The sequence below is a fragment of the Psychrobacillus sp. OK032 genome (assembly GCF_900111345.1).
GTDB lineage: Bacteria > Bacillota > Bacilli > Bacillales_A > Planococcaceae > Psychrobacillus.
In genome coordinates this window covers 115,344-173,014 of record NZ_FOGY01000003.1, presented here as the reverse complement: position 1 = coordinate 173,014, position 57,671 = coordinate 115,344, and the positions used below count along the sequence as shown (strand labels likewise).

At 37.3% G+C, this 57,671-nt stretch carries 59 protein-coding genes and 1 riboswitch (2 of these 60 cut by a window edge); of the genes, 15 read left to right on the top strand and 44 right to left on the bottom strand.

The features are described 5' to 3' along the window. The 3 genes from BMZ04_RS07765 to BMZ04_RS07755 all read left to right on the top strand — a co-directional run. On the top strand, positions 1–6 hold the 3' portion of the coding sequence (locus tag BMZ04_RS07765) for a TVP38/TMEM64 family protein (protein ID WP_093267552.1). The gene continues 684 nt to the left of window position 1, outside the view; the window shows 6 of its 690 coding nt (coding positions 685–690); the start codon falls outside the window, past its left edge; the stop codon is at positions 4–6. A gap of 209 nt (positions 7–215) precedes the next feature. Next, positions 216–629 carry a hypothetical protein gene (locus BMZ04_RS07760; protein WP_093267550.1) on the top strand — a complete coding sequence of 138 codons (414 nt, stop codon included), beginning with the start codon at positions 216–218 and terminating at the stop codon, positions 627–629. A 226-nt stretch (positions 630–855) separates the two neighbouring features. Beyond that, entirely contained in the window at positions 856–1,893 is a 1,038-nt protein-coding gene (locus BMZ04_RS07755) for a PTS sugar transporter subunit IIC (RefSeq protein ID WP_093267548.1), read from the top strand. Positions 1,894–2,256: 363 nt separating this feature from the next. Here the strand turns inward: BMZ04_RS07755 and BMZ04_RS07750 are convergent, their stop codons facing one another. Together BMZ04_RS07750 and BMZ04_RS07745 are read right to left on the bottom strand one after the other, a co-directional pair. Further along, positions 2,257–2,652: a VOC family protein gene (locus BMZ04_RS07750; protein WP_093267546.1), complete on the bottom strand. Its 396-nt coding sequence runs from the start codon at positions 2,650–2,652 to the stop codon at positions 2,257–2,259. 432 nt (positions 2,653–3,084) lie between these two features. Beyond that, complete coding sequence (locus tag BMZ04_RS07745) at positions 3,085–3,582, bottom strand: flavin reductase family protein (protein ID WP_093267544.1); 498 nt, start codon at positions 3,580–3,582, stop codon at positions 3,085–3,087. A gap of 153 nt (positions 3,583–3,735) precedes the next feature. Between BMZ04_RS07745 and BMZ04_RS07740 the strand changes: the two genes are divergently transcribed. Continuing rightward, the gene (locus BMZ04_RS07740) at positions 3,736–4,059 is read left to right on the top strand and encodes a YflT domain-containing protein (RefSeq protein ID WP_093267542.1); all 324 of its coding nucleotides are present in this window, start codon (positions 3,736–3,738) and stop codon (positions 4,057–4,059) included. A gap of 130 nt (positions 4,060–4,189) precedes the next feature. On the opposite strand, the gene BMZ04_RS07735 is transcribed toward BMZ04_RS07740, so the two are convergent. The 10 genes from BMZ04_RS07735 to leuC form a co-directional block, all read right to left on the bottom strand. Further along, positions 4,190–4,387, bottom strand: a complete 198-nt coding sequence (locus BMZ04_RS07735; protein ID WP_093267540.1) for a hypothetical protein — start codon at positions 4,385–4,387, stop codon at positions 4,190–4,192. A 377-nt stretch (positions 4,388–4,764) separates the two neighbouring features. Beyond that, the gene (locus BMZ04_RS07725) at positions 4,765–5,988 is read right to left on the bottom strand and encodes a CaiB/BaiF CoA transferase family protein (protein WP_093267533.1); all 1,224 of its coding nucleotides are present in this window, start codon (positions 5,986–5,988) and stop codon (positions 4,765–4,767) included. A gap of 288 nt (positions 5,989–6,276) precedes the next feature. Continuing rightward, positions 6,277–7,620, bottom strand: a complete 1,344-nt coding sequence (locus BMZ04_RS07720) for a sigma-54 interaction domain-containing protein (protein ID WP_093267530.1) — start codon at positions 7,618–7,620, stop codon at positions 6,277–6,279. 232 nt (positions 7,621–7,852) lie between these two features. Then, entirely contained in the window at positions 7,853–8,710 is an 858-nt protein-coding gene (locus BMZ04_RS07715) for an ABC transporter permease (RefSeq protein ID WP_255367847.1), read from the bottom strand. Next, complete coding sequence (locus BMZ04_RS07710) at positions 8,707–9,483, bottom strand: ABC transporter ATP-binding protein (protein ID WP_093267528.1); 777 nt, start codon at positions 9,481–9,483, stop codon at positions 8,707–8,709. The genes BMZ04_RS07715 and BMZ04_RS07710 overlap by 4 nt, the downstream gene beginning before the upstream one ends. 23 nt (positions 9,484–9,506) lie before the next feature. After that, positions 9,507–10,556 carry an ABC transporter substrate-binding protein gene (locus tag BMZ04_RS07705; RefSeq protein WP_093267525.1) on the bottom strand — a complete coding sequence of 350 codons (1,050 nt, stop codon included), beginning with the start codon at positions 10,554–10,556 and terminating at the stop codon, positions 9,507–9,509. Between the two features lie 71 nt (positions 10,557–10,627). Continuing rightward, positions 10,628–11,563 (bottom strand): hydroxymethylglutaryl-CoA lyase, encoded by a 936-nt coding sequence (locus BMZ04_RS07700; protein WP_093267520.1) that lies wholly within the window; start codon positions 11,561–11,563, stop codon positions 10,628–10,630. A gap of 116 nt (positions 11,564–11,679) precedes the next feature. Beyond that, positions 11,680–12,438 carry an MBL fold metallo-hydrolase gene (locus tag BMZ04_RS07695; RefSeq protein WP_093267518.1) on the bottom strand — a complete coding sequence of 253 codons (759 nt, stop codon included), beginning with the start codon at positions 12,436–12,438 and terminating at the stop codon, positions 11,680–11,682. Between the two features lie 30 nt (positions 12,439–12,468). Then, positions 12,469–13,062 carry a 3-isopropylmalate dehydratase small subunit gene (leuD, locus tag BMZ04_RS07690; RefSeq protein WP_093267515.1) on the bottom strand — a complete coding sequence of 198 codons (594 nt, stop codon included), beginning with the start codon at positions 13,060–13,062 and terminating at the stop codon, positions 12,469–12,471. A gap of 14 nt (positions 13,063–13,076) precedes the next feature. Further along, the gene (gene leuC, locus BMZ04_RS07685) at positions 13,077–14,483 is read right to left on the bottom strand and encodes a 3-isopropylmalate dehydratase large subunit (RefSeq protein WP_093267513.1); all 1,407 of its coding nucleotides are present in this window, start codon (positions 14,481–14,483) and stop codon (positions 13,077–13,079) included. 42 nt (positions 14,484–14,525) lie between these two features. On the opposite strand from leuC, the gene BMZ04_RS21980 reads away from it, so the two are divergent. After that, entirely contained in the window at positions 14,526–14,822 is a 297-nt protein-coding gene (locus BMZ04_RS21980; RefSeq protein WP_143128285.1) for a hypothetical protein, read from the top strand. A 146-nt stretch (positions 14,823–14,968) separates the two neighbouring features. Here BMZ04_RS21980 and BMZ04_RS07680 read toward each other — a convergent pair whose 3' ends face one another. Further along, positions 14,969–15,601, bottom strand: a complete 633-nt coding sequence (locus BMZ04_RS07680) for a LysE family translocator (RefSeq protein ID WP_093268086.1) — start codon at positions 15,599–15,601, stop codon at positions 14,969–14,971. A 376-nt stretch (positions 15,602–15,977) separates the two neighbouring features. On the opposite strand from BMZ04_RS07680, the gene BMZ04_RS07675 reads away from it, so the two are divergent. The 3 genes from BMZ04_RS07675 (at position 15,978) to ahpF (ending at position 19,342) form a co-directional block, all read left to right on the top strand. Next, the gene (locus BMZ04_RS07675) at positions 15,978–16,652 is read left to right on the top strand and encodes a DUF2306 domain-containing protein (RefSeq protein ID WP_093267510.1); all 675 of its coding nucleotides are present in this window, start codon (positions 15,978–15,980) and stop codon (positions 16,650–16,652) included. Between the two features lie 578 nt (positions 16,653–17,230). Then, on the top strand, positions 17,231–17,800 hold the full coding sequence (gene ahpC, locus BMZ04_RS07670; RefSeq protein ID WP_093267507.1) for an alkyl hydroperoxide reductase subunit C: 570 nt from the start codon (positions 17,231–17,233) through the stop codon (positions 17,798–17,800). 12 nt (positions 17,801–17,812) lie between these two features. Continuing rightward, complete coding sequence (gene ahpF, locus BMZ04_RS07665; protein WP_093267504.1) at positions 17,813–19,342, top strand: alkyl hydroperoxide reductase subunit F; 1,530 nt, start codon at positions 17,813–17,815, stop codon at positions 19,340–19,342. On the opposite strand, the gene BMZ04_RS22305 is transcribed toward ahpF, so the two are convergent. Then, positions 19,339–19,485 carry a hypothetical protein gene (locus tag BMZ04_RS22305; RefSeq protein ID WP_177184373.1) on the bottom strand — a complete coding sequence of 49 codons (147 nt, stop codon included), beginning with the start codon at positions 19,483–19,485 and terminating at the stop codon, positions 19,339–19,341. The two genes, ahpF and BMZ04_RS22305, sit on opposite strands and share 4 nt — an antisense overlap. Before the next feature lie 72 nt (positions 19,486–19,557). On the opposite strand from BMZ04_RS22305, the gene BMZ04_RS07660 reads away from it, so the two are divergent. Continuing rightward, a complete protein-coding gene (locus tag BMZ04_RS07660) occupies positions 19,558–21,699 on the top strand; it encodes a type IA DNA topoisomerase (RefSeq protein WP_093267502.1) in 2,142 nt (713 codons plus the stop codon). Between the two features lie 360 nt (positions 21,700–22,059). On the opposite strand, the gene thiE is transcribed toward BMZ04_RS07660, so the two are convergent. From thiE to BMZ04_RS07620, 7 genes are all read right to left on the bottom strand, one after another. Next, the gene (gene thiE / locus BMZ04_RS07650) at positions 22,060–22,677 is read right to left on the bottom strand and encodes a thiamine phosphate synthase (RefSeq protein ID WP_255367846.1); all 618 of its coding nucleotides are present in this window, start codon (positions 22,675–22,677) and stop codon (positions 22,060–22,062) included. Further along, complete coding sequence (gene thiM, locus BMZ04_RS07645; RefSeq protein WP_093267494.1) at positions 22,667–23,476, bottom strand: hydroxyethylthiazole kinase; 810 nt, start codon at positions 23,474–23,476, stop codon at positions 22,667–22,669. The genes thiE and thiM overlap by 11 nt, the downstream gene beginning before the upstream one ends. Before the next feature lie 15 nt (positions 23,477–23,491). Continuing rightward, positions 23,492–24,298, bottom strand: a complete 807-nt coding sequence (gene thiD, locus BMZ04_RS07640; protein ID WP_093267492.1) for a bifunctional hydroxymethylpyrimidine kinase/phosphomethylpyrimidine kinase — start codon at positions 24,296–24,298, stop codon at positions 23,492–23,494. Beyond that, the gene (gene thiW / locus BMZ04_RS07635) at positions 24,267–24,788 is read right to left on the bottom strand and encodes an energy coupling factor transporter S component ThiW (protein WP_093267490.1); all 522 of its coding nucleotides are present in this window, start codon (positions 24,786–24,788) and stop codon (positions 24,267–24,269) included. Before thiW ends, thiD begins: the two co-directional genes overlap by 32 nt. A 159-nt stretch (positions 24,789–24,947) precedes the next feature. Beyond that, positions 24,948–25,631: a thiaminase II gene (tenA, locus tag BMZ04_RS07630; protein ID WP_093267488.1), complete on the bottom strand. Its 684-nt coding sequence runs from the start codon at positions 25,629–25,631 to the stop codon at positions 24,948–24,950. A 184-nt stretch (positions 25,632–25,815) separates the two neighbouring features. After that, a riboswitch (TPP riboswitch) is annotated at positions 25,816–25,920 on the bottom strand. 142 nt (positions 25,921–26,062) lie between these two features. Continuing rightward, positions 26,063–28,129, bottom strand: a complete 2,067-nt coding sequence (locus tag BMZ04_RS07625; protein ID WP_255367845.1) for a DUF4179 domain-containing protein — start codon at positions 28,127–28,129, stop codon at positions 26,063–26,065. A 399-nt stretch (positions 28,130–28,528) separates the two neighbouring features. After that, positions 28,529–29,575 (bottom strand): DmpA family aminopeptidase, encoded by a 1,047-nt coding sequence (locus BMZ04_RS07620; protein WP_369802637.1) that lies wholly within the window; start codon positions 29,573–29,575, stop codon positions 28,529–28,531. A gap of 251 nt (positions 29,576–29,826) precedes the next feature. Here BMZ04_RS07620 and BMZ04_RS07615 point away from each other — a divergent pair, with 251 nt between their 5' ends. Then, complete coding sequence (locus tag BMZ04_RS07615; protein WP_093267484.1) at positions 29,827–33,555, top strand: DUF6359 domain-containing protein; 3,729 nt, start codon at positions 29,827–29,829, stop codon at positions 33,553–33,555. 49 nt (positions 33,556–33,604) lie between these two features. Here BMZ04_RS07615 and BMZ04_RS07610 read toward each other — a convergent pair whose 3' ends face one another. The 3 genes from BMZ04_RS07610 to BMZ04_RS07600 form a co-directional block, all read right to left on the bottom strand. Beyond that, a complete protein-coding gene (locus BMZ04_RS07610; RefSeq protein WP_093268077.1) occupies positions 33,605–34,516 on the bottom strand; it encodes a LysR family transcriptional regulator in 912 nt (303 codons plus the stop codon). Positions 34,517–34,911: 395 nt separating this feature from the next. Then, positions 34,912–35,667, bottom strand: coding sequence for an SDR family oxidoreductase (locus BMZ04_RS07605; protein ID WP_255367844.1), 756 nt, complete (start codon positions 35,665–35,667; stop codon positions 34,912–34,914). Positions 35,668–35,761: 94 nt separating this feature from the next. After that, positions 35,762–37,075: a GntP family permease gene (locus BMZ04_RS07600; protein ID WP_093267480.1), complete on the bottom strand. Its 1,314-nt coding sequence runs from the start codon at positions 37,073–37,075 to the stop codon at positions 35,762–35,764. Between the two features lie 319 nt (positions 37,076–37,394). Here BMZ04_RS07600 and BMZ04_RS07595 point away from each other — a divergent pair, with 319 nt between their 5' ends. From BMZ04_RS07595 to BMZ04_RS07570, 5 genes are all read left to right on the top strand, one after another. After that, the gene (locus BMZ04_RS07595; RefSeq protein ID WP_093267478.1) at positions 37,395–37,835 is read left to right on the top strand and encodes a hypothetical protein; all 441 of its coding nucleotides are present in this window, start codon (positions 37,395–37,397) and stop codon (positions 37,833–37,835) included. Positions 37,836–38,526: 691 nt separating this feature from the next. Further along, positions 38,527–39,165, top strand: a complete 639-nt coding sequence (locus BMZ04_RS07585) for a collagen-like protein (RefSeq protein WP_093267474.1) — start codon at positions 38,527–38,529, stop codon at positions 39,163–39,165. Between the two features lie 565 nt (positions 39,166–39,730). Beyond that, on the top strand, positions 39,731–40,867 hold the full coding sequence (locus BMZ04_RS07580; RefSeq protein WP_093267471.1) for a betaine/proline/choline family ABC transporter ATP-binding protein: 1,137 nt from the start codon (positions 39,731–39,733) through the stop codon (positions 40,865–40,867). Continuing rightward, positions 40,860–41,513: an ABC transporter permease gene (locus BMZ04_RS07575; protein ID WP_093267469.1), complete on the top strand. Its 654-nt coding sequence runs from the start codon at positions 40,860–40,862 to the stop codon at positions 41,511–41,513. Before BMZ04_RS07580 ends, BMZ04_RS07575 begins: the two co-directional genes overlap by 8 nt. A gap of 10 nt (positions 41,514–41,523) precedes the next feature. Next, a complete protein-coding gene (locus tag BMZ04_RS07570) occupies positions 41,524–42,414 on the top strand; it encodes a glycine betaine ABC transporter substrate-binding protein (RefSeq protein ID WP_093267467.1) in 891 nt (296 codons plus the stop codon). A 207-nt stretch (positions 42,415–42,621) separates the two neighbouring features. On the opposite strand, the gene BMZ04_RS07565 is transcribed toward BMZ04_RS07570, so the two are convergent. The 20 genes from BMZ04_RS07565 to BMZ04_RS07470 form a co-directional block, all read right to left on the bottom strand. Continuing rightward, complete coding sequence (locus tag BMZ04_RS07565) at positions 42,622–43,131, bottom strand: flavin reductase family protein (protein ID WP_093267464.1); 510 nt, start codon at positions 43,129–43,131, stop codon at positions 42,622–42,624. A gap of 23 nt (positions 43,132–43,154) precedes the next feature. After that, a complete protein-coding gene (locus BMZ04_RS07560) occupies positions 43,155–43,754 on the bottom strand; it encodes a nitroreductase family protein (RefSeq protein ID WP_093267461.1) in 600 nt (199 codons plus the stop codon). 24 nt (positions 43,755–43,778) lie between these two features. After that, positions 43,779–44,285, bottom strand: coding sequence for a GNAT family N-acetyltransferase (locus BMZ04_RS07555; RefSeq protein ID WP_093267457.1), 507 nt, complete (start codon positions 44,283–44,285; stop codon positions 43,779–43,781). Between the two features lie 31 nt (positions 44,286–44,316). Further along, complete coding sequence (locus tag BMZ04_RS07550) at positions 44,317–44,826, bottom strand: GNAT family N-acetyltransferase (RefSeq protein WP_093267451.1); 510 nt, start codon at positions 44,824–44,826, stop codon at positions 44,317–44,319. Positions 44,827–44,861: 35 nt separating this feature from the next. Beyond that, complete coding sequence (locus tag BMZ04_RS07545; protein ID WP_093267449.1) at positions 44,862–45,572, bottom strand: amino acid ABC transporter permease; 711 nt, start codon at positions 45,570–45,572, stop codon at positions 44,862–44,864. A 361-nt stretch (positions 45,573–45,933) separates the two neighbouring features. Then, positions 45,934–46,638 (bottom strand): amino acid ABC transporter permease, encoded by a 705-nt coding sequence (locus BMZ04_RS07540; RefSeq protein ID WP_093267445.1) that lies wholly within the window; start codon positions 46,636–46,638, stop codon positions 45,934–45,936. Between the two features lie 31 nt (positions 46,639–46,669). Beyond that, positions 46,670–47,476: a transporter substrate-binding domain-containing protein gene (locus BMZ04_RS07535; protein WP_093267442.1), complete on the bottom strand. Its 807-nt coding sequence runs from the start codon at positions 47,474–47,476 to the stop codon at positions 46,670–46,672. A gap of 46 nt (positions 47,477–47,522) precedes the next feature. Next, positions 47,523–47,786 carry a glutaredoxin family protein gene (locus tag BMZ04_RS07530; RefSeq protein WP_093267439.1) on the bottom strand — a complete coding sequence of 88 codons (264 nt, stop codon included), beginning with the start codon at positions 47,784–47,786 and terminating at the stop codon, positions 47,523–47,525. 17 nt (positions 47,787–47,803) lie between these two features. Next, positions 47,804–48,811, bottom strand: coding sequence for an LLM class flavin-dependent oxidoreductase (locus tag BMZ04_RS07525; RefSeq protein WP_093267436.1), 1,008 nt, complete (start codon positions 48,809–48,811; stop codon positions 47,804–47,806). Between the two features lie 35 nt (positions 48,812–48,846). After that, positions 48,847–49,599 carry an amino acid ABC transporter ATP-binding protein gene (locus tag BMZ04_RS07520; RefSeq protein ID WP_093267434.1) on the bottom strand — a complete coding sequence of 251 codons (753 nt, stop codon included), beginning with the start codon at positions 49,597–49,599 and terminating at the stop codon, positions 48,847–48,849. Positions 49,600–49,889: 290 nt separating this feature from the next. Then, positions 49,890–51,218 (bottom strand): LLM class flavin-dependent oxidoreductase, encoded by a 1,329-nt coding sequence (locus BMZ04_RS07515; RefSeq protein ID WP_093267431.1) that lies wholly within the window; start codon positions 51,216–51,218, stop codon positions 49,890–49,892. A gap of 257 nt (positions 51,219–51,475) precedes the next feature. After that, positions 51,476–52,363: a LysR family transcriptional regulator gene (locus BMZ04_RS07510; RefSeq protein ID WP_093267428.1), complete on the bottom strand. Its 888-nt coding sequence runs from the start codon at positions 52,361–52,363 to the stop codon at positions 51,476–51,478. Positions 52,364–52,582: 219 nt separating this feature from the next. Continuing rightward, on the bottom strand, positions 52,583–53,494 hold the full coding sequence (locus BMZ04_RS07505; protein WP_093267425.1) for an exonuclease domain-containing protein: 912 nt from the start codon (positions 53,492–53,494) through the stop codon (positions 52,583–52,585). A gap of 104 nt (positions 53,495–53,598) precedes the next feature. Next, on the bottom strand, positions 53,599–54,114 hold the full coding sequence (locus BMZ04_RS07500; RefSeq protein WP_093267422.1) for a YflT domain-containing protein: 516 nt from the start codon (positions 54,112–54,114) through the stop codon (positions 53,599–53,601). Positions 54,115–54,246: 132 nt separating this feature from the next. Beyond that, positions 54,247–55,245: an HAAS signaling domain-containing protein gene (locus BMZ04_RS07495; RefSeq protein WP_093267419.1), complete on the bottom strand. Its 999-nt coding sequence runs from the start codon at positions 55,243–55,245 to the stop codon at positions 54,247–54,249. After that, positions 55,232–55,579, bottom strand: a complete 348-nt coding sequence (locus BMZ04_RS07490; protein WP_093267416.1) for a PadR family transcriptional regulator — start codon at positions 55,577–55,579, stop codon at positions 55,232–55,234. Before BMZ04_RS07490 ends, BMZ04_RS07495 begins: the two co-directional genes overlap by 14 nt. Before the next feature lie 237 nt (positions 55,580–55,816). Beyond that, a complete protein-coding gene (locus tag BMZ04_RS07485; RefSeq protein ID WP_177184371.1) occupies positions 55,817–56,254 on the bottom strand; it encodes a YusW family protein in 438 nt (145 codons plus the stop codon). An 85-nt stretch (positions 56,255–56,339) separates the two neighbouring features. Then, positions 56,340–56,567 (bottom strand): hypothetical protein, encoded by a 228-nt coding sequence (locus BMZ04_RS07480; RefSeq protein WP_093267410.1) that lies wholly within the window; start codon positions 56,565–56,567, stop codon positions 56,340–56,342. Positions 56,568–56,711: 144 nt separating this feature from the next. Then, the gene (locus BMZ04_RS07475) at positions 56,712–57,152 is read right to left on the bottom strand and encodes a YusW family protein (RefSeq protein WP_177184370.1); all 441 of its coding nucleotides are present in this window, start codon (positions 57,150–57,152) and stop codon (positions 56,712–56,714) included. A 139-nt stretch (positions 57,153–57,291) separates the two neighbouring features. Further along, positions 57,292–57,671, bottom strand: partial view of a YecA family protein gene (locus BMZ04_RS07470; RefSeq protein ID WP_093267401.1) — the 3' end only. 619 nt of this gene lie beyond the right edge of the window; the window shows 380 of its 999 coding nt (coding positions 620–999); the start codon falls outside the window, past its right edge; the stop codon is at positions 57,292–57,294.

The window sequence follows — 57,671 nt, the reverse complement described above, 5'->3', positions numbered from 1 at the left end:
GATTAGTTTCTCCATTTGAATTAAAAACTTTTCTGGTGAAATACGTACGAAACTTGCAATTATTACAGATATCGAACTGTTTAAGCTTTTTTATGTTGGGCAGGAAAAAATTCGTTATGTAGTTACTTTGAATAATCATTATTTAACACAACCCAATTCACATATCCCCTTTTTCATATGCTACCTTGAAGGATAATAAAAAGGAGTGAAGTTGAATGAGTAGACAGTGGCAACTGGAAAGCCCCGGTTTCGAGCATGAGCACCTAATGAATATTGGACATCAAGGGTTTCCTATGCATCAAGGGTTTCCTATGCATCAAGGGTTTCCTATGCATCAAGGACATCATGGGTTCCCTATGCAACATGGACATCAAGGATTCCCTATGCATCATGGACATCAAGGGTTCCCTATGCATCATGGACATCAAGGGTTCCCTATGCATCATGATCAACATTGGGAACAAGAATATCACTGGCACCAAGGGCAACACTGGCAACAAGGATTTCCGGGAGGTCAAGGATTTCCAGGAGGTCAAGGATTTCCAGGAGGTCAAGGATTTCCAGGAGGTCAAAGATTTCCGGGAGGTCAAAGATTTCCGGGAGGTCAAGGATTTCCAATGCCTCGCTAAATTCAACTGAATACGGACCACATTTTACGTTTTACAAAGCAGATCCCTTTGAGCAATACATTGTTCAAAGGGATTTTAGAAATGAAAACATATATATGTATCTTAATGTAGTATATTTTTGATATCATTTTATACACTTGCACTTTAAAGCGTTAAAGTATATTGAATGTTTTCAGAATACTCCCTATAATTAACAGCAATATACATAGAAATGGAGATTAGAAACGTGAAAGACTTTTTCAGCAAGTTATTAACAGGGATGAGCATTGGGATTGTCGTGGCATTGATCCCTAATGCACTATTAGGGGAAATCTTAAAGTTATTAATCCCTCACTTTCCAGCATTACAGCATTTATTTGATATTACTGTAATTGTCATGAGTTTGTTACCAGTAATGATTGGGGTTATGGTAGGAATTAAGTTTGATCTAACGCCAATTCAAACAGCTAGCATTGGGATTGCCGCGATGGTCGGTAGCGGTGTGGTTCAAAAAACAGCAGATGGCTTATTTGTACTTCAAGGTATTGGTATTGTTATTAACACGGGAATTACTGCTGCACTAGCAGTGTTATTTGTACAACTAGTTGGTAACCGTCTAAAAGAATATTCTATATTGTTGATTCCTGCTTTAAGTATTTTGATCCCTGGGATGATTGGATACTTATTATTGCCATTTACAAAAAAATCAACTGGATTATTAGGAGAAGGCGTAGCACATCTAACAACACTACAACCAGTTTTGATGGGTGCAATTATTGCAGTTGTCTTCAGTGTAATCATTCTCTCCCCTATTTCCAGTGTTGGGGTCGCGACAGTTATTATGCTTTCTGGTATTGGATCAGGTGCTGCCAATCTAGGTATTGTTGCAACCGGTGTTGGTTTGGCAATTGCAAGCTACAAAGCAAACAGCCTTGGAACTGCTCTTGCACATGTGCTAGGTTCACCGAAAATTCAAATGAAAAACTTCTTTATGAAGCCGAAGATTGCTTTTCCTATGCTAATTACTGCAGCAATACTAGGAGCACTCGCAGGAGTTTTAAATATTCAAGGTACACCATATAGCGCTGGCTTCGGTTTGTCTGGATTAGTTGGTCCATTAAATTACATAAACTTAGCAGAAGGCGGATGGACATTAAAAAATATCACCATCATGTTAAGTACATTTTTAATACTTCCGATAATATTAAATATCGGTCTCATCTATGTCTTCTCTCGAAAGTTAAAACTTATTAAAGCAAATGATTATAAACTAGATTTTGAATAAAGAACAAAAGCGGAAGCACCTATGTCAGAGGAATACAGTCTAAGTTCGCGACATCGTGGTGCTCCTGCGACGAGCTGTGCGCAGGAGCACATGGTTTTACTGCGACGAGCTGTGCGCAGGAGCACATGGTTTTAACTGCGACGAGCTTTGCGCAGGAGCACATGGTTTTAACTGCGACGAGCTTTGCGCAGGAGCACATGGTTTTAACTGCGACGAGCTTTGCGCAGGAGCAAGGCACTGAAGTCTGGACGCCGAAACACTGGTAGAAAGTTATAGACAAGTCATAATTTTTATAGTTTCCTAAGGCGTAAATAATGCCAGGAATCCTACCTATATATAGTGTAGGTTCCTGGCACTAATAATTTATTTGGCATTTTCATCTGGTTGGTGAATACCAATAATATTCCCTTCTGAATCAGTAAAATATCCTTGCCATGCCATTCCCGGCAATGCATGTTTAGGAACAGAAATCGTACCGCCGTGAGCTAAAATTGCTGCTTCTGTAGAATCATAATCTTCCACTGACAACGTGCAAACAAATGCATTTACACTTTGTCCACTTTCGGGGGTTGGTGTTCTTCGTTGCATTAAAGCACCATCAATCCCCATTTCCTCTTTACTCCCTGTGATAGCACCAAAATAAGGAGTTCCTGCAAATTCGCTCCAATCTTCAAACTGCCATCCAAAAACTTCCCCATAAAATTTCTTAGCCTTATCCATATCGTTAACGTGAATTTCAAAATGTACAACTCTACCCATCTAAGAACCTCTTTTCTGAAATTATTGGAAACACATACAATCTGTATTATGCCATACTTTCTGAATTTCCACGATAAATAACTGAATTATTAATAATATTATTTTCTCTGATTTTTTATCTTGATTGAAGCTTGAGTAAGAGAGTTTTAATACTACTAGAAATCAAATAATGAATATTATTATTCTGAGATTTGGATTCCGTTATAGAACCCGAAGAACAATTTAGGATGCTCTTCGGGTTTCGCTTTGTTTATGAGCATTATCCGGTTTATTTGCTTGGTTATCCGATTATGTATATTCATTATCCGATTTGCTTAATTTGCTAAGTCTAGATGCCATGAAACTCCAAACTTATGCCATTTCACCCCTGAACAAAAGGATACAATACGAAAAAAGATGTCCTCTATCAAACTGAAGACATCTTTTTTGCAATTAACTATAAAATTCGTTTGGTATGGGACCAATTGTACGACGATGATATAGAAGCGGTTCTTTATCTTCATTTCGAATATCTATAACTTCACCTATAATCGTCGTGTGGTCACCTGCATCGATTTGGCTAAATACTTTGCATTGTAAAGTAGCTAACGTATCCGCAAGTACTGGCAATTCCAATTCGGACTTTTTCCAGTCGCATTGACTAAAACGGTCTTCTACTTTGCTAGAAAACAGCGTACATAAATCACTCTGATCAGAAGCTAAAATATTCACCGTAAATTTATCTACTTTTAAAAAGTCTTCATATGAATACACTCGCTTATCAATTGACCATAAAATAAGCAGTGGCTCTAGCGAAACCGATGCAAATGAGTTAACCGTCAGCCCCATTGGTTTTCCCTGTTGGTTAAATGCTGTTACAACCGTAACACCTGTAGGATAATTGCCCATTGCCGCCTTAAAACTTGATATTTGCTCTGTTTTTTTATCCATGAACAACTTCCATTCTTTTTTCTTTTAAGCATATCAAAGTCATTATATTCTTTCACATTTTTTGATTCCACAGTATTTTACTTTTGTTTAAATCATATCAGGAAGGGTAAAGATAGTTATATCACAAATAAAACAACAAATGGAGGAATTATAATGACAGTCAAATTAACTGTAGAAAATGCCTTACAAGCAAAACAAGAAGTCGAGAAACTGGAATCACAAGGATATTCAAAAGACCACATTCATATTTTCGCCCATTTCAAAGAAAGAGCCGACGATATTAATGACGCTTTAGATACGAAAGATGTTGGTTTGAAAGAACAAGGTCTCCTTGATTCGATGAAAAATATTTTCACTTCTCGTGGAGACGAGCTTCGAAACAAAATGGAGGCAACCGGTCTATCGAAAGAAGAAGCTGCTGCTGCAGAGGCTGAACTCGATAAAGGAAAGTTAATTATTATTGCGCATAAAAAATAAATAGATAAGAGAAATAGCTAATCCCATTCGCTCCTTAGTAAAATGGGATTAGCTATTTTCAATTTCAGAAGCCAGTTTCCAAAACAATTCGGAATCCTTTTGAAACCTATAACAATTAATTTCCGAATAATTATAGTACTACTGCTAACACTAATACAAATTCATATAAAAAATATCCCGCAAAGCCAATTAATATCAATCCAGCGATAATCGATACCCATTTTATCATTGTTTGATTCATTACTATTCTTGTTACCGAAACAATTGCAAGTAGCCCAACATCATGAAGTAAGATATCTGCTAAAAAACATGCTCCTTCAATATGCATTTTAATCGTTAACCCTTTTTCATGACCGCAAGATCAATAATAGCTAGCGGTGCGAGTCAATATCCGTCTAAAACGGAAAGTTAACACCATATAAAATGAACAGTGCCAGTCACTCACACAATTAATTGCGTGAGTGACTGGCACTTATTAGTCTATCGCTAACTCGTTGGGGACCGTAAACCACCCATTAGAACTTAGCTGACAGTCCATGTATCCCATTTCCCCGATATTGACCAGAATCTTTTCCGCACCTTTGAAGTTTCCAGTCTCTATTTCAACTATTGCTAATCTCAAGCCCAACTGGCTTGCTTTAAGGTTGCTAAACAATACCAACCTTTTTCAACAGACTATAATGGTGAGATTTTTGCAAAATAAAGTCAGGAAATACTTTTAACTGCACTAGTTGACCTTACTACTCCGCTATCTTTCCATAAGTCAATTTGTTCTTGTGAGTGACCTAATTCGGAAAGTATTTCTTCCGTATCAGCCCCACAATCTGGTCCTACCCACTTCACTTCCCCGGGTGTCTCACTAAGTTTAGGGACAATTCCAGGCATAACCATATCACCAAGGCGCTCATCAGGTAAGGTTAGGAACATGTCACGCGCTTGATATTGTGGATCAGCCAAGATGTCTTCGATACTATATATTGGCCCGGCTGGAATCGAACCTTCATTCAACTTTTCCATCACCTCATCCAATGTAAATCTACGTGTCCACTTTGCAATTTCTGCATCTAGACGATCTATTTCACTTACTCGTCCTTTATTGTCTTGAAGTAGTAGATCTTGAGCCAAATCGTTACGTTCCATCACGGTTGTTAAACGGGCAAATAGCGAATCACTATTTGCCCCAATTGCTACCCACTTGCCATCACTTGTTGGATAAACATTTGAGGGAGCTGCAGAAACATGCTGATTTCCCGTTCTCTCACGTATACTATTAGCATGCACGTATTCTGGAACCATCCCTTCTAAAAAACTAAAGATTGCTTCAGTCAATGCAACATCTACAATTTGACCGTTTTTACCATTTTGTGCATCCCTATGATAAAGTGAAAGTAGTGTGCCTATGACTGCGTAAAGAGCGGCAATTGAATCTCCAATTGCAAGACCTACTCTTACTGGTGGTTTATCAGGAAATCCAGTCACATAACGGATTCCGCCCATAGATTCTGCGATGTTTCCGAATCCAGGTAGATTGCGATATGGACCTGTCTGACCAAAGCCAGAAATACTCGTAATGATCAAACTTGGATTTAACGCTTTCATGTCCTCGTGTGACAAACCCCATTTTGCAAGAGTCCCTGGTTTAAAGTTTTCAAGAACAACGTCTGCTTCTTTAATTAACTCTTTTACAATATCTTGACCTTCCTCTGAACGTAAATCTAAGGAAATAGATCGTTTATTTCGTGTTTGTACTAAACTCCAATAAGAATCTTGCCCAGGAGCATGTGGTCCCCATTGTCTTAATTGATCTCCTTTTAGCGACTCTACTTTAATAACATCTGCACCAAATTCTCCAAGAAGTCTTGATGCAAAAGGACCAGCAACGAAAGCTCCTAATTCAATCACGCGTATTCCTTGTAGTGGTTTACTCATAATTATTCCCCCCATTTTGTTGATAGATAAATAGTTGATAAGTGGCTTTTCTTATCTTCACTATTTATAATGCAAGTTTCATGCCAACAAAAAAACGAGGTAAACACACTTAAAATGAACCTTATTTAATGAATCAGAAACGCTACCGATGTCTCACGCAACGAAACGCAACATACAATGCAACGTAAACTGCAACGTAATAATCCTTATTACATGAATCCAATTAATAAATTCCACTCTAATAATAAAGCTCCTGAAAAAGGATTTTTGCCTTTTCAGGAGCTTCGTTTAAATATCGATAGAATATTTCTTTAATTTTCTCCAAAGGGTTGAACGGTGCATCGCCAATCGGTCTGCGGCACGTACCATATGTCCTTTCTCTTCTTGTAATATACGCCTAATTTTTTCCTCTTCATTTTCTTCTTGTTTATTTATGATTGATTCAACTGTTCCAGCTGCTTGTGAAGTTAGTAATTTCTCTGTCGAAAGCCACACATCCGAACTGAATAATTCGAACGGTTCTCCAGCATCAGCCAAAACGACTGCACGTTCCAATAAGTTACGTAGTTCGCGAACATTTCCAGGCCACGAGTACGCTTGCAATTTTTGAATATCTTCATTTGTCAATTGATCATAGTATGTTTTTTTCCAATCCTTTAAAAAAGCTTTAGTCAGATGTGGTATATCATCTAAGCGGTCACGTAAAGGTGGAATTGTTAATACTAATATAGCAAGCCGAAAATACAAGTCCTCTCGAAATAATCCATCTTTCATTTGCCGAACTAAATCACGGTTTGTTGCTGCAATAATTCTTACATCAACTGGGATGACCTTATTGCCCCCAACTCGCATCACTTCTCTTTCTTGTAACACGCGAAGTAATCTCGCTTGAAGAAGTAGTGGCAACTCTCCCATCTCGTCCAAAAAAATCGTCCCATGATGTGCAAGCTCAAAAAGACCAGGTTTTCCCCCACGTCTAGCTCCTGTGAAAGCGCCTTCTTCATATCCGAAAAGTTCACTTTCAAGCAGTGTTTCAGGAAGGGCTGCACAATTTAACGCGACAAACGGGCCGTCTTTCCTATTACTTACCATATGAATCCCTTGTGCAAGCATCTCCTTACCAGTTCCCGATTCTCCTTGCAAAAGCAAAGTTGAATCAACGGTGGCGTACTTTTTTGCCAATTCGATGAGCCTTCTCATCGGCTCTGATTTTGCAATGATTTGTTCTAATGTCCACTTCGCTTTTAAACCTTGTTGATTTATTTTACGCCTGATCTTTTCTTCGTATTGCTGTAATTCTGTAATATCACGTACCGTGGATATAGCACCGATCAATTCATTCTCATAGTAGATTGGGGCGCGATTAATGATTGCTGTATTCTGTCCTACTTTACGTAATTGGTCACGTTGAACGCTTTGTTCCGCTAGCACCTGTATTAGCCCTGGTTGTACTGGGTTAACTTCTGTTAGCAGTTTGCCAATTGCCTCTTTAACTGGTACACCAAGAAAGTCTGCCGCTGATTGATTGTAAATAAGGATTCTTCCTTCAATATCAACTCCGGCTATACCAGAATGAGAAAGGTCAACAATTGACTGATAGAATTGAATTTGTTTTTCCATATCTTTGTTCATTTCAGCGCCTCCTAAACTATACAATACCTTTAGTATAGGTCATCTTACTCTATAAAGAAAATAGAAATAAGCCGACGACCGTTGATCTTTTAATGACTGTACAATCATATAACTAGGTTCAAATTTTTATCTTATTTTCAGCTGAATCACACGAACTAAAGCTTCGCCCTTTTTCACAGAAAAAGACTAATCTCAGTATTTTGAGATTAGTCTTTTTTCTGGAATTTCTTTTTTACACCGAATTTGTTTTCTTCCATCGAAGCAATTTAGACTCTAAGATCGAGAGTGTTGCATTCAATGATACAGATACAATTATAAGAATCGTAAGGGCCGCAAACGTACCTGCCGTATCAAAATTCCCAGCTGAGTATTGAATTAAAAATCCTATTCCTTTGTTTGAGGCAACAATTTCCCCGACTACTGCGCCAACTAATGCATAAGGAACAGATAACTTTAAACCGACAAAAACCCAAGTCATTGCAGAAGGTAGAATTACTTTTAACATAATCTGTCTTTTGTTGGCACCCATTAGGCGAATGTCATCAAGCAAGTCATCATCTACGTCTTTTACACCCGCGTATGTGTTAAAAAACACGAGAAAGAAGACGATCATTCCAGCAAAGATTATTTTCATCTCAATTCCAATACCAAACCATAAAATAAACAACGGAGCTAATGCTATTTTAGGCAAACTGTAAATCGCTGTAATAAAAGGATCTAACACTTGTGCCGCAAATGCCCAACGACCTAATATAAATCCAACAAAAATCCCTCCAAAAGCACCTAAGAAAAAACCAATAAATGTTTCTTGTAACGTAATACTTAGATGGAAAAACAAATCTCCTGATGTTGCCCATTTGTATAAAGTACTTACAATATCTATTGGTGAACTAATCCAAAATTTATCGACGAGCCTCCCTGACACTGTTTCCCAAATAATAATGAAACTTACGAGAATCGCTAGACGAATGCTACGGATTTTTAGATTTTTCATGAAGGGGGAGGCCGTCTGCTTCTGCTTTAACATGCCTTCTCCTTTAAGCAACGCTTGCGAGTTGTTTGTAGAGACAGAAGATGATTGAGTACTCATATTGCACCCACCTCCTCCACAAACTCATCCCTTAACGAACTCCATAACCTTGCATGCACATTCATGAATTCTTCGTTATTACGAAGGTTGAAAACGTCTCTATGAATTGGAAGATTTACCTTTTCAATTACTTTAATCGTCCCAGGACTTCTACTAAAGATAGCAACCCGCTGACCTAATGCAACTGCTTCATCTAGATCATGTGTGACAAAGATAATCGTTTTCCCTGTTTCCTTCCAAATCTCAAGCAATTTTTTTTGCAATATCAAACGCAATTGTGCATCCAATGCACCAAATGGTTCATCAAGTAAAAGTGTTTCAGGATTATAAACGAGCATTTTAGCTAAACTGACACGTCTTCTCATTCCCCCAGATAATTCCGCAGGATAGTGCTTTTCAAATCCTTTCAGTCCTACCATTTCAATATAGACAGCACTCTCCTTTTCTCGTTCCTCCTTTCCTAAACCTCTAATTTCAAGGGCAATTTCGACATTTCCTTGTACAGTCCGCCAAGGTAAAAGGTTGTCTTTTTGGGTCATATATCCGACTTTAGTATTTATCTCTTTTACTTTTTTACCTTTATACTCCACATATCCGCCATTCGGTTTCATCAAACCTGCGCACATGTTAAGAACAGTTGATTTACCACAACCACTTGGACCAATGACAGTCAAAAATTCACCTTGCTTTATATGAAGATTAATATCTCTTGCAGCAAGGAAAGGTTGACCATCACGCACAAATTCTTTAGACACATTCGTAAACTTAATCATGATTAACCCCCATCAGATTATTTTCATTGTGCATTTTCTGCAAACTCATTATTGACTACATCATCAAAAGGCAGGTCAATGCCTCCAAATTCTATATTTTTTTCGTACCCTTCTTTCGTGATCATTGGTGATTTTGCAAATGCTGGGTAGTTATTTTCAAATGCAATATTGAATACTTCTGGATCGATTCCTTCAATATACTTTTTCAATATTTCCTTAGTGCCATCTCTATCCGATTCAATGAATTTACCTGACTTTGCTAGCGCGTTTGTTACTTTTTGAAATAACTCTTTATTTTCTTCTAAATCCTTAGTTTGCGATACGAGCGTTAAATAAGTTAATCCGTCATATTCTTCGACTTCTCCTTTACTATAGTTAAAGAGAATGATTCCATCTAGCTTTGTAGCCATATCCGTTGTTGGTGACGAGTATACGAATGCCTGAACATCTTTATTTTTAAACGCAGCAAGTTGAGCATCCGCCTGCCCTAAAGGAATTAATTCAACCTCTCGATCCGGATTAACACCTTCTGATTCTAACAGTTTACGAATAATATGATCTGAACCGCTTCCAGGCGAACTAATACCAATCTTCAGTCCTTTTAAAGCTAATACCTTTTCCTCCATTGAAGAATCTGCTGTTACCCCTTTTTCAGCTGCGATGTCTTTATTTATAACAATATTTGTACCAATTTGGTTAAATAGCGAGCCAATTGCTTGGACATCTTGACCACTTTCAATTGCTTTCATCGTATCGACAAGAGCAACCGTAGCTATATCAGCCCCCCCACCTATTACAGCAGTAAGCGCTTTAGATCCACCACTTAATGTAACCCTTTCCACGTCTAAGCCTTCTTCTTCAAAAAAGCCTTTCTCCACTGCTACATAAATTGGCGTAAGCATAAACCCTGTGTTTCCTTCTGCAATCACTACTTTTTGAATATTTTTTTCAGTATTTCCAGAATCTGAATCTCGCTCTACTTCACTAGCGGTTTTAGATTTAGCCTCACCGCAAGCCGTTAAAGAAAGGACAATCAATAAAATCACAAAAGGAAACAAAAACATTTTCTTCATAACAGACAATTCCCCCTTTTAATTTATAACATCTGACGTAATATTCAGTCAATTAAATTTGTAATTATCCTTTATTTTGAAGTTACTGCTTGCCACTCTTTTGAATGAAGGTCGGTACTTTTACCCGCTTTCATCAGTTGTCCCGGAAGTGATTTCCCTAGCTTTTCTTCTAAGTTTCGGGAGATAAGAAGTAATTTATCAATATTCATATTTGTTTCATACCCCATCAAGTGGAGCATATGAACGATGTCCTCTGTACAAATATTGCCCGACGCACCTGGGGCAAATGGACAACCACCAATTCCCGCAAGTGAGCTATCGAATTGAGTGACACCCGCTTCTATACCAGCTACTACATTTGCAGCCCCCATTCCTCTTGTATTATGAAGATGAAGTTGTAATCTAACTCCTGGAAATTGCTCAATAATTAACTGGCATGTTTGTTTTACCTGATTCGGATGAGCCATTCCAGTCGTGTCAGCTAACAGTATTGACGTAATACCCCAGTCAGTTAATTGTGTCACGACAGGGATTAATCGGTCAGGTGAATAAATCCCCTCAAATGGACAGCCGAAACCCGTTGCAATTCCAACATTTACGGGAATATTGACTTCATCTGCACGCTTAACTAGGGATTTAATATTTTCCAAGCTTTCTGAAACAGAACGACGGCTATTTTTACCGTTATGCGTTTCACTAAGCGAAAAAGTAAAGTTAATCTCGTCTGTACCTGCGGAAATTGCTCTTTCCACACCTTTTTCGTTTAGTGCGAGCGTACAAAATGTCACATCATCTGGTCTGTCTCGCAGTCCACGCATAACCTCTTCTGCATCACTCATTTGTGGAACGTATTTTGGATGAACAAATGAAGTGACTTCAAACCTTTTGACCCCCGCATCCATTAAACGTTTAATAAGTGAAATTTTATATTCTGTCTCAATGAAGTTCGGTTCAATTTGGAGACCATCCCTAGAAACGACCTCTGTCATTGTAATTTTCTTTCCCATTTTCCTACCCCTTTTCAAATTTGCTTTGATCTATTGACAACGCGCCATCCCCAAAAAAGCATTCCTCTTGTAGCTCTGTCATACACACTTATTACCATGATTATTTTCCGACTTTTTTAGATTTTCCGACAATTTACATCACACGTTTTCCGTTTTACTGGCTCAGTTACCCCAAAATGTCCATGGAAGATTTTTTTGGCGTCTAGTTTCTCGAGCTTAGCAATTGATGATAATAAAGCATTTTTATCAAAATCAGAAGGAGACGTCGCTGGAAAAATAAATTCAAAGTCTAGTCCAGTATATTCTTTTACATATCTATTCCCAACTGTATCTCCAGTAAATATCCCTTTCGAAACAGAGTCCAAAATAGAAAAATGATGTTTTGCATGTCCTGGAGTATCATAAAATGTTAAAACTCTACCATTTCCAAGTGTAAGTGTATCACCATCCTCTCGAACTAGCACTCTCTCTTCTGGTACAGGTAAGATTTCTCCGAATATTTTTTCAAGGTCACCACCGTAAATAGAACGTGCACCGATAATAAGTCTACTCGGATCGACAAGGTGCCTTGCCCCCCGTCTATGGACTACAATGGTTGCATTCGGGAAGTGAGGCAAAATAGAACCCACCCCTCCCGAATGATCTAGGTGAATATGAGTGACTACGATGTACCTAACTTGTTCTGGATTAATCTTTAATTCTTTAATACCCGCTAAAATAAACGGTATTCCGTAAGAGGTACCCGTTTCGATAATGGCAGATTGCTCTCCGTTAATAACATAACAACCTGTTCGCCCACGTCTTCCCCCCTCCATCGTATCAATCAGCGTAATATGGTCCCCTAGCGCATATAAAAAAGGTTTTACTTTTTCCATGTAATGTTCACCCCTAGTAAACTTTTTATATCAAATCACTATATAGGAACCCTCGTATTGCTTAATCTTCTCTTCTTTTTCAAGGGTTATCCCAATATCATCTAGACCTTTCAATAAGCATTCCTTACGATAAGGATCGACATCGAAAATAACTTGGAAGCCTTGACTGTCACTAATCGTCTGCTTCTCTAAGTCTACCGTTATTTGAAAACTTTCATGTTCATTTATTTTCTGAAAAAGCTGTTGCACAATATCTTCAGGAAGCTTAATAGGTAAGATTCCATTTTTAAAACAATTGTTGAAAAAGATATCAGCGAACGCAGATGCAATAATAACTTTAAATCCATAATCCGATAATGCCCAAGGAGCATGCTCCCTGGAGGATCCACAGCCAAAGTTGGAACCCGTCAGTAAAATATTAGATCCTTCATAAACTGGTTTATTTAATACAAAATCAGGCTTCTGCTTCTCTTGTTCGTCAAAACGCCATTCATAGAATAGAAATTGCCCAAAACCTGTACGTTCGATTCTTTTCAAAAATTCAGTAGGTATTATTGCATCCGTATCAATATTCGGACGATTTAGTGGAGTAACCACACTAGTTAACTTTTTAAATGGTTCCATTTCTAATCACCTTCCTATTTAAATTTCCATTCACGTACATCTGTAAAATGTCCTTGGATAGCAGCCGCCGCTGCCATTGCAGGACTAAGTAAATGGGTTCGGCTATTACGACCCATGCGTCCTTCAAAATTACGATTCGACGTAGACGCGCAACGTTCTTTAGGGGCAAGTACATCTGAATTCATACCTAGGCACATGCTGCACCCAGATTCACGCCATTCAAAACCTGCCTCTAAAAAGATCTTGTCTAGTCCTTCTCGTTCCGCTTGTTCCTTTACAGATTGGGATCCTGGCACAATTAGTGCATTGACTAGAGGAGCAACAGAGTACCCTTTTACGACTTTCGCGACATCACGTAGATCTTCAATTCGACCATTTGTACAGGAACCAATAAAAACTTTATCTATTGGAATGTCTTGCATCAGTGTTCCAGCAGTAAGTCCCATATAATCAAGCGCTCTGCTAGCCGCCTCTTTTTCAGTTTTCGTCGCAAAGTCATCTGGGTTTGGAACACTTTGCATAATATTTGTACCCATCCCTGGACTTGTGCCCCACGTCACTTGTGGGACGACTTCATTTGCCTGAATGGTAATTGTTTTATCATACGTCGCCCCTGGATCAGTAGCAAGTTGCCTCCATTTTGCGATTGCATTAGTCAGCTCCTCCCCTTTAGGCGTATAGCGTCGACCTTCTATATAGGCAAAAGTTGTTTCATCTGGTGCAATTAATCCCGCTCTAGCCCCTGCCTCAATTGACATGTTACATACAGTCATACGCTCTTCCATAGTCATGTTTCTAATCGTTTCTCCCGTATATTCGATGACATAACCGCCACCAAAATTGGTCCCATATTTTGAAATAATAGACAAAATTAAATCTTTTGCAGATGTTCCAATAGGCAAGTCTCCGTTTATATTAATCTCTAATGTTTTTGGTTTTTCTTGTTGCAAACATTGGGTAGCCAAAACATGTTCCACTTCACTCGTACCAATTCCAAAAGCAAGTGCACCAAATGCACCATGGGTTGAAGTATGGCTATCTCCACAAACAATTGTTTTACCAGGCAAAGTTAAGCCTAGTTCGGGACCAATAATATGTACGATCCCTTGATCTTTACTCTCAAGACCCGCTAATGTAATATTAAACTCTTTGCAGTTTTCATAAAGTACATCAATTTGTTTTTTTGCAATTGGGTCAGTAATATTGAAACGATCTTTTGTCGGAACATTGTGATCCATTGTCGCAAACGTCAAATCAGGTCGGCGTACTTTCCGCTCAGCCAATCTTAACCCTTCAAACGCTTGTGGTGTAGTTACTTCATGAATTAAATGCAAGTCAATGTAAAGAAGACTAGGTTTCCCTTCTTCCTCTTCAACAACATGGTCATTCCAGATTTTTTCAAAAATTGTTTTTGGACTCACTTTGCTCACCTCTCGTAATAAAATGTTAGTCGTAATCTACATATGCAAGTTACATGCCAAAGAACTAACACCCCTATTACCGCTCATTCTTATCTTATTTATAGACAACATCGTTGCAGTGCAACAACATCAGATGCAACCGCAACACTTTGGTTGCATATTTTAAATCATAGAGAACTGAACAGAATCTTATCGTGTGGTAATGAAGAAGAGATGGATGAAACGGCTTCCACTTTCTTTGCAGATCCCAATCTGTACTATGGCGAAGGCGACGACTCATTTGGTCCCAATCCAAGTAAGGAAGTAGAAGTAGTCATATTTATATTAGACTTTTTATAAATAAACGACCGTAAGACTGATTAGAGACTCAATGATTTTGAGTGGGTTTATTATTACTAACAATAATAGAAATAAGGGGAGAAAGAACACCTTAAATCAAGGTATTCTTCTCCCCCTATTCCTAAAGCAATTTAAGTTATAGAAAACTATATTATTCCTTTTATCGCCAATACAAATTCATATAAAAAATATCCCGCAAAGCAAATTAATATCAATCCAGCGATAATCGATACCCATTTTATCATTGTTTGATTCATTACTTTTCTTGTTACCGAAACAATTGCAAGTAGCCCAACATCATGAAGTAAGATACCAGCTAAAATACCTGCTCCGACAATTAAAAAAGTTGCCGGTTGAGTCGTATCGTAAGAATCGGAAAGTACAGCTCCAAAGACGGAGATCCAAAACACAAGGTTTCCTGGCGAAACAGCTACTAGCACACCATTACGATATGAACTGAAAAAAGATTTCTTTGGTTTATCGCCAGCTAAAGTAATACCCTGATCAGCATTTTTAATAGATTCATAACCTAAAAATGCTAAAAAACATGCACCGATAAACCACATAGGTATTTGAATATATGGTTCGGCAAGTATAGAAGCCAATCCCATATATAATGCAATAATCAATAGGAAGTCAATTGTCATTCCACCTAATCCTACTGCCCACCCATGCATGAAACCATTTTTTAAACCTTGCTTCGTCATTTCAACTGTCATTGCTCCTACAGGCATTGCAATTGCAAGTCCTGCTAGTAAATACGTGAAAAATAAACTCAAAAGAAACACTTCTTCCAAATTTTATCCCTTCATACGTCCGTTTATAAATATTTTAGCATGAAAATACATACAAACAATGAATTATATAATAGTAATATAGTTAAGTATTTTTCTTCACCATGATTTAATAAAAAGGATTACCGCAATACACTTGGGTGTTTACTCATTTTCAGATGTCTGTTGTTTCAACCATGTTTTAAAAGAACATCTAACTAGTTGTTACCAGATAAAAGATTAAAAACTTTCCTTTCTAAGCAGGCAAAAAATCTCTTTATGTAAATTTTAATACGTTGACGGAATTTTCCGTCCATAGTATATTTTACCCCGTTACGTTGAGGAATTTTTCAAATCGACTAAAAATCGGAGAGGTATCATGATGAATAAAACAGCTAGTTTTTTATTTACTTTTTTAGCAATAGGAGTAGCCGGTTATGCCATTGTTCAGTATTTCATTATTGGTGTAGATCAAGCAGGTCTAGTTCAAATGAAGCTAATGTTTCTTTCTAAATTGAGTACTTTCTGGTACATTATGCTATTTATACATATTGCAGCTAGTGTAATAGCATTAGTAATCGGTCCTTTCACATTATCTACAAAGTTTAGAGAAAAAAATATCATTCGTCATAAAAGATTAGGAAAGCTATACATGATAGGTATTTTATTCGGCGGTGTTTCAGGTCTTTATCTAGCTTTTTACGCTACAGGAGGATTAGCCGGAAAGCTAGGTTTTAGTTTATTATCAATATTTTGGTTAGCTTCGGCCTATCAAGCACTTGTCAGAATAAAAGCTAATCGAGTGAATGACCATCAACAGTGGATGATAAGAAATTACGCGTTAACTTTTGCAGCAGTCACACTCCGAATTTGGCTACCTGTGTTTATGTTGTTGTTAGGTTTAGAGCGTTTCGAACTTAGTTATGCTATCATCGCTTGGTTAGCGTGGGTACCAAATATAATCATTGCAGAGTTGTTTATACAACGAAAACTAAACAGAAAGCAAGCACACATAATAACTAACAAACCCTCAGTAATAAAACTCGATGTTGATTAATAAAAAGCGTGGATAAAGCAGTTGCCTCTTTCTCTACGAATCCCCTCTCATTCGTAACAACTATCATCTAGGCAACTCAAATTATTATTAAAACAAAACCTTCTACTTCATATTTAAAAGGAGAAGGTTTTTCGTCATTTCTTAATAAGTTGGCAATTGCCTCCAAAACATTCCACGCCTCATTAGCGATTTCTTGTTTTTAGTTTTTATTTTCAGCGACCTAAATTGCCTATTTAGGGTAGCATCAATAATTATTGGTAATAATCAAAACATTCTCTAATTGGGAATTTGCTATATCAATTGAGAATATGAAGGTTATATTATTATGCTTATCTTTCTTTTAATTTGATTTAGCATTCCATTACTACAGTGCCTTTTAGTATTGGTATTGACTGGTAGGCATTGCGATGTATAGAGTAATATTGTTGACAAAAAACATTACTTATACGACAATAATTATGTAATTAGAATTATTATAGTTAATCGACAGTAATTAAATTATAATTATTACTGCGGTTTAGGTTTTGATTATATGCCTAAACTAACTATGTAAAAAAACACTAGGAGGAACATTAACTATGTCATTAATAGGAAAAGAAATATTACCATTCAAAGCTTCAGCTTACAATAGCGGTACAGGGGAGTTCATCGAGGTTTCTGAACAAAACTTAAAAGGTCAGTGGAGTGTTGTTTGCTTTTATCCAGCAGATTTTACATTCGTTTGCCCTACTGAACTTGGAGATCTTCAAGATCAATACGCAACACTAAAAGAACTTGGCGTTGAAGTATATTCCGTTTCAACGGACACACATTTTACACATAAAGCATGGCATGATCATTCAGATGCAATTAGCAAACTGGAATATATTATGATCGGTGACCCTGCACAAACAATTTCACGCAACTTCGATGTACTTGACGAAGAAGCAGGCCTTGCACAACGCGGTACATTCATTGTCGATCCAGACGGCATCGTTCAAGCAGCTGAAATCAATGCTGATGGCATTGGTCGTGACGCAAGTATTCTTGTTGGCAAAATCAAAGCGGCACAATATGTTCGCAATAACCCAGGTGAAGTTTGCCCAGCAAAATGGAAAGAAGGCGAAGAAACACTTAAACCAAGCCTTGACCTTGTAGGGAAAATATAAGGAGTAGATGGAATCATGCTAGACGGAGATATAAAAGCACAATTAGCCCAATACCTTGAATTGATGGAGGGCGATGTGCTACTTAAAGTTAGTGCTGGAGAAGATAAGGTCTCGCGTGAAATGACCGCACTAGTGGATGAGTTAGCCACGATGTCCTCCCGCATTAAAGTAGAAAAGGTTGATTTAGAAAGAACACCGAGTTTTAGTGTTAATCGCATCGGTGAAGATACTGGCATAGTTTTTGCTGGTATTCCACTTGGCCATGAGTTCACTTCATTCGTTCTTGCTTTATTGCAAGTGAGTGGCAGAGCTCCTAAAGTGGATGAAAAAGTAATCGAACAAGTGAAAAACTTGGAAGGCGAGTACCGTTTCGAATCGTATATTAGTTTAAGCTGTCAAAACTGTCCGGAAGTTGTACAAGCACTTAACCTAATGAGTGTGTTAAACCCTAGCATTACGCATACGATGATTGACGGTGCAGCATTTAAAGATGAAGTGGAAAGCAAAAACATCATGGCGGTTCCGACTGTATTACTAAATGGAGAATCTTTCTCTAGCGGTCGTATGTCCGTTGAAGAAATCCTGGCCAAACTGGGAAGCGGACCAGATGCCTCAGATTTTGCTGATAAAGATCCGTATGATGTACTCGTTGTAGGCGGTGGACCAGCTGGTGCAAGTGCTGCAATTTATGCAGCACGTAAAGGTATTCGTACAGGAATTGTTGCCGATCGTTTCGGTGGACAGATTTTAGACACAGCTTCGATTGAAAACTTCATTAGTGTTAAACATACTGAAGGTCCTAAACTTGCTTCAAGCCTTGAGGAACACGTAAAAGAATACAATGTCGATGTGATGAACTTACAGCTTGCGAAACGTTTGGAAAAGAAAGACCTCATCGAAATTGAATTGGAGAACGGTGCCGTTCTAAAGAGTAAAACCGTTATCCTCTCAACAGGAGCACGTTGGCGCAATGTTGGCGTACCTGGCGAGGCTGAATTTAAAAACAAAGGGGTCGCATACTGCCCACATTGTGACGGTCCATTGTTTGCAGGTAAAGATGTTGCTGTTATTGGTGGTGGTAATTCCGGGATAGAGGCAGCGATTGATCTTGCAGGAATTGTAAACCATGTAACCGTTCTTGAATTTATGCCAGAGTTGAAAGCCGATTCTGTTCTCCAAGAGCGTCTTTACAGCTTATCGAATGTTACGGTTCTGAAAAATGTTCAATCGAAGGAAATTACCGGTACTGATAGCGTAAACGGTATTACTTATATTGAGCGGGAAACAGGTGAAGAAAAGCATATCGAACTAGCTGGCGTATTTGTTCAAATCGGTCTTGTACCGAGTACGGAATGGCTAGGCAACGCCGTTGAACGCACGAAGTTTGGCGAAATCGTTGTCGATAAGCGTGGCGCAACAAACGTACCTGGCGTATTTGCGGCAGGAGACTGCACGGACAGTGCGTATAAACAGATTATTATTTCAATGGGATCAGGTGCGACCGCTGCTTTAGGTGCATTCGATTATCTCGTCCGAAATTAATGAACGTACGTTAAATGTTGGATTCGTTCAACGAATAGTAAGAGGAACAGGCTAAAAAATGAGCCTGTTCCTTTTTTGTACTTGTTCTTTGCTCCGCAATACCCAGTTATATAAATAACCAGTCTCCTTCTTTGATCACTCATTAGAAAACCTCCTTAATTTATGCGATAATGTAAGAACAAACGTTTTAATTCATGAAGAAATGAGGTGCTACCATGAAACCCGTAATCCTAGCAGAAAAACCATCGCAAGCAAAGGCATATGCAGATGCTTTTTCCGTAAAACGACACGAAGGCTTTTTGGAAATACTACCTTGTCCAATTTTCCCAGAAGGTGCTTATATAACTTGGGGAATTGGCCACTTAGTTGAATTAAAAGAGCCAAAAGCATATGACCCAAAATGGGATAAATGGTCACTTAATAGTTTACCTATTTTACCGGATCGATATGAATTCCAAGTTGCAAAAGGAAAGTTTAAACAGTTTACGATCGTGAAAAAACTGATAAGAGCAACCGATACCATTATTAATGCATGTGACGTGGACCGAGAAGGTTCTAATATTTTCTATAGCATTTATTATCAAACAGGTGCTAGAGGTAAAACAATTAAACGGTTATGGATTAACTCTCTTGAAGTGGATGAAGTCCGAAAAGGGTTTGCTAATTTACAAGATAATCGCAAAGATCTTCTTTTATATGAAGAAGCGAAAGCTCGTCAAATTAGTGACTGGCTTGTTGGAATGAACGGCTCTCGTCTATATTCTCTTCTATTGCAATCACAAGGTATTCGAGAAGTTTTTCCGATTGGCCGTGTGCAATCACCAACGATTTACTTGATTTACCAGCGACAATTGGAGATCGAAAACTTTGTTTCGGAACCATTCTTCGAAATTGAAGCAATCTTTACGGCAGAACACGGAGTTTATAAAGGGAAAGCAAAAGCGAAAGAACCGAAAAGAGAAATTATTCAAGCACTTCTTGCAAAACATGCTATTCAACCAAACTCACCAGGGGTTATTACTTCTGTGGAAAAGTTGGATAAACGAATGCCACCACCGCAGCTCCATTCGCTATCGACACTACAAGCGACTGCAAACAGACTATGGAAAACAAGCCCGGCAGATGTATTGAAGACGATGCAAGGACTCTATGAAAAGAAGCTTGTTACTTACCCTCGTACTGATTCACGTTTTATTACAACGAGTGAGTTTTCTTACCTTGCTGGACAAGTAACGGAATATCAAAAACTTATCGGGCACCCGTTCCCTGTCGCTTCGCTCGTACCTAAGAAGCGTTATGTGGATAATTCAAAAGTACAGGAACATCATGCAATCATACCGACGAAAAAACTCCCTACTCAAGCAAAACTTGCTGGATTGTCTAGTATTGAAAGAAATTTATACGAAGAAATCGTCCGCACGACACTCGCTATGTTTCATACAGATTATTTATATACAGAAACAAAAGTGACAACGGATATAAATGGATTACCTTTTTTCACTACTGGAAAAACAGAGCGTGATAAAGGGTGGAAAGCATTGCTTGTTCGTTCTTCTAAGGAAACGGAAAAAGATGAACCTACCCTTCCCCCTTTGTTCGAACAAGAAAAGGTAGAAAGTAATATTGGTATAAAAGAAGGGAAAACTCAGCCCCCAAAACCTTATACAGAAGGCCAACTAATTGCAATGATGAAAACATGTGGAAAACTTGTGGAGGACAAAAATGAAACAGATATTTTAAAAGAGGTAGAGGGTCTTGGAACCGAAGCAACACGAAGCGGGATCATTGAAACAATAAAACGACACGGCTATATTGATGTAACGAAAAATATTGTGTCTATTACGGATAAAGGACGCGTTCTATGCCAAGCAATTGAAGGAAATTTACTTGCAAGCCCATCCATGACAGCAAAATGGGAAACGTACTTGCGGAAAATCGGGAACGGTGAAGGTTCACAGGAACGATTTCTTGGTAGCATTGCGAAGTTTATCCACAGCTTATTACAAGAAGTTCCGAATCAATTAAAAACAAAAAACATTGATATACAACTCGTACCTTCTAAAAAATCGAATGCTAAATATAAACAGGAACCAATAGCTCCTTGTCCTAAATGTAATCAAGGTTCCATCGTTGCAAGAAAGAATTTTTACGGCTGTACGAATTACAAAAATGGCTGCACCCAGACTTTCAACGGCTTCTTTTTAAAGAAAAAGATTACACCAAGTCAGATTAAACTTCTTTGCACAAAAGGCAAAACAAATGTTATAAAAGGATTCGTCGCAGAAAACGGTCAAACTTTTAATGCTAGCCTTTCCTTTATAGAAGGTAAAGTGAAGCTAGATTTTGCAAAAGAATAATAAAATAGGATGTTCTTACTATATATAAAGAACATTTCAGACTGTAGAGAAACCCATTTTGGAGTGCAGAAAGTTGTATAAATTCGGCAAGGACCACCACTTCGCTTTCCGTGGGCTTGGCTTCAGCCTCCTCGTCACTTCGTTCCTGCGGGGTCTTCAGCTCAAGCTGTTCCCACAGGAGTCTTCGTGGTGGTCCTTGCCTTATAAACACTTCCTTATAGATATCCACTATCTTCACTTTTATTCTGATAAGGCAACCTCTTAAGTTAAATTTATTATTAATCATAACCGTTTTTAAAAATACTTTTGTCATTTACCTGGGATGAACCTTACTAAACATAAAGGACATCCTCTTTTATACTACTGCTTAATCTTTTCTAAAAACTTTTCAGCTACAAGTGTAGGCTTATTCGCTTTCATTATCGCTGACACTACAGCAACACCTGCAATACCTGTATGTTGCAATGTATCGACATTCGCTAACGCGATACCACCAATCGCCACTACAGGAATCGAAACGGCTTTCGTTATTTCTTCGAGTACCCCATGCGGTAAAAGCTTAGCATCTCCTTTTGTACCTGTTGGAAATACGGAACCCACCCCTATATAAGTAGCCCCATCCCTTTCAGCATTCTTCGCTTCTTCTAGGGTTCCAGCTGAAACTCCAATAATAAACTGCTTAGGTACCATCCTTTTCACAATCTCAAGAGGCAAGTCCGTCTGTCCAATATGAACGCCAGCCGCATTTATTGCAATCGCTATATCTATTCGATCATTAATAATTAGTGGGATATCGTAAGAATCTAGTAGCTTTTTTAATGCTTTTGCTTTTTCATAAAACTTCTTTCCAGAACTGTTTTTTTCTCGGAGCTGTACAATCGTCACTCCTCCTTGGATTGCTTGTGATACTACTTTCAACAGCGAATTTAACGGGACTGATTCTTCCGTTACTAAATACAACGTCATATCATGATTCAATAATAGAGACCTCTTTTCCCCATATATTTTCATCTAAATGAAAAATCTCATCCATCAATTTAACTTTAAATTGCCCAATTCCTGCCCCATCCGAAAGATTCCTTTTCGCTCTTTCTCCCGCTAAGCTCATCGCTGACATGCCCGCGATACTAGCAGAAAAATAATCATCTGTCGTTCCTGCAAAGCAAGCTATTAAAGATGTTGTCATGCATCCTGTACCTGTTACTTTCGTTAACCATGTATCCCCATTTTCAATTTGAACAATTTCATTTCCATTGGATACAATATCTACTTTTCCACTCACTACTACAATACAAGAAAAAAGATTTGCTGCTTTAATTGCAAGTTGTGTAGCGTCAAAAGATTTATCCTCAACATCCACCCCACGTGTTTTCCCTTTACCACCGACTAGTGAATCTATCTCACTTGCATTTCCTCGAATAATTGTTACCCTTATTTTTTCTAATAGCTCTCTTGCTAATCTTTTTCGAAAAGTTGTAGCTCCTACGCCCACTGGATCAAATACAACTGGTATACCTTTCTCATTTGCCGCCTTTCCAGCGAGTAACATTGCAGAAAAAGTCTCCGCTTGAATTGTTCCTATATTCAGTACTAGTGCGTTTGCTAATTGCACCATTTCCTCTACTTCTTCGACACTTGTTGCCATTACAGGGGAAGCCCCAATTGCAAGGGTTACATTCGCACAATCATTAATTGTTACTACATTTGTTATATGGTGAACGAGTGGGTTTTCACTGCGGACAAGCGAGAAAAGGTCACTTACTACTTTTTTATTCATTATTATTTCTCCTATCTATTTCATTCCCATTTTTGAGCTCTCATATAAATCATAAAAATGATGCGTTGGCCCGTGTCCAGAACCCAAAGGTAAACTATGAGTAATGGCAGTCGTTATATACTGTTTTGCTAATATTACTGCTTCAAGTAAAGTCGTACCATTTGCTAGATTTGCTGCAATTGCAGAAGATAATGTGCAACCTGTGCCATGTGTATTTTTTGTCTGAATGCGTTTAGCTTTTAACCAATGGAAGTCCTCTCCATTATAGAAAAGATCATTTGGAGGCCCCATTAAATGTCCTCCTTTTATCAATACAGCTTCGACACCCATTTCTATTATTTGTTCACAAGCTTTATACATTTCTTCTTCCGTTTGCAACGTTCTTCCTATCAAAACTTCCGCCTCTGGAATATTTGGTGTAATAATAGACGAAAGGGGTAGTATTTCTTTCCTTAAAGCCTCTACCGCGGATTGTTCTAAAAGATTATGACCACCTTTTGAAATCATGACAGGATCGACGACTATAAATTTAGGTTTATATTTCATTAATGTTTCCGCCACTACATGAACGGTTTCCATATTCCCAAGCATACCAATTTTCACTGCATCTACCCGAATGTCGTCAAATACTGCTTCTAGCTGATCTTGAATAATATTCAAATCAATTTGTTGAACAGAGCGTACCTCTATAGTATTTTGGGCTGTAACTGCAGTAATGACGGACATTCCGAATGCACCGTTGGCAGAGATTGCTTTAATATCTGCTTGGATACCAGCTCCCCCTCCTGAATCAGATCCTGCTATTGTAAGCACCGTTTTCATTTAATAATCCTCCCATCATTTTGTTTTTCATCATCACTTTTAACAATCCATACGCCAAAAAGGCTCCTGTAAACGAACTAAACATAAAGGCGGGCACAAATCCAAAGAGTGTTAGCTCTTTTCCAAAGAGGAGGACGCCTATTGGGTATGTAGCAATGGCGCCGAGGATACCAGTACCAATAACTTCTCCGACAAATGCATATCCAAGTTTTTTTGTGTTCGAATAAAAGAGACCAGCTAAAAGTGCTCCAATTACACTTCCTGGAAATGCAAAAATAGAGCCAGTGCCCAATAAATTTCGTAAAGTTGAAACGATTAATGCCCCTCCAACCGCATACCATGGACCTAATAAAACAGCCAATAGGACGTTTGCGAAATGCTGGATTGGGAAAACCTTTGCAAAACCGACTGGTATAAAAATGATGTGGCTAGATATGGTCGTTATTGCAATAATGACCGACGTCAATGTTAGCTTCCTTGTTTTATTCATTCTTTTCACCCCTTCAATCAATTACGCCTCGGCGTATATGCGTCCAAATTTTGAATTGCGCTTAGGCCAACAAGATTTTGGTCACTCAGGCGTTGCCGCAAAAGTCTTTTGGGGCAACGCCTGAGTTCCTCTATTCAGCCATTTTTTTGCTGAGTCAAGTTAAATTGGCCATTCTTCTAGTTGATTGTTCATTTCCCAAAATAAATACTCGAACTTCGATGTCATTTGAAAATGTTCTTCGATGAGAGCAAGTTCTCTTTCGGGTTTTCCTTCCGTTAACGTATCCATCAAATCGATTAACCACTTTGCACCCGCTGCAAATTGTTCAGAATCGTACGTTTCAATCCATTTTGCATATTTGTTAGTGGATAAGCTATCCCCATATTGTGCACGTAGTAATTTCCCGATTTCCCAGTAATCCCATGCGCAAGGGAGTAAACAGGAAACTAGTTCTACAAGCGAACCGTTTTGAGCAACGTTTAACATATATCGCGTGTATGCTAGGTTTGTAGGAGTTGGTTTTGTAGCTTCCAATTCCTCTTTTGTAATTCCAAATTCTGCAGCAAATGTCCGATGTAAATCCATTTCAAAATGGAGCGTATCGTGAAGTGTTTTTGAAAAGCTAGTCATCATCTCTAAATCGAGTGATTTTTGAACTCCTACTGCAAATAGCTTGGAATAGTCTAATAGATAGACATAATCCTGTTTCATATAATGAATAAACTTTTCTTCTGCTAATATTCCTTTCCCTAACTCCTGCACAAATGGATGTTGATGATTTTTCGCCCATATTGGTTTCGCATTTTCAAATAATCTGTCACTGAATTTCTTTGTTGAAGACATATGCCTTACCTCCTGAAGTAATGTTTTCTAATTTTTTGGTATTACACATTCGATAAATGAATAACTACAGTATTTGAGTTCTTTCAACCTTTTCCTTTCATAGCTATATTTTTGAAAACAAAAAAACCGCTCTCCATAAACGGAAAGCGGCTGTTTTCTACATAATTAAACTAAATATACGAAAGTAGGGTTCCAGCTGCTTCCCTCCGCTAGTATTAACTAAATCAGGTTCAAAGGGTTTACATCCAAGATGTGTCTCAGCCTATAATAGGCTCCCCTAGCAGTCATCTATTTAATTATAAATATATCTAAATCGTAACATACATTAAATTAATTGCAAGAATATTTCGTCAAACGTTATTTTCATTCTAATACAACGAAACTTTACCACACTTGTTGACTTCACTAAAATTGTTCTTTTCCTTCGCCTGTTATTCCAAAGAAATCTTTAAAACATTATTCAAATATCTCGTTGTATTATATCCATAAATCTCCAATTTGTCTGGAATCATATTTTCACCGTGGTACCGAGCTCTTTGAACCGTATCGAAATATCGGGGCTGCTCGATTTCTTCATATGAGAAAGGGGTTTGATTCAGATCGTATTCTACCCCGTTTTTATCAACAAGCACTCCCTCATAATTCATCTCCGTTGCACCAGATACATCTCCATTCTCATTAACCATGTTAAAATGGAGCGTTTCATATGTTCGATTCTCCACTTCATGATTGCTTATGACAATATCGGTGGACTGTCCAACTTCCAGCTTGTCTATGGAGATTGTACTTCCTGCATATTCAAATGTTTGAGGATACTCCTGGGTAGCATCCAATTCAATGATTTTTTTGTCTTCAAACGTTAAATGAACAGATTCAAATTGAATGTTAACCTCTTTTGGTTTTTCTCCAAAAAGAGGGTCAAAATGCGTTTGTAAAGTATTCCAATTCACATCATGCTGTAAATTTAAATAAGAGGTTCCATACTTATCTGCTTTCACCTTTTTATTATTCACTTCTATATTGTTAAAATTAAGATATCCTATCTGCTTTTCTGGCTGTTCATGATTAATACCAAATTGAATAGTTGTCGCTGTTGGGGCAATGATTAATTTATCAAATCGAATCGGAATCCCTTCTATTTCTATTTCTTTATCCAATGCATATTCGGTGGAAGGCATTTTTGTTACAGGTATCTCGAAACTCCATTCCCCTGTTTTATTTTCGATGTTCCCATAACCCAAATAACCTTCTTGCTCATTGGAATCACGACTCAATTTATGAAGGTTTGTAATTTTGAGTTTGATGGTACCGTTATCAGTTGTGAGTGGCAGCAGACTCATCTTCCCCTGATAAACGTTCTTTTCTTTATTATTTACATCCGATTCAAGATCAGGAGGATAATATTTCGGATAATATGTTGTATTGCTCATGATTTCATATTCATTCTCCACGAAAACCCCATCACCATAATTCATCATATATTGGCTGTCTTCAACTGTATCTTCAATTTCATAAAATACAAGTGTTTGAAAATCATCAGCAATTGCGCTCTTAATCGTAATTTTCAACCCATCGCTTTCGGCTTCCAGGTTTAGTCTCTCACCAAGGTCTTGTTGTAGAAAGGCACGCAATTCCAGATCTTCTTCTGTGAATGAATAGTAGAGGCTACCAATCGTCCCTGTAAAGAAACCTATACCAATTAATAATAAGAATACACTTGCAAACAAAAGTCCCACTCTTTTACGTTTCTTGTTCCTCTGTTGTCTGTGCTTCTCGTTTTCTGTCAGCCTTTCTCTAACATTCTCCATGAAACCTGATGGCATATGCAAATCTTCAATTCTATCTGTAAGATTTAACATGGTTGACATGACATCCTGAAAGGTAGCCAGCTCCTCCTGACATTTTTGACAATGATATATATGTACCTCTAAATCAATCTTTTTCGACCGATCCATCGTTTGCCCTAAGTAATCGAGGTAATCCTTTCGATACTCCAAACAACCATGATAGGTTGATCCGGACCACATTTCATTTTTAAGTGACTGGATTCCGGAAAGCAACAGCTCTTTCATCTTTTCCCCTGAAACTTGGAGAAGATGTGCCGCTTCTTCCTGAGAAAACCCGTGTACATATGTAAGAACCAGCGCTCCTTTCTCGTCCTGTTGCAATTGATCAAGTGCTTTAAATACACCCTGACGTGGTTCTCTTTGCTCCAAAACTTGCAAACTTCTATTACGAGAAAGCTCTCGGCAGTTATGTATGAATATGGATGTAACCCATGTTTCTAATAGTGTGTTATTTTTTAAATGAGGCAATTCCTTTTGGGCTTTTAAAATGGTACGGTAAAAAAGCTCTTCCATTTGTTTCTGATTACTAAAATAGCACCAGCCAAGTATATAGAACGATTGTTGATGCTGATTCAACCAATCAACGATGGATTCCATGCCTTTTCCTCTTATCATAGCGGTAGAAATGGGATCTGTTTTTGCTGGAATCATCAAAGTGTCCCCCTTTTTGTCTGCGTATCATTAACGTTCGATATGTGTTCTTTATAATTAGATTCGCAACTTTTGTATACACTTCAGGCGTTAGAGTTATTGCTCTTTTTGATAAATTTATAAATTTATATTGTTGTGAATAATGGTTCATTTATAGAATATCAAACTTCGTATTAGTTCGTAAGTTTATTTGTCAAGGAATTAACTATAAAAGCTATTTCTTCTTAATTCTTTGATTCCCATTGCTAAGTCATTCCCTTACTAATCGCTAAACATCAACTTTTTTCCCTACTAATAAGAAAAGGCTGCCCAAGGGCAGCCTCCTTTTCTAAATTGCCATCTTTTTATTACGGGATAGATTCCATTAATGATCGTATAAATTATTTTATGACCGCATACTCACTCAAACGGATAAGCATACGCAATATTTCCCATACGACCTTCCGTAGTTACCGCTTGTGACAATGAATTTAATATCGCTTCCTCCGTCACTTCAGCCGCTCCTTGGAAAAGGTCATTCATTATCGGATGATCATCCCTCAGTTGAACCCTAGTTTCTACACTTTCCTCTGCATAGTGTGCAACTTTATTTGCTGTAGAAAATGCAATAACTACATCTCCACTACCGTTACTAAAGTGACTCCCAGTTCTTCCAAGTCCTATACCGCATCTTTTTGCCAACCTCTTAAGCTGTCTACTACTAAGTGGGGCATCCGTTGCCAACACAATCATAATAGAACCATCAGCTGGTTTTGGAAAAGTTGGAACATTAGTCTTTTCTTCTATCTTATAGTGAGTACTTTGAAAATCTTCTTGTCTACCAAAATTACTAAGCACTAAACAACCGATTGTATAATCCCCAACAACACGGGAAGAAGACCCAATTCCACCTTTGTATCCAAAACAAATCATTCCTTTTCCTGCCCCTACAGCACCTTCAGCAGAAACATCCGATGAAGCATTTTGAATACACTCTATTGCATGCTTTGGCTGAATTGGTAGTTTTCTAATTGAATTTAACCTACTATCATTGCACTCACCAACTACTAAGTTAATCGTTCCGGTAGTGTCTCCAATCTCAAGATTACTTTCTAACATAAACTCAATCGTACCTTGCGTAACTGCTGGAACTGCAAATGTATTCGTCAGCATAATTGGTGATTCTATCAGTCCTAGTTCGTCCACTTGTACAAGACCAGTTGTTTTCCCAAAGCCATTCAGTACATAACTCGCACCTACCACTTTTTGTTGAAATAAATTGCCGCCATGGGGCAAAATAGCCGTCACTCCGGTACAAGCATATTCTCCCTCGTCTAAAGGGTTATCTAGTGTTATATGTCCAACTTTCACACCATCCACATCGGTAATACAATTCTTTATTCCAACAGGAAGTCGTCCAATTACGATTCCTCTTTGTCTAATTTTTTTAGGTTCCATAGTATCCATATGTCTCCCCTACTATCTATATTTTTATTTACTCTACCATCTTACGACAATAATTAAGTTTATCCCTGCGTATCTAAAACTTTGGGTCTACCTCCCTATAATCATATTTTCATAGCACAAGTCTTTTCTTCAATTACTTCTTTCCTGTTTTTATATAAATATTAAAAATTTTACAATAACTTATCAAAACGGTAATTTTCCTTTGCTATAATCTATGGGCAATACAAAACATATGTCGAGGAGTGGATGGAATGTCGAAGGACAGCTTTTGGAATAACGCTTTTAGTAAGGTCGCTCTATCTTTCTTATTAATATTATCATTATTTTTACCGTTTATAACTGTCCCAAATGCGCTGGCTGCTGAATCAATTACTGTTGGAGAAGCTATCGCAAATAACACAGGAACGGCAACAGTAAAAGGGTTTATCGTTGGTATTGCAAATTCAGGTACTTCTTACGATCAAGAAGCGCCATTTACAGTAGCTACCAATGTGGGTCTAGCTGACTCTCCAAATGAAACAGTTGCATCTAAAATTATTCCAGTTCAATTACCAACAGGGGTAATACGTACTGCATTAAATTTAAAGGATAATCCAGGTTTATTTAAAGCAGAAGTAACGATCACTGGGTCACTTGAAGTATACTTCTCTGTGCCAGGTTTAAAAGGTGCAAGTGCATTTACCATTATTTCAGAAGGCGAAACGCCCCCTCCAGCTACAGAAGCAGAAGTAATGGATAATATTGCTGCGGCTCGTGCTATAACAGATGTAAATAAAGTAGTAAAAGTACAAGGAACCGTAACAACAGGCACTGGATTCTGGGGTGGAAAAGGTTTCTACATCCAAGATGAATCTGCTGGAATTTATGCTTTCACTACTTCAGCAGATGTAAATTCTGGTGATCTTGTAGAACTTGAAGGTAAAGTAAGTCCATATAGTGGCGAACTTCAAATCCAACCAACAAAAATTACTAAAATCTCTTCAGGAAATACTCTTCCAACAGCCCAAGAAATCATACCAGCTGGAGTAAATGAAGAGACGCAAGCTGAACGCATTCAGTTAAATAACGTCACTATCTCTAATTTAATAAAATCGAATGATTTTGGAACATTCGAATTCACTGCTACACACGAAAATGGGGAATCTGTTATTATTCGAAATGATAACAGAAACGGATTAGATTACGACACATTCATGAAACAGTATAAAAATGGCGATTTAGTTCATGTATCTGGTATCGCTTCCAAATTCGATACAACCTATCAAGTGAAAACACTCGGTTTAGAAAGCTTTGACCAAGTCAATAAACCCGCTGTTTACACAGATGTTCTACCAGGAACCGTATCTGAAGGAACAGAAGTTTCATTAATGACACCAATTGAAGGTGCGGCTATTCATTACACGCTAGATGGATCGACACCTACTTTGGAAAGTGCACAATACACTGCTCCTATTAAACTAACAAAAAGTACGACCATTAAAGCGATTGCTGTAAGTGACATTACTTCTGATGTATTCACTTTTACGTACAATGTATTGAAGTCAAATGACCTTGTTATTCGCGACATTCAAGGAAACGGACACTTCTCTCCTTATGAAGGTGCAAACGTACAAAATATTACAGGTGTCGTGACTCACTTGTATAACTCAGCAAACTTTGTCATTCAAGACATTAACCCGGATGATGACAATACTACTTCAGAAGCAATTATTGTCAATAAAGCTTCAAACGGACTTAAAGTCGGTGATTTAGTATCAGTTGCAGGTTCTGTAGAGGAATGGTATTACGAGGGCTATTCGGATATGAAAGCAAACGATTTACCAATTACAAGAATACGTGCGACAACCGCTACAAAAACTGGAACAGAGACTCTTCCTGCTCCATTAGTAATTGGTGAAGATATTTTTCCACCAACTGAAATCATCGATAATGATCAATTAACTTCATTTGATCCTCAAGAAGATGGGATCGATTTTTGGGAATCCGTTGAATTAATGCGAATTGCCGTTCCAAATGCAAAAGTGGTTGGTCCGCAAGACTATGGTGAGATCGTTGTAGTAGCAGGCAATTCTACCAACACAACATTCAACGTTTTAGGTGGGATTAACATTTCAGCTAATGACTACAATCCAGAAAGAATAGTTGTAGATATTAATAATGACAAGTATGATGCAAAATCTGGTGACTATTATACAGAGGACATTGTTGGTGTAATGGGCTTCGGCTTTGGGAACTTCAAGTTATGGGCAGAAGAATCCACTCTTCCACCAATTACTCGTGTTGAAAAACCAAATGTAATAACAGATATCACCCCTACTGAAGATAAACTGACAGTAGCTGCTTACAATGTTGAAAACTTCTCAACGAATAAAGAAAATACGCCGGATGATAAAGTAATGAAAATCGCAAAATCATTCGTAGAGAATATGAAATCTCCGGACATTATTACATTAGTAGAAGTTCAAGATAATGACGGACCAACAGCTTCTGGCAATACAGATGCATCTGCGAGCTATGAACGCTTAATTGCAGCAATCATTTCAGCAGGTGGTCCAACATACAAATGGACAGACATTGCACCTGAGTATGATCAAGACGGTGGTCAACCAGGCGGAAATATTCGAGTTGGATACTTGTACAATCCAGAACGTGTCACATTAGTAGATGGAAAAAAAGGTAGCTCGACTGATAAAACAGCTTGGGATGAAAATGGAAATTTAACATTAAATCCAGGTCGTATTCTAGACCTACCACAGCCTAATACACGTAAACCTCTTGCTGCTCAATTTGATTTCCAAGGCGAAAAAGTGGTCGTGATCGGAGCGCACTTAAATTCAAAAGGTGGAGATCAGCCTTTATTTGGCAAACATCAGCCTCCATTTTTAGGATCCGAAGCTGAGCGAATTGAGTTAGCAACGATGATTAATAACTTCATTAAAGCTGGCCAAGCAAAAGATCCCGATTTAAACGTAATCGTCGCTGGTGATATGAATGACTTCGAATTCACACCAACACTCGCTGCACTTAAAGGCGGAATATTAACAAATATGGTTGAAAAAGTACCTGCTAGTGAACGTTTTTCTTACTACTATCAAGGAAACAACCAAGTTTTAGACCATATTTTAGTGACAAATAACTTAGCAGATAAAACTGCCGTAGACATGATTCACATTAACGCGAACTATATGGATATTCACGGTCGTGCTTCTGATCACGATCCAGTATTAATCCAAGTAGAATTTAACGAAAAAGAAACGTACACTCTACAAGCTAATAAAACATCTGTAGAATTAGAATCAGGTCAAACGGAGAAAATTACATTAATAGAAACTACGACGAAACAAGATGGTACTACTTCAACGAAAGATGTATCGGCAGAAGCAACTTATAGTGGATTTGATACGAAAATCATTTCTGTTGAAAAGGGCGTTATAACTGCAAAGGCAGTTGGAAAAACAGCAATAACTGCAACATATGGAGATAATACAGTAACGATTAACGTCACTGTTCAATCTATTAAACCTGGTGAAGCAGTAATTACTGCCGATGAGGTAGATACTTCTAAAGCGGTTATTACTGTAGATGGTTCTGTACTGCATGATGCTGGAAATGTATATATTCGTTTCACAGAAGCAGCTACAAAGAAAATCGACACAGCTAACAAAGATGTCGTGATTACACTTGTAAACGGAACATTCACTATCCCTGCGAACAACTTTAATATACTTGCTACGAGTGGTGAATTTACACTTCAATTGGATTATCATGTACCACCAGGGCTATTGAAGGAAAAGAACAAATCAAAGATTAAAGATGATCTGAAGTTGAATGACATTGCTTTCCTTGATAGTAAACAGAAGCAAGTCACAACAGGATTCAAAGAAAACTTCATTATCATTACAGAAGGTAAAAAACCTACTGTGGAAGGTGCTTACTACGATACTAAATCAAAGAAATGGAAATTCAAGAAAATTAAATAAGTAACGAACAAAACTCCGACTATCCTAAAGGCTAGTTGGAGTTTTATGTTTAATATCGCTTATATATTTCCTTTGTCATTTGTAAAAAAGCAACCGCAGCAGGTGACAATGGCACGTCTTTCACATAGCTGATAACTACCGTATTTTTGTAAATTGGATTTCCCATTGTGAACAGGTTTGCTTCTGTTTCAACATTATCTCGTTCTATCACACATTCCGGAATAATCGTTAAACCTAGCCCGCTATTGGATAATCGGAAAGCGTTCTCAATATTTTGCGTCTCCAAAACGATTTCTGACTCGATTCTGTAATGCTCCAAAATTTGATCCGTTAATCTACGTAAACCAAGACCAGGCTTCAATAGAACGAAACGTTCATGATTCAAAAACTTCGGATTAAAAGGTATATGTTTCGGTTCTTTGTATTTAGCATCATGTAATCGGTGACCTTTTGGTACTACTAGATAAAGATTCTCTTCATATAGCTTTTCATAAACTAATTCAGGATTTGTAATGGGTAACATATTTAAGCAAATATCAATTTTGTTTTGTAATAGTAAGGATTCCATTTCCGAGGCAGACTCTTCTACAAGTTCAATCTCCAAACCAGGATAAGTCTTGATAAAACTAGGTAAGAATTGATAAAGCGTATAGGAAGCTAGTATCGGATTGATCCCTAAAACAATTCTCCCCTTTTTAAAGTGAGAAATAGCCTCAAACTCATGTTTCATTTTTAAGTACTTTTCATCGATTTCCTTCATATAAGAAAGATAACGTTCACCAGCGTAAGTAAGTATTAGGGGCGTCACTTGACGATTCACTAATTCAACACCAAGTTCTGTCTCTAGGTTTTTAATATATTTACTTAAATAAGGCTGAGAGATAAAAAGTGCCTTTGCAGCTTGTGAAATATTCCCATGTTCGAGAATCGCATCTAAATATTGAGCAGACAAATCTTTCATTTGATTCAACTCAGGTTCCCTCCTTTACCTATAACGCTTTCATTATTATCGATTTCTTTTTAAATATTACAGAAAAAAGCACATAGCGAGTATTCTCACTGTGCCATCTGAAATTGCTGGAACAGCTTTATTCCTAGCTTCAGAAGATGCATTTTAGGATTTGAAGTTATCGCTCTCTTTTTCCCCCTTCACACACTGATAAAATTCCCTATTCTGAATAATAATATTCTAAATTAATAGTACATCAATTCTTTAAATAATAATTTTGCATATCCTCGTTTTGGGAACGATTGAAAAATTAGTTTGAAGGCTCGTGGTGGAATCTATACCTGTAAAAATAACAGCAAAAAAATTGTCTCCCACGAGAGGAGACAACTTTGAAAATGCGTATGAAATTACATACCACCAGTTACAGGGATTGATTCACCTGTAATAGCAGCAGCACCTTCTGAAGCTAAGAACACTGCAGTTTTACCGATTTCAGATGGTTCAAGCAAACGTTTGATCCATTGTTTACCTAAGATGTGATGAGCTACTGCTTGTTCTTCAGTAGTGCCGTCTTTTTCAGCTAAAATTGGAATTTGTTTTTCAATTAATTCAGTGCGTACTGGACCTGGTTCGATACAGTTAACAGTAATTCCGTTTGTAGCATTCTCTAAAGCTACCACTTTAGAGAAACCAGTTTGTCCTGCTTTAGCAGCACAGTAAGCTGATTTGTAAGCATCCGGAATACGACCGTGTGCAGATACGATGTTAATGATACGACCGTAGTTTTGAGCTTGCATTGATTTTAATGAGTGTTTTGTCATTAAGAATGTACCTTTTAAGATAACATCGTTTAATAGATCCCATTTTTCTACTGGGAAATCTTCTGTTTTGCAGATGAATTGTAAACCAGCGTTGTTAACAACTACGTCTACAGAACCGCGCTCCGCGATTACAGTGTCGATAGCAGTTTTAACTGAAGTTTCGTCAGCTACGTTTACTTTGTAACCTTTAGCGTTTCCTAATTTTTCAGCAGAAGCGATAGCAGCCTCTTCATTTAAGTCAAAGATAGCAACGAAGTCACCATTTGCAATAAATTCTTCTGCGATTGCATAACCGATACCTTGCGCAGCACCCGTGATTAATACCGTACGATTTGTTTTCATAATTTAGTACCCTCCAACTAGTTTTATGTTTGATTACTTAATTTATTTTTATTCACTGGGGAGAGACTCCAAACTTTCTCCCCAGTGGATTTTGTTAATAGAATAGAATACCCATTATTAAAGCCACGATTAGTGCGAAAAAGATTGGCACAGTCATAGCTATAAATGCATATTTAAAAGAGTTTTTATGATTCAACCCTGCTAATGCGAACAATGATAGTATTGCACCCGCATGAGGTAATCCAGTCAATACAGAGGACGCAATCGCAGAAATTCGGTGCATCGCATCAGGGTTCACTCCCATATCCAAATAAGTCTGTGCAAATGCTTCCATCGCTATTCCTAGCCCACCTGAAGATGAACCTGTCATTGCTCCAAGTGATGCTGAAGCAATTGTTAAACTAATTAATGGATTTCCCGGAATCCCCAAAATGAAATCTGAAATTAATTTGAACCCCGGTGCCATTGTAATAACAACACCAAAAGCAACGGTTGCCGCTGTAAAGAAAATAGGTGTAATAGAACCATTCGCTCCTAGACTAAGAGCTGTTTTATGTGAAGGTATGAACGGATGAAACAAGATTGCCGCTACAATAATACCCGCTGCTAGCCCGATTAATACGATATTATCCACTTTCATTGCACTACCAGCAAAAATAATGATGATTAGTACAAGAATTGGTAAGATACTTATAAAGAAAGATGGAGTTTTTTCTTTCAAAGCAAGTGAGTCTTCTTTTGCATCTTCGTAAGGGGCAAATGTATCACCAGCTGCAATGCTTTTTTTCATCGCATATCTCATATATACAATCCCCACAATGATTGCGACTAGGGATGCAACAAACCCCATCAACGGTGCAGCCATTAGTGTCGTTCCTAAATATTTCATTGGGACAACGTTTTGAATGGATGGTGTTCCCGGCATCATCGTCATAGTAAATGTTCCAATACCTATAAATATTGGAATAACGACTAAATTCCATGCTATATTCAACTCTTTAAATAATGGTTTCGCTAATGGAATAATTACAAACAATACGACAAACAAACTAATTCCGCCGAATGTTAAAATTGCACTAATTACTAAAATCGCAACCAATACAGAGAAAGGTTTTTGCGTTCCTGTTATGGATAATACTTTTTGTGCAATGGATTGGGCTGCCCCACTTTTCTCAATATACTGCGCTAAAATTGCCCCTAATAAAAACACTGCAAAAAAACTGATTAAAAATCCAGATAAGCCTGTCATAAATGAAGTTTCAGTTCCTATTAAAGAAGGAAAGAAATCCATACCATTTGTCACAATTACAACAATTGCTGCAACTGGTGCTATGAAAACGATACTGTAACCTTTCATTGCAAGAATGACGATTAAAGCAATCGCTATTACTATACCGATAGTTCCCATTACGTGTATTCTCCTTTTACCAATCAATTTGTGTCATAAATTCATCATTTGTGTGAACTTTTTATGTCTATCCACATTATTGCACAATGTATTTTCATTTCAAAATAACTATAAAGTTATTAAAATTATAACCAAATTATTATATTTCCATTGGAACGTTGGGGCATATTGACCTATAGTTTTCAGACAAATCAGGCCCCCTTTCAAATTAAGTCCTTAGCCCTATAAATGTAAGGGAAATATATATAACCAAGTAAAGTAGTTTGAATTTTGTTATAATTAAATTAGAAAAATTATCTATCACAATGGAGGTTTAGACATGGGGAACAATAAGATATCAATGATGGATGCATATATGATTGAAGTGTTGCGCAGTAACAATACATCTAATGATGATATTCTGACTTTACTTGAGAATAAAGATATAAGTAGTTTGGTGAATATAAAGCCAAAGTTTGATTTCAATGAACTTATTAAATTATATGAGCAAGATAAAAGCGTATTTAAATCTGTGTTAGTTGATGGATATACAGTAAAATTTCTTACGATGAACGGATTAAAAAACCTGTTAAAAATGAAATTCAATAAAGTCGCTGAGCAAGACTATGAAATATCCGATACGGGTATCCATCATTTAGAAATAGATACACAACATTTTCCCACCCTACAAAAACTCCTATCGATTAATTGGATTATTGAAGAACATTCTGCTACTAACAGTGACACTTCCAAGAAAATAGTGAATATACAAATCGTTTAATAAGAAAAGTTCAAACACCCTCTAAGTACAAAACCTGTTTTGTATCGTTTTCGGAGATCTTTGGACAGACTTATTGCAATATCATTACCGATTGATTTTTTTGAGAGACTGGTCGTGACTGACGTCACGACCAGTCTCTCTTTTTTCGGTAATCTTATTGCGTTTGTCTGTCCGTCGCGCTCCTTCAACAATTCAAATAAGGTTAAGATCTTTTTGAATAATGAGTGAAAAGATGCTTTCCAACCTTTTAAAGGAGGACAGTCTAAGAACGCGACATCGTGTCGCAACGACTGTCTGACCCGCATCGTGTGGGCCTCCGAAGATGCAATTTCGGGTGCTCTAGTACTCCTCTATACAGTAGATGCTGACTATTTTTGGGTCATATACTCTTTTACCGGTAAAAGAAAATTAGCAGAAATGCTCTTCTTAAAGATTCTTACTAGCTAACAGATCCATCACCTCTACCTTATGTTCAATCCACTGCATTTTCCAAGTACAAGTGACTTTACCACAAAAAAATATGCTTACTTATCTTTTAGTTGTCCTTTCTTTTATGATTGATTGGAGTGGAAGGAATTTCACGGGTGCCTGGCACCAGTAACGTTCCTGTAACATACCTAAGAACTACTGTCGAAAGTCCAATTCCTCTCTTCTTTTATGAATACTTTAATCATTAGGGAGGTGAAATTAATTGGATAATAAGCAGCCATGTAGTGAATGTGGCAAAGTTCATACGAATAGAGGCAGAAGAGGTCCGATGGGCTTTGAAGGTCCACCTGGGGTCCAAGGTCCTCCAGGAGAACAAGGTATACGAGGTGAAAGAGGACCTAGGGGGTTTATGGGATTGGAAGGTCCCGAGGGCAAAACAGGTGCCCAAGGGCCTTCAGGTGTCGCGGGACCACCTGGTGGAATTGCTGAATTTGCATACATTTACAACATTGGTGAACAGCGAATTCATCAAGAAGAAGATATTTCCTTCGATTCAAAAGGTATTAATACATCCGGAATTTCACATACCGCTGGAGAGTCTAAAATAACAATTAAATATAGTGGGATTTACGAGATTATCTATCATGTTACTGGAAAACAACCTAATCAGTTAACCCTATTTGCTAACGGTATAGAAGCAACTAATACTACTTTTGGTACAGATGACGGAACCGCACAGAATTTTGGTATTCAGATCCTCCATTTAGAGGACAATACCGAGTTAACACTTAGAAATCATACATCCATACCTAGTCACCTTGACTTATTAGTAAATGCAGGAGGCACACAAACAATTGTCAACGCCGCAATAACAATAAAAAAGCTTTCTTCTGGTATATAAATTTCACTAAAAAACTCCCGCCTATTTGATCAGCGGCGGGAAGTTTTTAATAGCTAAGTTTAAATTTCCGCGTCATATCGCTCAATAGGTATACTACTTTTTGAAACATCCGTGTGGGAAGCTTGGTTGCCTATGGTTGAAAACAATGATATGCTTTAAAAGTTAGATAAATAAAATAATTGATTTTATTTCAAAAAACCAGACGACTTACCCCTTTTTTATTTCACCTACTTGTGAATTCATCTTTAACTGAATCTTATCAGTTCTAATTGCTACTAAATTCCTTCGTCATAAGGTAGATACTATTTTGATAAAATCATATTTCTGACACTTCAGCTGTATGTCTTAGCAATGGCATAGAGGCATCTCTTTTATCCAGTTTTGGATATGATGAGAAGTCCTTTTTTTATACCCAAAAAAGAACTAGAAGAAAATTGCTTGCACAAGTATGGAAGAAACCATCCGTTTAAGTCGGTTTGGTTTAACAAACAATCAGTTGGTAGTGATGAGCATCTGCTGATTAAATTTACTTAATATGACTCATCATATTATAAAGGAGGTACTTATGCTCAAATTTGAAAATGTAAGTAAAGTGTACGCAGACGGTTTTAAAGCGGTAAATTCCGTTAATTTTGACATTCCAGAAGGAGAATTCCTTGTACTAATTGGTCCTAGTGGTTCCGGTAAATCTACAACGATGAAAATGATTAATCGAATGATTTCTCATACTAGTGGAACTATCTCCATCGACGGAAAAGATATTACAAAGTTAAACGCAGCTGAACTTAGACGTAATATCGGATATGTTATTCAACAAATTGGTCTTTTCCCCCATTACACTATCGAAAAAAATATAGCCATTGTTCCGGAACTAAAAGGGTGGGACAAAGAAAAAATTAAAACACGTGTAAAAGAATTATTAACTATGGTCGGACTTGACCCGGAAGTTTATAGCTCTCGTTATCCAAAGGAACTTTCAGGGGGACAACAGCAACGTGTAGGCGTTGCAAGAGCCCTTGCCTCCAATCCACGTGTCATCTTAATGGATGAACCTTTTGGAGCACTAGATCCAATTACGCGTGATCAGCTACAAGGAGAATTACTTTCGCTTCAACAAAAACTAAAGAAAACGATTGTTTTCGTAACTCATGATATGGACGAAGCATTAAAACTCGGTGATCGCATTGCCATTATGAGAGACGGGCATTTACTCCAAATCGACACCCCAGAGAAATTATTACAAGAGCCGGCTTCTGAATTTGTAGAAGAGTTCATCGGAAAAGATCGAATCGTTCAAAATCCCGAGCTAATGCCAGTTATCAGCGTCATGACCGAAAAAGTCGTTACGTCTTACCTTCACCGTTCTCCTGAAAAAGCGCTATTAATGATGCGCCAACAAAAAATTACTTCTTTAATAATCGTAGATGATAACGATGATACACTCGTAGGAATTGTTTCTGCTTATGAATTAATAAAAAAAGTAAATACGATCCAATCCATTGAAGAAATTATGGTTGTCCCAGAATACGTTCTATCAGACTCCGCAACCGCTAAAGACGCAATTGTTATGATGCCCAATGTACGTTCTGGTGTCATTCCCGTATTAGGCGAAGCAAATAAAGTAGTAGGATTAGTAACTCGCGGTACTTTACTCACTGCTTTGTCCAACCAATGGACAGAAATGGAGGATCTAAATGAATAATTTAAATATATGGGAACAATTCATGCAACAAGCGGAAATGCGCTGGCAGGAGGTAATCGAAGCAACATCCGTTCATATTCAACTCGTATTTTTCTCTATGTTAATCGCCATTATTCTAGGGATTGGATTAGGTATATTAATCACACGAGTGCCAAAACTTTCGACAATTGTATTAGGTGGAGCAGGTATTATGCAAACTATTCCGAGTTTAGCACTACTTGGATTCATGATCCCTATTTTCGGAATTGGTGTAAACACTGCGATTGCAGCTCTATTTTTATACTCACTACTTCCGATTATTAGAAATACATATACAGGAATAAAAGATGTCAATAAAGCTACAGTAGAAGCCGCTAAAGGAATGGGGATGACAAGCCTACAAGTATTAATAAAAGTGGAACTTCCCCTTGCAATTCCAATGATTATGGCAGGTGTACGTACTGCTGCTGTTATTAACGTTGGAACTGCGACACTTGCTGCATTCATCGGTGCCGGCGGGCTTGGAGATTTTATCTTCTTAGGAATAACTCGAGGAATTGACGGATTAATCTTACTTGGTGCGATTCCTGCCGCGTTATTAGCAATAATTTTGGAGATTTTCTTCACCTACCTTGAACGTTGGACAACACCAGAAGGGTTAAAATAACGGTGATAACATGACAAAAAAAATAATCATAAAATCTATCCTACTACTTCTAGTAGTAACTTCCCTTACAGGTTGTATTTTCAAAACAGAAGATTCATTGATCGTAGGTTCCAGAAACAACACGGAAAGTATCATATTATCTAATATTATGGGGCAGTTAATTGAAGAAAAGTTAGGCATTGATGTTACTTATAAAGAAAATCTAGGAGGTTCCAATGTAGTTTGGAACGCGATGGTTAACGGTCATATTGACGTAATTCCCGATTATACAGGAACAATTGTGATTAACTATTATCAAGAAACCGCTGGAAATGCGGATGAGACATTAGCTAAAACAAAAGAGTTAGTAGCGGTAGACGGCATTACTGCATTAAATTCTTTTGGGTTCAATAATACCTATACTTTAGCACTCGATGAAGACGAAGCTGAACAATTAAACATTAAAACATTTAGTGACTTCGCAAAAGTTTCGAATGATTTTGTTTTAGGCGCGGTGTTTGAATTCATCGATCGACCAGATGGCTTACCTGGATTCCAAAAAGAATACGACATCCAGTTTAAAGATGTGAAAGGAATGGATCACGGTATTATGTACCGATCCATTAATGCAAAAGAAGTCGACGTGATCAACTCCTATACAACAGACGGACAACTACAAATGTACAATCTGCGTGTGTTAGAGGATGATAAGGCCTATTTCCCACCCTATCATGCACTCCCGCTTGCTCGAACAGAAATATTAAAACAATATCCAGAATTAGAAGAAGTACTACTTCAATTAGCTGGTAAAATTGATGAAACAACGATGCAAATGATGAACGCCAAAGTGGATAATGAAGGAATGATGGTTGAAACAGTTGCCAAAGAGTTCTTACAAGATGCTGGGTTTATAAGTAAATAAATCACCCACCAAAATATGTAAACAAAAAAACTTCCTGCTAGTATACTAACTAGTAGGAAGTTTTTTGATCCGCCGGAGAATTGGACAAATAGGATAATGTTCCCAGGTATTGAAAACACAGGCTGTGAGTCTGCATTCGTTTTCTCGGATTGGGCGGATAAGGTTAAATTTTAAATCGCTGCACCATATTGTTCAATAAATCCTAATTTATTTATAAAAGTTTTCAGGTATCGCCCCGAAGTTTCTTTTATGATAGAGCAATGGATTTGTATCTTCATTATGAATATGGATAACTTCTCCGATGAAAATAATATGGTCTCCGGCATCAATTTGTTTTGCAGTTTTGCATTCTAATTGAGCAAGTGAACCAGACAATACAGGTAATTGTCTTGCTGACTCTTCCCATTTACATTGACTAAAACGATCCTCTACTTTAGAAGCAAATAAACTACAAATATCCGCTTGATCATCAGCCAAAATATTTACTGCAAATTTTTCTGCTTCTATAAATGCTGGATATGAACCAGACTTTTTATCAATTGACCATAATATTAGTAACGGATCTAAAGAAACAGAAGCGAACGAATTGACCGTTAATCCTACTGGATTATTTGCATTATCAAAAGTAGTAACAACCGTTACACCGGTCGGATAATTACCTAACGCTTTTTTAAACTCCTCTTGTGCTGTACTTACATTTACATTTACACTTACCATAAAAAATACACTCCCATTCTTATTTACTTTACAATGACAACGCGATGTTCCACCGGTTCTATTAGTTTTTCTTTCGGGGATGATATAGGATTGCCAAATGGCAGCTGGGCAATAAGTTTCCATTGTTCTTGGATACCCCAAGATTCTTTCACTTCTTCTGAAAGTTCCGGATAGAAATGTTGCAAGCTCGCTCCAAATCCTTCTTGTTCGAGTGCCGTCCAAACTATATACTGTAGCATTCCGGATGCTTGGTGAGACCAAACAGGAAAGTGATCTTCTACGCTTGCAAATTTCTCTTGGAATGCTTCTACAACGGAATAGTCTTCAAAAAACAGCACTGTACCATAGCCACCAGCAAAACCTTGAAATCGACTTTGAGTAGATTGTATCTTTTCCTCAGCAAGTCCTTGTTTCACCGATTCAAATACTAGTTTCCAAAACTTTTTATGTTGATCGCCTATTAACACTACAACTCGCCCTGTTTGTGAATTGAATGCAGTTGGTGTGTGTTTTATCACTAAACTTACAACATCATGAATTCTTTCGTCTGAAATAATTTTTTCATCATTAATGCCGTAAATAGAGCGTCTACTTTGAACAGCTGAATAAAAACTTTTGGTCATTTGAAAATACGCCCCTTTCATTCGTTATAATTCTAGTCGGAAGCATTTCACATGCACGTCTTCATTATGAAAATCTTTTGATATATCACGCTTAAAACCAAGATGTTCGTACAAACCGATCGCTTGAGTCATGTTCCCACCTGAATGTAAATATAAAAAGCTAGCCCCTTTTTCTTTCGCATAGCTCGCACTTTCCTTTAACAAAGCTTTCGCTATGCCTTTTCCTCTTGCATTTGGACTCACCGCAAGCAACCTCACAATCGGATCAACTATGCCGATCTCCAGCCTTTGATAAGCAGCTTCTGAGTTCGTGAATAATTGTAATGTCCCTAACAATTTCCCTTCACTTTTTGCTACTAATACTCTATCTATGGCTGGATTATCTAGTGAACGTTTAATACTCTCCAAATACGCTTTCCAAACCGTTGGACTAAAATCACTTTCATATTGTCCGTAACTTTCTACTAACAATTCCGCTACAGCTTCTTTTTCAACTTCCTTCAATGTATCGATCGTAATTACACTTACCATACTATTCCTCCTAAAATGAGACTCAAAAACTTTAAATATCTAATCGATAACATTTCACTAGGAAATTTAATTTATAAAACTCCTTTGATGTATCACGTTTAAATCCAAGCCATTCATATAAGCGGATTGCCTCGGCCATTTTATCACTTGTATGCAAATAGACATGATCAGCACCATTTTCCTGTGCATAGTTGATACTTTCCTTCATCAAAGCCTGGGCAATACCTTTTCCCCTTGCCTCTGGATTTACCGCAAGCATGCGAATAATCGGAGAGGAAATTTCTAACTCCGGTCTGTTATACGCTGTTTCTGAATTAGTAAATAACTGCAGTGTCCCCAAAACTTTTTCCCCATCTTTAGCAACTAAAAACCTGTCTACTAGCGGGTTATTTACAGAAGCTTTTAAATCCGATGCATAAGCTAGCCAATCTTGTAGTTTTGCATATGAATTTTGGTATTGTGAATAGCTTTCTACTAGTAAACGACCGACAGCCTCTTTATCAGTTTCCTGTAATATATCAATTGTTAGCACACTCGTCATAGCAAAACCCCCATTTATTCGTTTTCAATCCTGGACTAAGCTACTCCACCCTTACTATATTGCTGCACTCTCTTTTCAATTAAATAATAAATACCTTCCATAATGATCGAGATTCCCCAATAGATTAGTCCTGCAGCTATAAATGATTCTAAAAACTTCAAATTAGATGATGCTACAATATTAGCAGTACCAGTTAATTCTTTTTGAGAAACAAGAAAAGCAATGGAAGTAGTATGTAAAAATCCGACTGATAGATTGGTGAAATTTGGAATGGACTTCGCTAAAGCTTGCGGTAGTAATATACGACCCATAGCTTGAGGTGTGCTCATGCCAATGGAATAAGCCGCTTCCATTTGACCTTTTGAAACACTGGAAATTCCAGAGCGAATAATCTCAGATAAATATGCCCCCGCGGTAAGTGATAATGCAAATAATACATATAAGGAAATCGGTATTCTATTTGTTTCATATGGTAGATTTAAAGAGTTTATAACACTATCTAGCAACATCGGAATACCGTAATATATAAGCATTATGTGCATAATAGCTGGTGTACCTCGGAAAAAAGATACATAGCCATTGGCAATCGAATATAATCCTTTCACTTTGTACTCCCGTATTAACGTAACTACTAGACCTATAAAGAAACCGATCACTACTGGAACAATAGCTAGCATCAATGTTAATGGAATAGCTTTTGCAATTTCTATAAATGCCACCCAAATAAATGGAATATCAATTACCATGGTTATATGATGCTCCTTTCACTTGATTCAGCAAATGTTTTTTTTACGAGCCTACGCCGGAGCACAAGTTCATCACTTCTATAAGTAGTGGAATGATTGCACAGTTATCAAAAGGGGTCCAAACTCCCAGCTGATTAGAGGAACTCTGGCTAAAATCGCCGCGTCCTGCGGCAACGCCTGAGTGACCAACATCCTGTTGGCCCAAGCCTCCGGCGGATGTCACAAATTTTGAAAGGAGTATTAGAATGATGTTAGCCTAAAATCGTCGCATCCATGCGACAACGGATAACTGACCTGCATCACGCAGGCCTAAGCGCAATTCAAAATTTGGACGCAATTACGCCAAGGCGTAATTGATTTATCAAGCAACTGTAGCATCTGTTCCCTGATAACGATTTGTATATTTTTCAAATATCTTAAATCCTTTTTCTAGTATTAATACGACCACGTAATAAACGACAGATAATGCGATGTAAACTTCTAAAGCATGTGCAGTTGCTGCGATGAGCGTTTCCCCTCTCCCCATCATATCCATTACCCCAATCGTAAAAGCTAATGAAGTATCTTTCAAAGAGCCTATGACCGTATTAGCGATATTCGGAAATGCAACTCGAATCGCCTGTGGGAATATAATACGTGTAAAGTTTTGAAAAGGAGTCATTCCAATCGAATAAGCCGCTTCCGTTTGCCCAAATTCTACCGCAGATATCGCTCCCCGGAAAATTTCTGCAAATATAGCTCCATTACTTAATGAATAAGTGATGATGACAAAGAATAATGCGTCCATTCTAGTAATATCAATATTTATAATTGATATTACAGCAGGTAGCCCATAAAACACTAGAAATAATTGAATGATAATCGGTGTTCCTCTTATAAACGAAATATAGAGTGTGACTATTTGTTTTAATATTGGAATATGGAACAACTTTGGTATAGCTGCTGCTATACCGATAATTGTTCCAAAGATGATAGATGCAACTAAAATTTCTAACGTTACACCAAGATATTTTACTAATATCGGAATAAATTCAAAAATTAAAGAAGGATCAAATACTTTTCCCATTCATTCTGCCCCTTCCATCTGTGGAGAAGGATTAAAGTTCTACCGAATAATCTGCTCCAAGCCATTCATTACTCAATGCACTTACTGTTCCATCTTCTTTTAATTCTGTTAATGCTTCGTCAATACGTTTTTGAAGCGTTGTGTTCCCTTTTTGTAATAAAAAGTAAACATTTGAATTAAGTAAAGTGTCACCTACAACTTTTTGTTGTGCATCTGCTTGTTCATTTAAAAAATCTACCGCAAATGGCGTTGTAATAGTTGCATCTACACGACCAGTGCGAAGTTGATTAGTAATATCAGATGTACTAGAAGTATAGATGATTTCTGCACCAAGATTGTTTTCTTTGTTATATCTCTCCATATATACTGCTGCATTACTAGTAGCCGTAGTAGCTATCTTTTTTCCTGCTAGATCATCGATAGATTGTATGCTTTCATTGTCTTGATGAACAGTTACTTTTAACGGAAAAACATTGTACGGTACTTCATTAAACAAGAACTTCTCTTGGCGTTCTTCGTTTACTTCCATTTGATGAGCGACAAAATCAATTTTGTCTGTTTCTAAGCTCAACAATAAGTTAGAAAAATCCATCGTTTTAAATTCAAATTCATACTCTTCTAATTTTTCATCAATTGCACGCACTAATTCCACATCGTACCCTGTTAGATTACCATCTTCATCTAGAAAACAAATATTAGGAAATTGTGTACCAGTACCGACGATGATTTTTTGTACATCTGAATTACCGTCGGTCGTTTTTGAACTTGCTTCATTTGAAGAACAAGCACCTAGGAAAGCTATTGCTACGACTAATAAAAGTGTTAATACCTTTTTCAATATATATCCTCTTTTCATATAAGTTTAGTTTGTTTTATATAAAAAATTATGCATGAGCTGGTTCTAAAGCCGCCTTTAAGTGCTCTAAACCAACCTCCGTCACAGCTCTGTAAACATTACCATCACCAATTTCAACAACTGGTACATGACGAACGCTATATTTCGTTTCTAAAATATCGCGAAACTCATCATGATTCGTAACATCTACAGTTTTATAAGCAATACTTTGCTCAGTTAAATATTCCTTCACTTCGTTGCAATAACTACATCCTTGTTTTGACCATACAACTACTGAAAATTCTTTTGTCATTTCTTATTCCTCCAATTTTATGAGTGTACTGTTTGTTTAGTTAAATTATTTGGACTTAATAATTCAAAAGAGCGAAGTCTTTGCTCTGGATTTGGAATTGGTGTATGTAAGATAAATTCATCTACTCCATACGCTTCATGTAAATTGTCTAAAGCCGCTTTTACTTGCTCTGGAGTTCCATAAATGATATCTGCATCATATTGTTTCACTTCATATGCTTCGCCGGACTCTTTTCCGAACTTTTCTGCTTGCTCTAATGTTTGTAATGATAACGTACGACCACTAGCTAAGTGGACTTTCACTATTTTTTGATTGCTTGCCAGTTCTTTTGCCTCCACTTCAGAAGATGCAGTTATCACTACAACGGAAACGATAAATTTACCTTCTGGGTAAATCGTACGAAACGTATTTGAAGCCTCTTTCAAGATCTCGTTATCAGTATTTATAAATCGTGCAAAAGCGAATGATACTTTTAACTCGGCCGCAAGCTTCGCACTATTCGTACTTGCTCCTAATAGATATGTTTCAGGTTTTACAGGAGGTATCGGAGTTGCTTGAATACTAGCGAATTCATGTGTTTCGGAAACATTATCATGTATAAGCTGTTGCAAGAAAGCTAATCGCGCTTCAAAGTCTTCCCCTGTATTCACCGTTCCATATTGCAATGCTTTTGTTGAAAGAGGTAATCCACCGGGAGCTTTCCCAATCCCTAGATCTACTCTTCCAGGTTCAAGTGTAGATAGCACATGAAAGTTTTCTGCAACTTTGTATGGACTGTAATGCTGTAGCATAACTCCTCCAGAACCAATTCGAATAGTTTTTGTTTTCGCTAACAAATAGGAAACTAAAACTTCAGGGGATGAACCCGCAACTGTATCTGAGTTATGGTGTTCTGATACCCAAAATCGTTCATATCCCCACGCTTCTGCTTTCTGAGCTAAATCTACTGTTTTTTGCAAAGTATCATAATTAGATACGCCTTCAACGACCGGACTTTGATCTAAAATCCCTAATTTATAACTCATAAACTTTCCTCCTGGATTAACATACTTCGTTTTTTTTATATGGAATACTCTAGCTCAGGTGTCATCCTTTTCAAAAATTGTTTTGTACGTTCTTCTTTAGGTGTTCTAAAAATATCGTTAGGAACGCCTTCTTCCACAACTACGCCACCATCCATAAAAATAACTCTATTCGATACTTCTCGTGCAAAGTTCATCTCATGCGTAACAATAATCATTGTGATCCCTTCTCGAGAGATTTTCCGAATTACATCTAATACTTCTCCTACAAGTTCCGGGTCTAATGCAGATGTTGGTTCATCGAAAAGAATGACTTCTGGATTCAAAGCTAATGCTCGTGCTATGCCCACACGTTGTTGCTGCCCACCCGATAACTGAAGAGGATAAGCATCTACCTTTTGCTCTAAGCCCACTTTTTTTAACACTTCAAGTGCAATTTCACGAGCTTTTTTCACATTCACCTTTTGAACTACGACTAACCCTTCCATCACATTTTGTAAAACTGTTTTATGTTGGAATAGATTGTAACTTTGAAATACCATCGCCGATTTTCTGCGTAAGTGATAAATATCTTTTTTATGCACTTTTTTAGAATCGATTGTGACATCATCTATTCTGATAATACCTTCATCTGGACGTTCTAAATAGTTAAGACAGCGTAGTAATGTCGTCTTTCCAGAGCCACTTGGACCTAGTATAGAGATGACGTCGCCTTTATCCACTTGTATATTTATTCCTTTAAGAACTTCATTTTTCCCGAACTTTTTATGAAGATTAGAAATGGCAATCATTTTATCCCTCTTCTGTTTCAGTATTTGAAAACTGTTGATTTCCGCTCCAGGCGGACGCTTTCCGCCGGCATGGCTTCGGGCCAACAGGATGTTGGTCACAAAGGCGTTGCCACACGATGTGGCGTACTTAGCCTTTGTTCCTATAATCAGTCCAGGGTCTTCAGCTCATGCACCTGTCGCTTCGCTTTCGGTGCAGAAAACATTTGCTATTCCGGCTGGAGTCGCCGCCTTCCACTACAATCAAATAAGTGTGTACAGAATCAACAATTACATCTAACATAGCCAAAACATTAGACCAATTGTTTCGCATATCGACTTTCCAAAAACGGAAGTCCTAAATTTCCTCTTAATGTGTCTGCTTCATATCCTTCACGGTATAGACCGCGTTTTTGTAAGATTGGGACAACTTTCCCGACAAAATCGTCTAATGTGTGAGGCGCTTGTGTCGCAATGATAAAACCATCCGCACCACGTTCTTTAAACCATTTTTGTACTAAATCAGCAATCTTTTCTGGAGTTCCTATAAACTCGGAACGCGGAGTTGCTTCTCTTAATGCCACTTGGCGAAGTGTAAGGTTTTGCTCTTTTGCTTCCCGTTTAATACGATCCGTATGGCTTTGGAAGCTATTCTTTCCTAAATCACCTAAGTCAGGAAAGGCTTTGTCAACTGGATATTGAGAAAAATCATGATGATCGAAATAACGACCTAAGTATGCTAATGCTCTATCAATTGATACTAAGTTAGCAATCTCTTCATATTTCTTTTCTGCTTCTTCTTCCGTATCCCCAATAATAGGTGAGATACCTGGGAAAATATTTAACTGATCTGGATTGCGACCGAATTCAGTAGCCTGTTGTTTCACATCTTCATAAAAACTTTTTGCAGATTCAAGTGTAGGATGCATTGTAAAAATAGCATCCGCTCCTTTAGCAGCAATTGTTTTTCCTGCTCCAGAAGATCCCGCTTGGAATACTACTGGCTGCCCTTGTTTGGAACGTCCAATATTTAAAGGTCCTTGAACAGAGAAGTACTCGCCTTTATGATTCAGATGATGCAATTTTGATGGATCGAAAAACACATCGTTATCTTTATCTCCTACAAATGCATCATCGTCCCAAGAGTCCCATAGACCTCTTGTTACTTCCAAATACTCTTCTGCAATTTTATATCTTGTAGCATGATCTGGATGTTGTTCAATTGTTTTATTGAAATTCAGTGCAGTGCTTTCTAAAGGTGTTGTTACCAAATTCCATCCTGCACGCCCACCGCTAATATGATCGAGCGAAGCGAATTGACGAGCAACAGTAAATGGGTCACTGTAAGAAGTGGACACGGTACCTACTAAACCAATTCGAGAAGTAACAGCTGCAAGCGCAGATAAAATTGTCAAAGGCTCAAAACGATTTAAAAAATGTGGAATTGACTTTTCATTTATGAATAATCCATCAGCGATAAATACTAAGTCAAACTTGCCTTCTTCTGCTTTTTGGGCTTGTTGCTTATAAAAATCCAAACTCACACTCGCATCTGTTTGTACTTCTGGGTGTCTCCAACCTGATATATTACCGCCAACTCCATGAATGATTGCCCCAAATCGAATTTTTCTTTTGTTCGTCATGTGGAATTCCTCCCCTTATCTATTACGCCTCAGCGTAATTACATCCAAATTTTGAATTGTGCTTACTTGATGTTTATATCCATTCCGTCGTTCCTTCAGTTTTTTTTAGAAGGGGGGTACTTCAGCCAATTCAATATAAACCTAGTTAACTGATATGATTAATATATATTTTGTATTGAATCCTATGCTATCACTTTAAGTAGTTAAATTGCAATACGTTAATTGATAGAAAAATTTATTGTATTGATAGAGAAAGTCTATTGATTGGTTTGAAAGCTCTCGACAGATTGTTTAATATCTTCCCACAAATGCCACTTCGTTACTTCTTGACTTGCAAAAGTTAGAAAGACATGTTGCTTAATTTCAATTAAATGCGCGACATCAATTTCGATTAATTCTCCACTTGTCAGTTCATTTTTAATGCATAAATAAGGTAAAAATCCAATCGCACATCGGTTTTTAATTATTGATTTCGCTACCTCTAAATGATCTACTTGGAATTCAATTCTCGGTTCAACTTTTCCCACTTCAAATAATTTATGAATTCGATTCCAGTCAAAAGCTCCACACTCAAAAAATACCATTGGTTCTTCTGACAATCGATTGGCCGTAATAGTCTCTTCGTATTGCAAAGGATGATCTGGATAAACAACTAGTCTAACGGAATTATCTAGTAGCTGCTGCTTTTGAAGACCATCATTAGTCGTATCCTTTATAAAAGCTATATCTACTTGTTTCTGTAAAAGCTTTTCTATTAAAACATCATTTGGCGCTGAGATAAATTTAAAACTTAATTGCGGATTTGCCTGCTTCCACAATGGCAATGCAAAAGGAATAAAGTATTGTGAAGTAATAATATTGGCACCAATTATTACTTCTTCTCGTTCATCTCTTTTCTTCATTATTTTTTTTCCTTCTTTATACGTTTGAATAATTTGTTCTGCATAAGGTATAAATTCTCGCCCGTGCTCCGTAAGCAATAGTCCTCTGCCACGGCGAGCAAATAATTCTGTATTCAATTCTCTTTCTAATGTTTTAATCCTTGCAGTCACAGTCGGTTGGGACAAGAACAATGCATCCGCTGCTTTATGAATGCTTTTTAACTGCACGACATACATAAACGCTTCCAAATGATCTATATTCATTTCTATCCCTCTTTTCTTATCTATCATCATAATCAAATTATCCCAAGTGGTAAAGTATGTTTTGGAAAATAAAAGTAGCTAAATCGAAATATTCCGACTTAGCTACTACTTTTTTATTGGTTCAGTTAACCTATAATGTTGATTTTCGTTACAGGCGGACGCTTTCCTCTACAATCAATTAAATAAGTTAAAATCTGCCGTAAAATATAACATAGGATTCTATTTAACTAACCTTATAAAATCTTGTTCTCCTACAATTTCAATTGGGTATCCTTGTTCAATCAATGTTTCTACTTTTTGCATTTTCGTACTTTTAATACCTTGTACATATTTATATAAATCATGATCCCCAACTACTAGAAAGTTTGTTGTTCCATCTACTTGCCCTTTACAAATAGCACCGCAATTTGTTGCATATTGCGCAGCTATCGGTCTCGTCATGGACACCATTTTTCCTGTAAATACAATATTTGCTCCATAAAATGGATGCTTTGTATTAAGGGTAATACTTTCTGCCTCTATTGAATGCAAGGATGCATCCCTAGAACTCTTTCTTGTGCGAGTCGTTTTTTGAATGGCAGAAACCGGGCTTCCTAGTTTAAGCTTATGCAAAATAGAAAGCTCTTGGATAGAGTTTGTTTTTGTTCTTTTCATCGCTTCTAATGTTATTAACGCAGATGCTCGAGCATCTTCAAGTGCATCATGATGCCTCAGGCTAATGCTTAAATAATTCGCGACTGTTGAGAGTTTATGATTGTACAAATTCGGCCAAACCTTTTTGGCAATTCGATAAGAGCATCCATATTGAAAAGTTGGCTCCGGTTCATGGATCCTTTTTAATGAGTCTCGTAACACACCGATATCAAAGCTTGCATTATGCGCTATAATCGTATGATTGTCGATATACTGTTTAAAAGTAGGCCAATACTCTTCAAATGTGGGTGCGTCATGCACCATATATTCCATAATCCCATGAATTTTTGTATTGTAATAATGAAATTCACTCAATGGGTTAATCAATGTATGTACTTCTTCTTCAATTTTACCATTTTTTACTTTCACTATGCCGATTGAGCAAACACTGGTACGTACACTATTTGCAGTCTCAAAGTCTATCGCCACGAAGTCCATCTTATCCCACCTTGCTTTGTTCTAGTATACTTATTATCTCATAGATAAACAGCTTAATAAAACCCCTTGCAATCAAGCAAGGGGTCGTGGATGTAACCATTTTGTTAGTATAGTCTATTCCTTGGTGGAATTTCATCTAGCTTTTCTTTTATTTCTTTTCTTTCTTCATATTGTTCTGGGGAAAGACGCCTTTCTCCTCCGACTAAATATGGATCTGACGCGAATGTCTCACCTCGTGCAAAACGGTCTTGCGGTTCATCGAAGCGATCAGTAGATGCATTATCTGCAAACGTTAATACATCCGTGTACAGGACAATTGACCCTCTTGCGACTTCCCCTGCATAGTGTTCCGTTTCTTCCTCAGACAAATCTAGCCTCCGGAGCCCTTCTGTTATGGAATCTTCACCGGTAAAGAATGATTTAAACCTATCTACAAACGTTCCTGCCTCATGAGTAGAAACATCAGAGTGACGATTTAAAGTATATAAATGGGTATTTTCTTGTGATATTACATGGATATCACTTTCCTCATATCCTTGTTCTTGCAGGAGTTCCAACTTTTCATACATCTCTTCTTCTGAACGAGCTATTTCAATTCGTCGATTTGATTCAATGTTCATTGTATTTCCTCCTAGTTTTTTGTCTTGCTTATGTTATACCCTCTACTTGTCCTAAAATAACCTCGCTAATAAGTTTTTAATAATCTTGTAATATTAGAAACAAAAAAGAAGAGTTGCAAAAAGCTACTCTTCCTACCTTTTAATATTCGCTTTTCGAAACCCTTGCACCACATCAATCACAGACAATATGACCCACATTAAAATTACTCCCAATTGAACAGGACCTTGAAGTTCAAAAGTAAAATGAAATAAATCCTCCAAATACATATAGAACTCCGGGTTAATCAAACTGTTATTATTAAATATAATGATAAATACGATTGTAGAAACGACTATTCGTACAGTATTCATAATGGCCAATTTTGTAGTCCATTGCGCAGCAATCAATTTATAGAAAGCAAAAGCAACTTCTAAGAGAAGCATAAATAAAACAATTAACCAATAGGAATGTAATACCTCTTGATTGAAAGTAGGTATTACAAATTGGAGCTTTCCTTCTACCTTTTCATATACACCAATTAAACGAAACGCATTGAAATAGACGACTACAAAGATTGCAATCCAGAAAAAGCTACCAAAAATATCGGCTTTAGATATTTTCTTTTCTTTCCTAATGTACGGTATATTTTTTAAATCATCGGGTGTCCATTCTTTCCAGTTCGGAGTAAGCGGTGATTTATCTTTCGAAGCATCCGTACGCTCCAAAATAGCAATTACAAGTGTAATCCAGAAAAATGTATGAATCGACGAGCTGATTATTCCCCAAAAACCATGTCCCACAACAGAAAGCATTGTACCAAGTATAGCTTCCTCCCCATTATAAGTAATAATATTTTCTGTAATAACGACAATTAATGTGATTATCGCCACCATTGGTATAATCATTTTCAATAATGTCACATACATATCAAAGTATCTTGGTCCTATTAATTGCATTGGCTGATCTGAATACCCACTTGCAAGCAAAGCTGGGTTCCCTAAACTTGCAAGTGCTTCCTTCGCTTCTTTCTCCGAATAATTTTCAGGTAACATATCCTCAATAGTTGACCTTAACTCGAGTTCAATATCCTCCCGGTTCTTTTCAGGAAGTCTGCGCGTTACTTCCTGTATATAAATATCAATCAGGTGCATTTTCCACATCTCCTTTCAATAATGTTTGAAGTTCTCTTGTCGTTTTTTCCCATTCGCCAGTTAACTGTTCCAAAATTTCGATTCCATATTCGCTTAATACATAGTATTTCCTTGGTCTACTTTCCGTTGTATCCCAACTGCTTTCGACTAGTTCTTGTTTTTCTAAACGTCGAAGTAGAGGATATAACGTACTTTGGTCAATCGATACACCCGACTTTTCCAGTAGTTGAACTAATGAATAGCCATATTGAGGAGTCTTAAGCTGGCTCAAAACAGCAAGTGTCAACGTTCCTCTCCGTAATTCTGTTATCAATGAACTTAGTAATTTACTCATATTCCACCTCACTTACTTATACTATATGTCGTACACTATACTTATACTGTGTATAATACACTATTATTTTATTTGTAACAATATTTTTTTCACACAATAAAAAATGCACTCTTTAAAAGATGGTTCGTCGCTTTGAGGTTGGTGTTTGTAGACGGTTTTGTCTCGCTAAGGAATAGATCGGTAATATTTAAGCACAAAAAAAGCCGTGAATTTAATCACGACTCTGTGTCCTCTAATTTATTTGCGATCTGAAAATTCTTGATTATCGCCATCCGAAAATTCAATTTCCAAATCAAATTTTGTGTATTCCTCTACTCCAAATGCTTTAGAAACCTTTTCAATCACTTCATCTTTACTCATATCTTTCGTTAGAGAAAGATCTTTAAAGATCGGTTCCAATTCTGCATAGGCTTCATCACCCGTCAAATTCTTAGACTCTAATTTGTTTTCGTATTCAGCTTCCGTTTCGGATACATCCATATCAAACGAGGCATCAATTGCATCTTTTTGATCAGCTGTATCTATATCTAAATCGAATGATTGAAATCCAAACTCATTTTGCATGTCACTATTCGTCGGTGCATCAGTTACTTCTTCTTTATCTCCACATGCGCCGAGTAAAAGAGCAGTTGATAGCAATGCACTTCCGATTATAGAATATTTTTTAATCTTCATCATAATTCTCCTCACTAGTTGCGTAATTAACCGTTTGATTTAATTATCTCCATTTTTGATGATGTTAAACATCAAATATGGTTACTTACCCGGGATAACGTTTTTCACTTGATGATGTCGACTTCGTTGCATCTTTATTTTCTTCATCTTTTACTTGTTCATTTAATTCTTCGACTGGAATTGGATCCACGGTATTCATCTTTTCATCTGTATCAAAAATACTTTCTTTTTCTGTGTCCACCAAATCAGGGTTGTCTAATATACGACCTGTAATATCCTGTTTTTCACGATCATCGTTTGGTTTTTTTGTCATATGAATCTCTCCCTTGATTGTTTTTATTTGTTTATCCTATTTTTAGATTGTTAAACATTGGTCATCTTCTATGAAAGGTATCCACAACCTATAATTTCTTGAAGCATAAAAAAAGCCGTGAGTTCAATCACGACTTTTTATGCTTTATTTACTTTTCGTTTCTTTGTATTCTTTTTCTTCACCATCGGAATATTCTACTACTAAATCGAACTTTGTATAATCTTCCACTTCAAAAGCTTTTGATACTTTTTCAATCACTTCTTCTTTACTCATTTTTTTAGTTAGTTCTAGATCTTTCAATATTGGCTTCAGTTCATCATATGCTTTATCACCTTTTAATTTTTGCGGCTCTATTCGGTTCACATATTCAGCTTCTATTTTCGATCCTTCCATCTCAAGAGATGCCTCAATTGCCTCTTTATGATCTGCTGTATCTACATCTAACTCAAAAGAAGTAAATCCAAGATCTGTTTCCGCTTCTTCTGGCGTTGATGAGCCTTCTACTTTTTTAGCGTCTCCGCAAGCCCCTAGTAGTAGAGTAGCTATCAGTATAATTCCATAGTTCGAATACTTTTTCATTGCCATTATGAATCCCCTCTCTTGATGAACTTCTATTATAGCTATAGCCATAAAGAGAGGAATATAACCAAATTGGACTCCAGCAATTAATATCAAAGGTGTATAACCATTTTAATAAGGTGGGTAAGCCATACCATTTTCCAATTTAATTTGCATTTTTTATACGTTCATAATACACATTCAAATCATTATAATATTTATTTAACGAAGAAGTTGATACATCAAAAGATTCGGCAATTTCTTTGATCGTCATTTCGAGTGGTTCAAAAAAACCATTCTCTTGCCCGAACCTGATAGCACCAGCAGAAATCGCTACTTCTTTACGCGCATTCGGTTGCTGTTCTACTAGATAATCTTCCACTATTTCTACAAGTTTCTGATATTCTCGATTATTTTTCTCCAAGAAATCTATCGCTACTTGTAGAACTCCCGCTTCAAAGTGCGTATATTCTCCGCCTTCGTAACCATTCTCACCAAGTAATGTCCACAACATAGTAGCCTTTTCTTTCAAAAATGCTGGAGCTG

Excerpts from the sequence above, each read along its gene's own strand:
- BMZ04_RS07760 (WP_093267550.1), top strand. The coding sequence starts at position 216 with ATGAGTAGACAGTGGCAACTGGAAAGCCCCGGTTTCGAGCATGAGCAC.
- BMZ04_RS07750 (WP_093267546.1), bottom strand. The coding sequence starts at position 2,652 with ATGGGTAGAGTTGTACATTTTGAAATTCACGTTAACGATATGGATAAG.
- BMZ04_RS07745 (WP_093267544.1), bottom strand. The coding sequence starts at position 3,582 with ATGGATAAAAAAACAGAGCAAATATCAAGTTTTAAGGCGGCAATGGGC.
- BMZ04_RS07740 (WP_093267542.1), top strand. The coding sequence starts at position 3,736 with ATGACAGTCAAATTAACTGTAGAAAATGCCTTACAAGCAAAACAAGAA.
- BMZ04_RS07735 (WP_093267540.1), bottom strand. The coding sequence starts at position 4,387 with ATGCATATTGAAGGAGCATGTTTTTTAGCAGATATCTTACTTCATGAT.
- BMZ04_RS07725 (WP_093267533.1), bottom strand. The coding sequence starts at position 5,988 with ATGAGTAAACCACTACAAGGAATACGCGTGATTGAATTAGGAGCTTTC.
- BMZ04_RS07720 (WP_093267530.1), bottom strand. The coding sequence starts at position 7,620 with ATGAACAAAGATATGGAAAAACAAATTCAATTCTATCAGTCAATTGTT.
- BMZ04_RS07715 (WP_255367847.1), bottom strand. The coding sequence starts at position 8,710 with ATGAGTACTCAATCATCTTCTGTCTCTACAAACAACTCGCAAGCGTTG.
- BMZ04_RS07710 (WP_093267528.1), bottom strand. The coding sequence starts at position 9,483 with ATGATTAAGTTTACGAATGTGTCTAAAGAATTTGTGCGTGATGGTCAA.
- BMZ04_RS07705 (WP_093267525.1), bottom strand. The coding sequence starts at position 10,556 with ATGAAGAAAATGTTTTTGTTTCCTTTTGTGATTTTATTGATTGTCCTT.
- BMZ04_RS07700 (WP_093267520.1), bottom strand. The coding sequence starts at position 11,563 with ATGGGAAAGAAAATTACAATGACAGAGGTCGTTTCTAGGGATGGTCTC.
- BMZ04_RS07695 (WP_093267518.1), bottom strand. The coding sequence starts at position 12,438 with ATGGAAAAAGTAAAACCTTTTTTATATGCGCTAGGGGACCATATTACG.
- leuD (WP_093267515.1), bottom strand. The coding sequence starts at position 13,062 with ATGGAACCATTTAAAAAGTTAACTAGTGTGGTTACTCCACTAAATCGT.
- BMZ04_RS21980 (WP_143128285.1), top strand. The coding sequence starts at position 14,526 with ATGCAAGTTACATGCCAAAGAACTAACACCCCTATTACCGCTCATTCT.
- BMZ04_RS07675 (WP_093267510.1), top strand. The coding sequence starts at position 15,978 with ATGAATAAAACAGCTAGTTTTTTATTTACTTTTTTAGCAATAGGAGTA.
- ahpC (WP_093267507.1), top strand. The coding sequence starts at position 17,231 with ATGTCATTAATAGGAAAAGAAATATTACCATTCAAAGCTTCAGCTTAC.
- BMZ04_RS22305 (WP_177184373.1), bottom strand. The coding sequence starts at position 19,485 with ATGAGTGATCAAAGAAGGAGACTGGTTATTTATATAACTGGGTATTGC.
- BMZ04_RS07660 (WP_093267502.1), top strand. The coding sequence starts at position 19,558 with ATGAAACCCGTAATCCTAGCAGAAAAACCATCGCAAGCAAAGGCATAT.
- thiM (WP_093267494.1), bottom strand. The coding sequence starts at position 23,476 with ATGAATAAAAAAGTAGTAAGTGACCTTTTCTCGCTTGTCCGCAGTGAA.
- thiD (WP_093267492.1), bottom strand. The coding sequence starts at position 24,298 with ATGAAAACGGTGCTTACAATAGCAGGATCTGATTCAGGAGGGGGAGCT.
- thiW (WP_093267490.1), bottom strand. The coding sequence starts at position 24,788 with ATGAATAAAACAAGGAAGCTAACATTGACGTCGGTCATTATTGCAATA.
- tenA (WP_093267488.1), bottom strand. The coding sequence starts at position 25,631 with ATGTCTTCAACAAAGAAATTCAGTGACAGATTATTTGAAAATGCGAAA.
- BMZ04_RS07625 (WP_255367845.1), bottom strand. The coding sequence starts at position 28,129 with ATGATTCCAGCAAAAACAGATCCCATTTCTACCGCTATGATAAGAGGA.
- BMZ04_RS07620 (WP_369802637.1), bottom strand. The coding sequence starts at position 29,575 with ATGGATACTATGGAACCTAAAAAAATTAGACAAAGAGGAATCGTAATT.
- BMZ04_RS07615 (WP_093267484.1), top strand. The coding sequence starts at position 29,827 with ATGTCGAAGGACAGCTTTTGGAATAACGCTTTTAGTAAGGTCGCTCTA.
- BMZ04_RS07610 (WP_093268077.1), bottom strand. The coding sequence starts at position 34,516 with ATGAAAGATTTGTCTGCTCAATATTTAGATGCGATTCTCGAACATGGG.
- BMZ04_RS07605 (WP_255367844.1), bottom strand. The coding sequence starts at position 35,667 with ATGAAAACAAATCGTACGGTATTAATCACGGGTGCTGCGCAAGGTATC.
- BMZ04_RS07600 (WP_093267480.1), bottom strand. The coding sequence starts at position 37,075 with ATGGGAACTATCGGTATAGTAATAGCGATTGCTTTAATCGTCATTCTT.
- BMZ04_RS07595 (WP_093267478.1), top strand. The coding sequence starts at position 37,395 with ATGGGGAACAATAAGATATCAATGATGGATGCATATATGATTGAAGTG.
- BMZ04_RS07580 (WP_093267471.1), top strand. The coding sequence starts at position 39,731 with ATGCTCAAATTTGAAAATGTAAGTAAAGTGTACGCAGACGGTTTTAAA.
- BMZ04_RS07575 (WP_093267469.1), top strand. The coding sequence starts at position 40,860 with ATGAATAATTTAAATATATGGGAACAATTCATGCAACAAGCGGAAATG.
- BMZ04_RS07570 (WP_093267467.1), top strand. The coding sequence starts at position 41,524 with ATGACAAAAAAAATAATCATAAAATCTATCCTACTACTTCTAGTAGTA.
- BMZ04_RS07565 (WP_093267464.1), bottom strand. The coding sequence starts at position 43,131 with ATGGTAAGTGTAAATGTAAATGTAAGTACAGCACAAGAGGAGTTTAAA.
- BMZ04_RS07560 (WP_093267461.1), bottom strand. The coding sequence starts at position 43,754 with ATGACCAAAAGTTTTTATTCAGCTGTTCAAAGTAGACGCTCTATTTAC.
- BMZ04_RS07555 (WP_093267457.1), bottom strand. The coding sequence starts at position 44,285 with ATGGTAAGTGTAATTACGATCGATACATTGAAGGAAGTTGAAAAAGAA.
- BMZ04_RS07550 (WP_093267451.1), bottom strand. The coding sequence starts at position 44,826 with ATGACGAGTGTGCTAACAATTGATATATTACAGGAAACTGATAAAGAG.
- BMZ04_RS07545 (WP_093267449.1), bottom strand. The coding sequence starts at position 45,572 with ATGGTAATTGATATTCCATTTATTTGGGTGGCATTTATAGAAATTGCA.
- BMZ04_RS07540 (WP_093267445.1), bottom strand. The coding sequence starts at position 46,638 with ATGGGAAAAGTATTTGATCCTTCTTTAATTTTTGAATTTATTCCGATA.
- BMZ04_RS07530 (WP_093267439.1), bottom strand. The coding sequence starts at position 47,786 with ATGACAAAAGAATTTTCAGTAGTTGTATGGTCAAAACAAGGATGTAGT.
- BMZ04_RS07525 (WP_093267436.1), bottom strand. The coding sequence starts at position 48,811 with ATGAGTTATAAATTAGGGATTTTAGATCAAAGTCCGGTCGTTGAAGGC.
- BMZ04_RS07520 (WP_093267434.1), bottom strand. The coding sequence starts at position 49,599 with ATGATTGCCATTTCTAATCTTCATAAAAAGTTCGGGAAAAATGAAGTT.
- BMZ04_RS07515 (WP_093267431.1), bottom strand. The coding sequence starts at position 51,218 with ATGACGAACAAAAGAAAAATTCGATTTGGGGCAATCATTCATGGAGTT.
- BMZ04_RS07510 (WP_093267428.1), bottom strand. The coding sequence starts at position 52,363 with ATGAATATAGATCATTTGGAAGCGTTTATGTATGTCGTGCAGTTAAAA.
- BMZ04_RS07505 (WP_093267425.1), bottom strand. The coding sequence starts at position 53,494 with ATGGACTTCGTGGCGATAGACTTTGAGACTGCAAATAGTGTACGTACC.
- BMZ04_RS07500 (WP_093267422.1), bottom strand. The coding sequence starts at position 54,114 with ATGAACATTGAATCAAATCGACGAATTGAAATAGCTCGTTCAGAAGAA.
- BMZ04_RS07495 (WP_093267419.1), bottom strand. The coding sequence starts at position 55,245 with ATGCACCTGATTGATATTTATATACAGGAAGTAACGCGCAGACTTCCT.
- BMZ04_RS07490 (WP_093267416.1), bottom strand. The coding sequence starts at position 55,579 with ATGAGTAAATTACTAAGTTCATTGATAACAGAATTACGGAGAGGAACG.
- BMZ04_RS07485 (WP_177184371.1), bottom strand. The coding sequence starts at position 56,254 with ATGAAGATTAAAAAATATTCTATAATCGGAAGTGCATTGCTATCAACT.
- BMZ04_RS07480 (WP_093267410.1), bottom strand. The coding sequence starts at position 56,567 with ATGACAAAAAAACCAAACGATGATCGTGAAAAACAGGATATTACAGGT.
- BMZ04_RS07475 (WP_177184370.1), bottom strand. The coding sequence starts at position 57,152 with ATGGCAATGAAAAAGTATTCGAACTATGGAATTATACTGATAGCTACT.